We start from the raw sequence: 52,794 nt of genomic DNA on the forward strand, positions 1-52,794 counted from the left end.
CAGGCGTCCTATCTGCGCGCCAATGGTTGCGATCTGGCGCAGGGCTTCCTCTATTCCAAGGCCCTGCCGCCCTCGCGGATTCCCGCCCTGCTGCGGGCCTGGAACCCCGCCGACGTGGTGGCGCCCGGCAACGCCGCCGCCGTGGTGAGCGTCGCCGGCTGACGCGGCGGTGCGCGGGGGGAACACCATCCCGGCGAATCCTCTGGTATGATCAGCCGGCTTGGGACGGGGATTCCACCAGATGAAGTCAGTGAGTGCGGGCCGGAGCGGACGGGACGCGCCGCTTTATGCCCGGGGCGGTCTGCGTCTTCCCGACCGGATCGTCGAATTGTTCGATGCCGGCAGCCGCTCCGACCGCCATGCGTGTCTCTTCCTCGTGCTGCTGTGCCTCGCCGCCCTGCTGCCGGGTTTCTTCTCGCTGCCTCCCGTGGACCGCGACGAGGCGCGCTTTGCCGAGATCACCCGTCAGATGGTGGAAACCGGCAATCTCGCCGAAACCCGTCTGGGCTGGGAAGGAAAGCGGACGCGGGCCTTCGGCCAGCACTGGGTCCAGGGGGCGATCGTCGCGGCGGCGGACGCTGTCGGCGTGCCATCGGCGATGCAGCGGATCTGGTTCTACCGACTTCCGTCGCTGCTCGCCGCCATCGCCGCCGTTCTGCTGACCTATTGGGCCGCACTGGCCTTTACCGGGCGGCGGGCCGCGCTGTTCGCCGGCAGTCTCCTGGCCGGCAGCGTGGCGCTCGGCGTGGCGGGGCGTCTGGCCGTGCCGGAAGCCGCGCTGCTCGCGGCCATCGCGGCGATGATGGGGGCGATGGGACGGCTCTACCTGGCCGAGCGCCATGTTGCCTTCCGTGATGCCTCTGCCCTCGATGTTTCGGCGCGCCACGACGCCGCGCCCGATGACGTCACCGGCAGACAGCGGGACCGGAGACTGGCCCTGATCTTCTGGGGAGGTCTGGCGTTCGGGCTGTTCGCCAAGGGCCTGCTGACCCCGCTTTACGTGGTGCTGCCGCTCGTCGCGCTCGTCGCCGTCGACCGCTCGGCGCGTTTTCTCCGCCGGGTGCGATCGATGGGGGGACTGGCCCTTATCGTCGCCGTGGCCGTGGGATGGTTCCTGCTGCGGCGCTACGGGGCGTTCGACACGCAGGAGGGGCTGGTCGCCCGGACGCTGCTCGGCCGCGTCGCATCGGACTATCAGGGCTTCAGCGGCTTGCCGGGAGTCTATTTCCTGCTGTTCTGGGGGCTGTTCTGGCCGGCCGCGCCGCTCGCCGCGCTCGCCGCCCCCATCGTGTGGAGGGCCCGCCGGCTGGGTTCGGTGCGCTTCCTGCTCGCCTGGGTCCTGCCGGCCTGGCTGCTGTTCGAACTGCTGCCGACCAAGGTGCCGGCCTATGTGGTTCCGACCCTGCCGGCGATCGCGATCCTCGTCGCTCTCGCGGTGGAACGGGGCGCGCTGGCGCTCGGCAACACGAAGCTGGCGCGGCTGCTCTGGCTGTGGCCGCTGATCGGCGCGGTCATCGCCGTGGCCGCTCTGCTCGGCCTCGCCGTGCTCGACCGCACGACGAGCGTGCTTGCCTGGCCGCTGCTGCTCATCGGCTTCTTCGCGCTGGTCATCGCGGCCGGTTCGGTGCGGGAATACGGCATCGAGAAATCGGCGCTGGTGGCCATTGTCGGCATGCTCGTGTCCGGCTTTGGCGTGATGCAGCTCGTCTTGCCGCGGATCGAGAGCTTCTGGCTGTCGCCGCGCCTCGTCGCCGTGGCGGCGCAGGAGCGCTGCGCCGTCCAGAGCGGGAGCATTCAGGTCGGGGCGGCCGGGTATGACGAGCCGAGCCTCGCCTTCCTGCTGCCGACGGCCCCGCGCTATTTCGACGGGGCGGGGGCGGCCGATTTCCTCAAGGCGGGAGGCTGCCGCATCGTCTTCGTCGAGCGGCGGCAGGAAGCGCGCTTCGCCCGCCGGGCGGAGGCGCTGGGCCTGCGCATCCAGCGCGGCGCGGACATACGCGGCTTCGACTATAACGGCCTGCGCGAGATGCGGCTGACGCCCTATCGCAGCGGTTCCTAGGGCATTCCCGAGCGAACGCCCGGAACCGCTGCCGGTTTCAGCGCGCCGTCGCGAGCACGGCAAGGCCGCGTTCGAGGTCGGCGATGAGGTCCGCCGGGTCTTCCAGCCCGATATGAAGCCGCACGCCGGGGCCTCCCGGCGCCCAGCGCGTGGCGGTGCGATAGCTGGAGCAGTCGAACGGGATGGCGAGGCTCTCGAAGCCGCCCCAGCTATAGCCGAGGCCGAACAGGTCGAGGCTGTCGAGGAACGCATCGACCGCCGCCTTGGGCGTGGGCTGCAGGATGATGCTGAACAGGCCCGAGGCGCCCTTGAAGTCACGCTTCCAGAGCTCATGACCGGGACCGCCGGGCAGGGCGGGATGCAGAACCCGCAGCACTTCCGGCCGTCCGGCCAGCCATTCGGCTACCGTGATGGCGGATTGCTGGTGGCGGGCGAGACGCACGCCCATGGTGCGCAGCCCGCGCGCGGCGAGGAAGGCATCTTCCGGCGCCACGGTGATGCCGAGGTCGCCATGGGTGAGATGCACGCGCCGGAAGGCGCGATCATTGGCGGAGATGGTGCCGATGTTGAGGTCCGAATGGCCGCCGAGATATTTGGTGCCGGCCTGGATCGAGATGTCGACGCCGAAATCGTGCGGCCGGAAGAAGAGCGGCGTCGCCCAGGTGTTGTCCATCAGCGTGAACAGGCCGTGCTGCGCCGCGACGGCCACGATGGCCGGCACGTCCTGGATTTCGAAGGATTGCGAGCCGGGCGATTCGAGGAAGATGGCGCGCGTGTTCGGCCGGACGAGATCGGCGATGCCGCCGGCTATGAGCGGATCGTAATAGGTGGTCTCGATGCCGTAGCGCCGGAGGATCTCGTTGCACACGCGGCGCGTGGGCTGATAGGCGCTGTCGACCATGAGCAGGTGGTCGCCGGCCTCGAGAACCGAGAGCAGGGCGAGGCTGACGGCGGAGAGGCCGGAAGGGGTGAGCACCACGCCCGCGCCGCCTTCGAGCCCGGCCAGCGCGACCTCGAGCCCCTCCAGCGTCGGGTTGCCGCGCCGGCCATAGGTGTAGCGGCCGGTATGGCCCTCCAGATCGGCGACGGTGGGAGAGAGCACGGTCGAGCCGCGGACGACCGGGGTATTCACGAAGCCGTCAAAACGCTGCGGGTCGCGGCCGGCGGTGACGAGTTCCGTATCGACGGAGTATCTGCGGGCGTTCGAGCCTTCTGGTTGTTTTACCATTCCTAATGCCTGTTCACGCGTTCAGCCGAAGGTCGATTGAGAGAGGACGGGAGGGCCGGCGTCAAGCGCTTGACCGGACCCGTTTGCGGCGTTCTGATGACGTCCGCGTCTGGCGCGGCGGAGAGAGGGGTCGATCCGCCGCTACCGTCAGACGAAGGAAGTAGGCATGCTCCGCTCCCTCACCGTCGTCACGGCATGCGAATTGCTTTTCCTTTCGCCCGTGCTGTCCGCGCCGTCGCGGCGAGTACGTCAGCTCAAATCCGAATGAAGAAGGCTGCCATCATGAAACGCCTCCTCTCCACGTTCGCCCTCGCGGGGGCCTTCGGGCTCTGCGCCGCCGGCGCGCAGGCCGCGGCCAAGCTCGATCAGGTGAAGGCCAAGGGCTTCGTCCAGTGTGGCGTCAGCCAGGGCCTGCCCGGCTTCTCGTCGCCCGACGACAAGGGCAGCTGGACCGGCCTGGACGTGGACTTCTGCCGCGCCGTCGCCTCCGCGATCTTCAACGATCCCACCAAGGTCAAGTTCACGCCGCTCTCGGCCAAGGACCGCTTCACCGCGCTGCAGTCCGGCGACATCGACATCCTGTCGCGCAACACGACCTGGACGATCACCCGCGACACCTCGCTGGGCCTGAATTTCACCGGCGTCACCTATTATGACGGCCAGGGTTTCATGATCCGCAAGGACAAGAAGGTGAACTCGGCCCTGGAGCTCTCCGGCGCCTCGGTCTGCACGCAGACCGGCACGACGACCGAACAGAATCTCGCCGACTATTTCCGCGCCAACAACATGACCTACGAGGTCATCGCCTTCGCGAGCAATGACGAGGTGGTCAAGGCCTACGACGCCGGCCGCTGCGACGTGATCACCACCGACCGTTCCGGCCTCGCCGGCGAGCGCCTGAAGCTCACCAACCCCGACGACCACGTCGTGCTGCCGGAGATCATCTCCAAGGAGCCGCTCGGCCCGGTGGTCGCCCATGGCGACGACCAGTGGTTCGACATCGTGAAGTGGGTGCTCTTCGCCCAGATCAACGCCGAGGAGCTCGGCGTGACCTCCAAGAACGTCGAGGAGCAGCAGAAGTCCGCGACCAACCCGGAGATCAAGCGCCTGCTCGGCACCGAGGGCAAGTTCGGCGAGGGCATGGGCATCGGCAACGACTGGGCCTTCCAGATCGTCAAGGGCGTGGGCAATTACGGCGAGATGTACGACCGCAACGTCGGCCCCGCCACGCCGCTGAAGCTCGAGCGCGGCGCCAACGCGCTGTGGACCAAGGGCGGCCAGCAGTACGGCATGCCGATCCGCTGACGCTTTTCTGACGGGCTCCCGGCGAAGGCCGGGGGCTCCTTCTTCCCCGGCAAGCTGGCGGCAAAGTCCGGCACCGGACGCTAATCGGCCTCGAAAGAGGCGAGGGGGATCATGTCGGATCTGGTCGAGCCCGTTCAGGGGCATTCAAAAGGCGCGTCGTTCATCAACGACCCGAAAGTACGCAGCATCGGCCTGCAGCTCGTCGCACTGATACTCGTCGTCGTGTTCGGCTGGATGTTCATGGAGAACGCCCGCGACAACCTCGCGGCGCAGAAGATCGCCACCGGCTTCGGCTTCCTCGACAACACCGCCGGCTTCGGCATCAGCCAGACGCTGATCCCCTACACCGAGACCTCGACCTATGGCCGCGCCTTCGTCGTCGGCCTGCTGAACACGATCCTCGTGGCGGTGGTCGGCATCTTCCTCGCCACCATCATCGGCTTCCTGGTCGGCATCGGCCGGCTGTCGAAGAACTTCGTGGTGCGGCTGATCTCGACCACCTATGTCGAGGTGCTGCGCAACCTGCCGCCGCTGTTCCAGATCCTGTTCTGGTACCTCGCCGTGCTCAGCGCCCTGCCGAGCCCGCGCGACAGCATCAGCCTGTTCGGCGAGGTGTTCCTGTCCAATCGCGGCATCATCATCCCGCGCCCGCTGTTCGGTGACGGCTACGGCATCGTGCTCTGGGCGATCGGGCTGGCGCTGCTGCTGGCGATCCTGTTCGGCCACTGGGCGGCCGGGCGGCAGGAGGAGACCGGCCGCCGGCTCCCGGTGCTGTGGATCAACCTCGCGTTGCTGATCGGCATTCCGCTGATCGCCATGATCGTCACCGGCTTCCCGATCACCTTCGAGCGGCCGGAGCTTAAGGGCTTCAACTTCGCCGGCGGCATGCGGGTGATCCCGGAATTCGTCGCGCTCACGCTGGCGCTGGCGACCTACACCGCCGCCTTCATCGCGGAGAACGTGCGCGCCGGCATCCAGTCCGTGAGCCACGGCCAGACCGAGGCCGCCCACTCGCTGGGCCTGCGCAACGGGCCGACCCTGCGGCTCGTCATTATCCCCCAGGCCATGCGGGTGATCATCCCCCCGCTCACCAGCCAGTATCTCAACCTGACCAAGAACTCCTCGCTGGCGGTGGGCATCGGCTATCCCGACCTCGTGGCGGTGTTCGCGGGCACCTCGCTGAACCAGACCGGCCAGGCGATCGAGATCATCGCCATCACCATGGGCGTGTACCTGCTTCTGTCGATCATCACGGCGTTCATCATGAACGCCTACAACAAGCGCGTCGCGCTGGTGGAACGGTGAGGGCCGGCCATGAGCATGACCTTTGACGACGGAACCTTCATCCGCACCGAGATGGTGACGCCGCTTCCTCCGCCGGTGCGCCGGGTCGGCGCCATCGGCTGGATGCGCGAGAACCTGTTCTCCAGCGTCCTCAATACGATGCTGACCATCGCGGGCATTCTCGCCGTGCTGTGGCTGGTACCGCCGCTGGTGCGCTTCATGCTGATCGACGCCGTATGGACCGGCGAGAACCGCGAAGCCTGCCTCGGCCCGGGTGTCGGCGCCTGCTGGCCCTTCATCAAGGCGAAGTTCGGCCAGCTCATCTACGGCTTCTACCCGATCGACCAGCGCTGGCGGCCCAACATCGTCTTCGCCGCCGGCCTTCTGCTGATGGTGCCGCTACTGGTGCCGAGCTGGCCGCTGAAGCGGCTGAATTCGCTGCTGTTCTTCGTGGCCTACCCGATCATCGCCTTCGTCCTGCTGACCGGCGGCAACATCAACGCCTCGGCGTTCCTGTTCGAGCGTCTCGGCCTCGTGCGCGCGATCACCGGCGATGTCACGGTCGCCGGTGTGAACGTGGCGTTCTGGGTCGATTACGTGCTGACCGCGCTGCTCGTCATGGCGGTGGTCGGCGGGCTCATCGCCGCCCTCGGCGGCAATGGCCGGGCGGCGGCCCGCGCCGCCATGTGGGTCTTCCTCGCGTTCGGCGCCCTTGTCCTCGTCTGGGACATCGACTTCGGCCTCTCCTATGTCGAGACCCGGCAATGGGGCGGGCTGCTGGTGACGCTGGTGATCGCGGTGACCGGCATCGTCGCCTCGCTGCCGCTCGGCATCCTGCTGGCGCTCGGACGGCGTTCGCAGATGCCGATCGTGCGGCTGCTGTCGGTGATCTTCATCGAGTTCTGGCGCGGCGTGCCGCTCATCACCGTGCTGTTCTTCGCCACCTACATGCTGCCGCTGTTCCTTCCGCAAGGCACCAATCCCGATGCCCTGCTGCGCGCGCTGGTGGGTGTCGCGCTGTTCTCCGCCGCCTATATGGCGGAGGTGGTGCGCGGAGGCCTGCAGGCGATCTCGAAGGGACAGTACGAGGGGGCGATGGCGATGGGGCTGACCTGGAGCCAGATGATGCGCCTCATCATCCTGCCGCAGGCGCTCACTCTGGTCATTCCGGGCATCGTGAACAGCTTCATCAGCCTGTTCAAGGACACGACGCTGGTGCTGATCGTCTCGATCTTCGACTTCCTCGGCCAGCTCCGGGCGTCGTTCACCGATCCGAACTGGGCGAGCCCGGTCACGCTCTACACCGGCTTCGCCTTCGCGGGCCTGGTCTATTTCCTCTTCTGCTTCGGCATGTCGCGCTATTCTCTCTTCGTGGAGCGGCGGCTGAACACCTCTCACCGGCATTGACGGAGGCCTCTCATGACCGAAGCTCATTCGATCGTCCCGAGCGATGAATTGCCTGCCGTGCACACGCCGCCGAGCCGGGAGGTCGCCGTCGAACTCGTCGGTGTTCACAAATGGTACGGCGAGTTCCATGTGCTGAAGGACATCAACCTGCGGGTGCTGCGCGGCGAGCGCATCGTCATCTGCGGCCCGTCCGGCTCGGGCAAGTCGACCATGATCCGCTGCATCAACCGGCTGGAGGAACACCAGCAGGGCACGATCATCGTCGACGGCATCGAGCTGACCAACGACCTGAAGCGGATCGACGAGATCCGCCGCGAGGTCGGCATGTGCTTCCAGCACTTCAACCTGTTCCCGCACCTCACCGTGCTGGAAAACCTCACTCTGGCGCCGATCTGGGTGCGCAAGATGCCCAAGAAGGAGGCCGAGGAACTCGCCATGCACTTCCTGCGCAAGGTGAAGATCCCCGAGCAGGCCAACAAGTACCCGGGCCAGCTCTCCGGCGGCCAGCAGCAGCGCGTCGCCATCGCCCGCGCGCTGTGCATGAAGCCGAAGATCATGCTGTTCGACGAGCCGACCTCCGCCCTCGACCCGGAGATGGTGAAGGAGGTGCTGGAGACCATGGTGAGCCTCGCCGAGGAAGGCATGACCATGCTCTGCGTGACGCATGAGATGGGCTTCGCGCGGCAGGTGGCGAACCGGGTGATCTTCATGGATGCCGGGCAGATCATCGAGATGAACGAGCCGAACGCGTTCTTCTCCAACCCGCAGCACGAGCGCACCAAGCTGTTCCTCAGCCAGATCCTGCACTGAGGCGCCTCTGCGCGTCCTTCGTCGTCCCGACGCCGCCTCACCGGGACGACGTCATGGCCGGGCTTGGCCCGGCCATCCACGCCTCTGCCGAGAATGCCGAGCCGCAGTGTCCAGCCGCGAAGCCGTGGATGCCCGGGCTGAGCCCGGGCTTGGCGGGACAAAGGCTGTGGGTCGTGCCGCGCTCAGTCGGCCGGGCCGGTCGCGACCGGCTTGTCGGACGAGCCCCACTCGGTCCACGAGCCGTCATAAAGGGCCTGCGGCGGCGTGCCGATGGCATCGAGCGCCAGCCACAATATGGCGGCCGTCACGCCCGAGCCGCAGCTGGTGATGACCGGCGCGGACGGGTCGATCCCCGCGTCCTTCACCGCGGCGCGGATCGCCGCCGGATCGGCGAGGCGGCTGTCCTTGACCACCTCGGAGACCGGCAGGTTGCGCGCGCCCGGAATATGCCCCGGCCGCACGCCGGCGCGCGGCTCCGGCACCTCGCCGCGGAAGCGCTCGGCGGCGCGGGCGTCGAGCACCTGTGCGCTGCCGTCGGCGAGCCGCCGGGCGACGTCCTCGATGCCGGCGACCCAGGCGCGGTTGAGCTTTGCGTCGAAGCGGGCGGGCAGATACGGCGCCTCGCCGGATTCCGTCGGGCGGCCCTCGGCCAGCCATTTCGGCAGGCCGCCGTCGAGGATGGCGACGTCGATGGCGCCGAAGGCGCGTAGCGTCCACCACACGCGCGGCGCGGAGAACAGGCCGACACTGTCATAGACGACGATCTTCATGTCCTTGCCGATGCCGAGCGCTTCCATCGCCGCGGTGAAGATGGTCTCGGAGGGCAGCATGTGCGGCAGGCCGCTCGATGTATCGGCAATGGCGTCGATGTCGAAGAACACGGCGCCGGGAATGTGCGCCTTGAGGTATTCCTCGCGCCCCTTCCGGCCGGTCGCGGGCATGTGCCAGGAGCCGTCCACGATGACGAGGTTGGGCGCGCCGAGATGGGAGGCGAGCCATTCGGTGGAGACGAAGCGGCTGTCGGTGGGCATGGGAGGTTCCTCGCGGAGCTTGGGATGGCGCCTGCGCCACCGAGCCGGGGTGGCAGGGCCGGGACGGCAGGTCAGGCCCAGGCGACGCGCACGCGGCGGTTCTGCTGGCCCTTCTTCTCGATCTTCGTCACCTGCACGGGGCCGATCTCGTCGAGGCTGCGCACATGGGTGCCGCCGCAGGGCTGGAGATCGAGGCCCTCGATCTCGACGAGGCGCACCCGGCCGGTGCCCATGGGCGGCTTGACCGCCATGGTCTTCACCAGCCCCGGATTGGCGAGCAGCTCCTCGTCGCTGATCCAGCGCTCGCCCACCCGGGCGCCGGTGGCGATCATCTCGGCGAGCCGTGCGGTCAGTTCGTCCTTGTCGACGCCGGCTTCGGGGATGTCGAAGTCGAGCCGGCTTTCCTCCTCGCCGATCGAGCCACCCGTGACCGGGTAGGGCAGGGCGACGGAAAGCAGGTGCAGCGCCGTGTGCATGCGCATCCGCTTGTAGCGCGTCGGCCAGTCGAGCCGCAGAAACACCGCCTCGCCCGGCTCGGGCAGGGGCGAGCCGGGCGCCGCGACATGGATGACGTCGACCTTCGACGGGCCGTAGACGGCGGTCTCGATGGCGATCTCGCTGCCGTCCGCGCGCACCAGCGTCCCCCGGTCGCCCGGCTGGCCGCCGGCGGTGGCGTAGAACACCGTGCGGTCGACGGCGATGCCGCCGTCCGGTGTCAGCGCCGTCACCACGGCGGAGGTTTCCTTCTGGTAGGCGTCGTCGCGGAAGAGGAGAATGGTTGCCATCAGACCAATACGTTGGGGACGTCCACGCTGCGTTCCAGCCAGCCCGGCACGGGCAGGCCCTTCTCGCGCAGGAAGTCGGGGTTGAACAGCTTGGACTGGTAGCGCGTGCCGTAGTCGCACAGCACGGTGACGATGGTGTGGCCCGGGCCGAGTTCCTTCGCCAGCCGGATGGCGCCGGCGACGTTGATGCCGGTGGAGCCGCCGAGGCACAGGCCCTCGTGCTCCAGAAGATCGAACACGATCTGCACCGCCTCGGCGTCGGGGATCTGGTAGGCGGTGTCGATGGGCGCGCCTTCCAGATTGGCGGTGATGCGGCCCTGCCCGATGCCCTCGGTGATCGAGGAGCCCTCGGCCTTCAGCTCGCCCGTGGTGTAGTAGCTGTAGAGCGAGGCGCCGAACGGGTCGGCGAGCGCGATGCGGATCGCCGGGTTGCGTGCCTTGAGCGCGATGGCCGTGCCGGCCAGCGTGCCGCCGGTGCCGACCGCCGCGACGAAGCCGTCGACCTTGCCGTTCGTCTGCGCCCAGATCTCCGGGCCCGTGGTCTCGATATGGGCCTGCCGGTTGGCGACATTGTCGAACTGGTTGGCCCAGACGGCACCGTTCGGCTCGGTGGCGGCCAGCGCCTCGGCGAGGCGGCCGGACACCTTCACATAGTTGTTCGGATTCGCGTAGGCGACCGCCGGGACCTCGACGAGGGTCGCGCCGGCGAGGCGCAGCATGTCCTTCTTTTCCTGGCTCTGCGTGTCCGGGATCACGATCACCGAGCGGAAGCCGAGCGCGTTGCCGACCAGAGCGAGGCCGATGCCGGTGTTGCCGGCGGTGCCCTCGACGATGACGCCGCCGGGCTTGAGCTGGCCGCGCGCCACGGCGTCCTGGATGATGAAGAGGGCGGCGCGATCCTTCACCGACTGTCCGGGATTGAGGAACTCCGCCTTGCCGAGGATGGTGCAGCCGGTGGCTTCCGAGGCGCGCTTGAGCTTGATGAGTGGCGTGTTGCCGACCGCCTCGACGAGACCGTTGCGGATATCCATGGCGCTTGTGTCTTCTACGCTTATGAAAGGTCCACGAAGTTAGTGGGCCATTACCGGCTCGGCAACCGGATTGAGCGTCAATCCCCGCGAATGCGCGCGAAGCGGGCGAGGGCGCGCTCGCGGGCGGCGGGGTGCTCGAGAACCGGGAACGGATAGGTCTCGCCGAGCACCACGCCGGCGCGGCGCAGCATCTCGGGCGCCGCCGTCCAGGGTTTGTGGATGACCCCGGCCGGCAACCCGGCGAGTTCCGGGACGAAGCGGCGGACATAGGCCCCGTCCGGGTCGAAGGTCTCGCCCTGGGTCACCGGGTTGAAGATGCGGAAATAGGGGGCGGCGTCGGCTCCCGAGCCGGCGACCCATTGCCAGCTCGCGGGATTGTTCGCCGGATCGGCGTCGACCAGCGTGTCCCAGAACCAGGCCTCGCCGCGCCGCCAGTCGGTCAGCCCGTGCTTGATGAGGAAGGAGGCGGCGAGCATGCGCACGCGGTTGTGCATCCAGCCGGTCTGCCAGAGCTGGCGCATGCCGGCATCCACGATGGGATAGCCGGTCCGCCCCCTGCGCCACGCCCGCTCCAACGCCGGATCGTCCTGCCACTCGAAGGCGTCGAAGCGGCGATTGACGTTGGTGCCGGCGAGGTCCGGGAAATGGAACAGCAGGTGGTAGGAGAACTCGCGCCAGTAGAGCTCGCTGATGAGCTTCTCCGTGTCGGCGGGCGATGCCGCGCCTGCGTCGGCCGCGTGGCGCACGGCGGCGAGCACCTGATGCGGCGAGATTTCGCCGAAGCGCAGATGGGGCGACAGGCGCGAGGTGCGCCCGAGGTCGGGGCGGTCGCGCAGCGTCGCGTAGCCCGCGAGGTCGTCGTCGAGGAAGGCGGCGAGGCGTTCGCGCGCGCCGCGCTCGCCCGGTGTCCAGCTTGCGCGCACGCCGGCGGCCCAGTCCGGCGCCGTCGGCTCCAGAGCCCAGTCGTCGAGCCGGTCGCTCCGGGCGGAACCGGCGAAGGACCATGCATCGTCCGCACGCGAAGGCGTCCGCACCGCCTGCCTGCCGGCGCTGCGATAGAAGGGGGTGAAGACCCGGAAGGGATCGCCGGCCTGCGTGCGTACCGTCCACGGCTCGTGCAGCAGGCTGCCGCCGAAGCTCTCCACCGCGACGCCCCGGTCGGCCAGGGCGCTCTTGAGAGCGGTGTCGACGGCGATCTCGGCGGCGCCGTAGCGGCGGTTCCAATAGACGGCGGCGGCGTTCAGCTCCTCGACGAGCGTCGGCACGATGTCGCCCGCCCTGCCGCGCCGCAGGATCAAGCGGCCGCCCTTCGCGGCGATGGCGGCGGACAGGGACGCCAGCGAGCGCCCCAGCCACCAGCGCGCCGCGCCGCCGAGCGGGCGCAGCCTCTCGCTTTCCTCGTCGAGAACATAGGCGAGAGCCAGCGGCCGGCCGCTGGCCTGCGCCGCCTTCAGGGCGGGGTTGTCGTCGAGGCGCAGATCGTCGCGGAACCAGACGAGGGCGCAGGAGGGGGAGGACATCACGGGGGCACCAGCGTTGCCCGCATTTTACCGGAAAGCAGGGCGGGGAGATCAAGCCGGCTGTTCGGCGGTCGCCGGATATATTAATGATGATCGTCATGAAAAAGGATTGGCCGTCCGTGCGGGCGGCCATCGGCAACCATGGAGCCTTCTCATGACCTCCGTTTCATCTCCCGGCACCGCCCTTGTCACCGGTGCTTCCAGCGGCATCGGGAAAGTCTATGCGCAGCGGCTGGCGCGGCGCGGCTACGACGTCCTGCTGGTCGCGCGCGACGGCGCACGTCTGGAAGCGCTGGGGGCCGACATCACCGCGAAGACCGGACGGAAGGCCGAGTTTCTCGTCGCCGATCTCGGCAATCCGGCCGATACCGGGGCGGTGGCGGCCCGCATCGCGGCGGACCCGGCCATCACCCTGCTCGTCAACAATGCCGGCATGGGCGTGGAGCGGCAGATCGTCGGGGCGGATGCGGACAAGGTGGACGCGATGGTGCAGCTCAACGTCGCCGCGCTCACGCGCCTTTCCGTGGCGGCGGTGAACGCCTTCACGGCGCGCGGCCGGGGCACGCTCGTCAACATCGCCTCGGTGGTCGCGCTGATCCCGGAGAACTTCCTCGGCGCCTATGCGGCGACGAAGGCCTATGTGCTTGCCCTCACGCAGTCGCTGCAGAGCGAACTGAAGGACAGCCCGGTGCGGGTGCAGGCGGTGCTGCCCGGCCTGACCGCTACGGAGTTCTTCGATCGCGCCGGCATGGACAAGGCGACCCTGCCGCCGGAAATGGTGATGTCGGCGGAGGATCTGGTCGAGGCGGCGCTCGCCGGGCTCGATCTCGGCGAGACGATCACCATTCCCGCGCTACCGGATGCCGCCGACTGGCAGAGGCTGGTCGACGACCGGGTGCGGATGGCGCCGGGGCTCTCCCTCCGCCATCCCGCCGCGCGCTACGGGGTCGGCACGGCCGTGCCGGCCTGATGCCCCGTCAGTAGTCCCACTGGGCGCCGATGCCGACCTCGGCCGAGCCGTCGGCGCCCGTCGCGCCTTGCAGTCGAATGTTCTTGGTGACGTCGACATCGACGGTCACGCGGCTCGATCCGGCGGTCGTGCCCTGGCGCACGCCGAGATAGATGTTGTCGTTGAGCCGCCGGCCGACGCCGACCTGACCGCCCGTGCCCTCGGCATTGGCGCCGACTTCGAGGCTGTCCACGCCGAGCGAACGGCGCACATTCTCCAGCACGCTGGCGCCGCCGGAGAACTGCGCGATGACCTGCGCGAGCTGGATGGCCTGACCCGAGTTGAGCGAACCCGCATCGCGGCCGAACAGCAGCCGCGAGACCACCTCGTCCTGCGGCAGGGTCGGCGTCGAGCTGAAGCTCACGGTCGGGCGCGATGCCGGGCCGGAGACCAGCACGCGGGCGGTGATGTCCGAGGAGGTGGTCTCGGCGATGAAGTCGAGCTCGGGATCGGTGGTGCCGGTGAAGGTGATGTCGCCGCGGGTGAAGGTGAGGCGGCGGCTGCCGAAATCGAAGGTGCCGCGCCGCATCTGGAAGGCACCCTGCGTCACCGGGGCGCGGCTGGTGCCGGTGAGCTTCAATTCGCCGCCGAGCTGGGCCTCCATGCCGAGGCCGCGCACGAAGACGTTGTTGTTCGGCGCGGAGACGACGAGGTCGAGGGCGATGCCGTTGCGGTTTTCGGCGGTGGCGCGCTGGTTGGCCGGGGCGGTGCGGGTGCTCCGCTTGCCGGCGTTCACATGGCGGACGTTGAGGTCCTGCACGCCGCCGGGGAAGCGGTCGGGCACGTTGATGTCCAGCGCGCGCAGCACCAGCCGGCCGGTGAGGCGCGGCCCGTTGAGGAAGGCGCCTTCCACGCCGACGCGCCCTTCGGCGACGAGGCGCATCAGGTCGCTGTTCACCAGCGCCGCATTGGCGAGGTCGATGTCGATGCGGCCGGGATAGCCGGCGTTCGGATCGAGCGCGACATTGCCGCGCCCCGTCACGCTGCCGCCATTGGTGGTGCGGGCGCGCAGGGTGGTGAGGGTCACGGAGCGGTCGGTGCCGGTGATGACGGCCTCGATCTGGTCGAGGGCGACGCCGTTCACTGCATCGTCGAAACGCCCGCCGCTGAGCCGGACCGTGCCGCCGGCGCGGGGAGCCGCCGCCGTGCCGCGCACGGTGGCGTCGACATTGGCGGTGCCGGTGACGCGCGCGCCCGTGGTGGCGAGCATCGGGTTAGCGATGGCGAGGTTGATCGCGCCGCGCAGGGCGAGATCGAGCTCGCCGGCCCCGAGCGGCGCCGAGCCGGTGATGGTGAAGCCCTGGACATGCTGGCCGGCGATGGTGGCGCGGATCTGCGCCCGCCCGCCGCCAAGCGTGCCGTTGGCGGTGATGTCGAACGGGCCGGCGCCGGAGCTGGCGATGTCCGGGTTGCTCAGCCGCGTCACCCGCAGCTCGTAGGTGCCGCTGGGATCGGCCGCGCTGCCGCGGAGGCGGGCATTGCCGACCAGCGTGCCGGAGAGGTTGAGGCCCGGCGAGGCGAGGTTCGCCAGCGACAGCGGCAGGGCGCGCAGATCGACGGCGAGGTCGAGATTCTGCCCGGCCGAGCTGGAGACGGTCGCGGTGCCGCCGCTGGCGGCGAGGGCGAAGCGGTCGATGGTGACGGTGCCGCCGGAGAGGGTGAAGGTGGCCGGACCCGTCGTCGCGGCATTGACGCCGCCGCGCGCGGCGGTGAGGCGGTCGAGCCGGAAGCGCGCGCCGCCCTGCAGCGGCTCCAGCCGCCCGTTCGCCCGCAGCGTGGTGCCCTGCGCCAGCGCGTCGAGGGTGAGGTCGGTGCCGGAGGCGTTGCCGTTGGCGCGCAGCGAGGCGGTCTCGATGGTGACGCCGGAGAGATCGACGGCACGCAGCTCCGTCGTGCCGTTCAGCAGCGGTACGCCCAGCGCATCGCGCACCGTGGCGTCGATGGTGGCGGAACCGACGGAGCGGCCGAAGGCCCGCAGATTGGCGGCATTGGCCTTCACGTTCGCATTCTGCCGGCCATCGGCGACGGAGAGGCCGATATCGGCGTTCAGCCGGCCGGCCATCTCGGTGAGAGCGAGGGCGGCGATATCGGCGAGGTCGCCGGCGGCGAGGGTGAGCTGACCGTCCGCCAGACCCGCGGGGGAGACGGAGACGTCGCCGCGCGCGCTCACCGAGCCGATGGCGAGGTCGAGGCCGGAGACGCGCCGCGCGCCGTCCGGCTGGGTCGCCAGCGCCGTGGTGCCGCGGGCCGGCTTGCCGGCGATCTGGCCGGAGAGGTTGAGCGTGCCGGCGAGCGCGCCGGTGAGATCGCTCGCGGCGATGTCCAGCGCGAGATCGCGGATGGGGCGCCCCTCGGCGACACCCTGCGGCACCAGAACCCTGGCGGTGACGCCGAGCTTTTCCAGCGTGCCCGAGAAGGCCGCATTGGCCTGAAGCGCGCCGCCGAGGCGCTTGTCGAGGCGGGAGAGGTCGTCGAGCGCGAGATTGGCGGTGAGGTCGGCGAGATCCGTGGCGATACGGCCGTCGACGACGAGCGCCAGCCCTTCGGCATCCACCTTCAGATTGCGGACGGACAGGGCATTCGCTCCGTCGCGCGCCAGGGCGCCCGCCGCGTTGAGCTCGCGGCCGATGAGGGCGTCGACCTGCGCGATGCCGGTGGCGATCCCGCGGGCGTTGGCCTTCAGCTCGATGCTCGCGCGGTTGAAATTGTCGCTCGCCGCGATCTTTGCCGCCAGCGTCGCCTGCCCGGCGAGGGGGCGGCCGGCCAGCGGGGAGAACGCGGCGAGGTCGAGCCGGGACACGTCGAGGTCGCCGTCCGCCGCGCGGGTTCCGGCGCGGCCCGAGAAGGTCGCGGTGAGGGCGGCGAGGCGGATGGTGAGGCCGGTCAGGGCGGGATCGCCGCCGGCCGGCACCTCGGCGCTGGCCTCGAAGGTGCCGCCGGTGCCGAGGGCGCCCGCCACCTTCGGGTCGCTCGCCGTCAGCCCCTGCACGTCGCCGGCGGCGGTGATGGCGAGGCTGCCGTCGGCGGCGGGGGTCGTGCGCAGCGTGGCGGCGAGGGTGGAGGCGCCATAGCCGGCGCCGGCGAGCGCCTCGCCGGTGAGCCGCGCCTCGACGGCGGGGGCGCCCAGCGCGCCCTTCGCGGTGCCGTTGACGCGCACGCCGCCCCAGGTCGCGCCGGGCGCGAGGGCGGAGAAGCGGCGCGCCTCGCCGAGCGTCAGGTCGAAGGCGAGATCGGCGTTGGCGGCGGCATCGAGCGTGCCGTTGGCGGCGGCGTTGAAGCCGGCCGCCTGCGCGGTGGCCTTCTCGATGGCGATGTTGCGCCCGGCATCGATCGTCGCCGCTCCGGCGAGTTCGGTGCGTCCCTCGAACAGCGGGGCGATGCTGGCCGGCAGCACGCGGGCGACATCGGCATCGATGGCGAAGGTGACGCGGTGGCCGGCGGGAATGGCGCGGATGCCGGCGGCGCCGCTCGCCTCGGCGATGTCGCCGACGGTGAGGCGGAGCTGGCCGTCCCAGGCGTCGAGCGGGCCGGCGCCCTTCAGCGTGGCGGCGAGCTCGGGCAACCCGTCGAAGCCGGCCGCGCGGGCGATGAGGCCGCCGGCCGGTTCGCGCGCGCCGATATCGAGGTCGAGCCGGCCGCTTTCCGGGGCATAGGCGACCGAGCCGGAGACGCTGCCCGGCGCGTCGCGGCGCTCCAGCGCGAAGGTGAGGGACAGGCCCTGCGTGAGCGAGGTGAGATCGGCGGAGGCGTTGAGCGAAAGCCGGGCGGCATGGCCGACCACCGGCTCGCCGAGCACGATCTCGGGGATGGAGAGACTCTCGACGCGCACGGGGAAGGCGAGGGAGGAACTGCTGGAGGAGGATTCCGCCGCCTCGGAGGGCGGCAGCTCGGGACGGCGCTCGACCTCCACGCGCGCGGCGGAGAGCGTGGTGACGTCGAGCCGGCCGCCGAGGAGCGCCAGCGGCCGCCAGGCGAGCCGGGCCTGCTCGACCCGCCCGAAGGGACCTTTGGCGTCGGCCAGCTCGATCGCGTCCACGCTCATGTCGAACGGCACGAAGCCGCCGATGCCGCTGATGCCGACCTTGAGGTCCGGGGAGGAGGCGAGGGAGGAGCCGAGGCTCGCCAGCAGCGCCTTGCCGGGCGGCGTCTGCAGCACGCCGAAGGCGGCCAGCAGCAGGGCCGCCAGAGCGAGGACGAGGATGCCGAGATAGCGGAGTGCGCGTCGCATCAGAAAGCCTGCCCCAGACTGACATAGACGCCGAAGTCGCCGTCTTCGGGTCCCGGGTTGAGCGGGAAGGCGAGATCGAGGCGCAGCGGCCCGATCGCCGTATAGTAACGCAGGCCGACACCGGCCGAGTACTTCATGCCGTCGAAGTCCGGCCATTCGGACGCGAAGGCCGAGCCCATGTCGAAGAAGGGCACGATGCCGATCGTGTCGGTGACGCGCACGCGCGCCTCCACCGAAGCCTCGAAGAAGCTCCGGCCGCCGATGATGACGCCCTCGGCGTTGCGCGGGCTGGCGGACTGGTAGTCGTAGCCGCGCAGCGAGCCGCCGCCGCCGACATAGAAGCGCCGCTGCGGCGGCACGTCGTAGAGGTCGGTTCCGAAGATGCTGCCGGCGGAGACGCGGCCGGCGAGGATGAAGCGCTTGTCCTCGTCGAAGGCGTGGTAGGTGGCGAAGGAACCCTTGATCATTGCCGGGCCCGCACCGGCATCGCCGAAATAGGCGAAGGGCTCGACCACGCCGGAGGCGCGGATGCCACGCGAGGGGTCGAGCTTGTTGTCGGTGCTGTCGTAGGTCAGCTCGAAGGGGATGCCGACGATGGTGTAGTCGCGGGTGCCGGTGGTGTCCTCGACGCGCGACTGTTCGAGGTCGAGGCTCACCTGCAGGTTGAGCTGATCACTGTAGCGGTGGCGCACGCCGGTGAGCAGGGTGGCGGCTTCGCGCACATAGGCGTTCGTCACCTCGCGCAGGATGGCCGCCTGCGCCACGAGGTCGTCCTGTGCCGTGTAGATGCCGGGTTTCACGAAGGCGGCGGACAGCTTGTAGCCGAACGGGTCGGCGTCCGGCACGGCTTCCGACTTCTCGCCGAACCAGGAAACCTGCGCGTCGAGCCGCAGCGTCTCGCCGCCGCCGAACAGGTTGCGGTGGCCCCAGAAGGCGTTGATGGCCGACCCTTCGGTGGAGGAATAGGTGGCGCCGAAGCCGACATAGCGGGGCTTGCGGGCAGACACCTCGATATGGATCGGCAGGCTGCCGTCGGCGTCCAGCTTGTCGGCTTCCTGGATGCGCACGCTGGCGATGGCCTCATATTCCAGCAGCCGGCGCCGCAGACGATCCAGCACCTCGGGCGAATAGGGCGTTCCCGCCGGGATCTCGATCCGCTCCTCGATGAAGCCCGGCGTGAGGAAGTCCGCGCCCGAGACGGTGAAGCGGCCGAAGGTCGCCACCGGGCCGGGAGAGACGTAAATGGAGACATCGACCGACTTCGTCGCGTGGTCGGCGGTGACCTGCTTGTCGGCGATGCGGGCGAAGGGGTGGCCCGCCCGGCGCCAATGACCCACGAGAGCGCTTTCCGCGTTCACGACGGCGGTGGCAAGCGCCGGTTCGCCGGGCACGAGGCGCAGCCGCTGCAGTGTCGGCGCGTCGGGCAGCGGGCGATGGGTGGCGGCGTCGAGAATGGCGACGCGGCCGAAATGGAACTGCGGACCGGGCGTCACCTCGACGCGGACCGGCACCGGCCCCTGCCGGCGGGCGGCTTCCACGACCTCGAAGACATTGGGCGCATCCGGCGGGCTGCCCGCCAGGGTGATGCGGATGTCGCCGGCGTAATAGCCCGCCGAATAGAGTGCGGCATTGATGTCGCGCCGATCCGCCAGCGCGCGGCGGACGAGGCCGGCGGCGCCGGAGGGCGGGCGCTGGCTGAGGGATTCGAGATTGGACGCGCTCGTCACCGCGTCACGCAGCGAGCTGTCGCCGCCCTTCACCTCGATCGTCACCTTGTACGGCGTCGCGTCGGGGGCCGGCTTGCCGGCATCACCCATCGGGCGGGGGCTGAACAGATTGACCAGCGGGCCGAACAGGCCGGAGTTGGATTCCTGGCTGGAAGCGTCCTGGTCGCCGCCGAAGATCTGGGCGGAGGCCGGGACGGCAGGCACGGCGAAAGACGCCACCGCGACCAGTGTCGCGAGCGGGCGCCGCATGGGCCACAGGCACAGGAGCCACGTTTTTTTCTGGCTCGCCAACAAATTCCCCCCGACCGACGGTTCCGACCACAGGGGTACCGCCGCAGCCGGTATCCCGATGAAGCCGCGAACCTACCGCCACGGCAGTGAATATTAGCTTGCCAAAGAAAGGCAGCCCTCTGATTGCCGTGGCGGGCCCCTAGCGTCAACCTTGAGGCGGTACTTGGGTTCCGCTTGTGGTGCGGTGTTGCCGTATCGTTGCCGGAAACATCCCGGCAACGGCCGAATATGCCGGGAAAAAGCAAAAAGGCGCGGATGTCGCCATCCGCGCCTCTCGTCAGCAGCGCCCGGGGGGCAGGCGCCGCTATGTCGTATCCAGCGTCGGCTCGGCCGACAGCGTAACCTCAGCGGGTGCTGCGGCTGTTCTGCTCGATCTGCTGCTGGATGTAGGGCTCAACGCCGGTGGTCGGCGCCGCCACGGCGGCGTTGCGGCCTTCCACGAGGGCCGCGCCGGGAACGGCGTGCTGGGCCGAGGTGCGGATGGTCTCGTTGTAGGCGGCACGTTCGGCCGGATCACGCGACTCGGCATGGGCAGCGACGGTGAGGCCCAGCGTGGCGACAGTAGCGGCGGCGAGAATGAGCTTGTTCATTGTTCCGTTTCCTTTTCTTTCGAGGGGGCGACCGTCGGAGGCGGCCCGCCATTTGGTGAAACGGAAGCTATGTCCGGCATTGGTGCATTGCACGATGTTGATTTGCATCCACGTATTTGCATGGTTGCAATAACATGTCGGTGAGCGAGACTTGATCGTACGCGATCTAATTCCTACCCAATAAAGGGCTCAAAAATACGTGAGTCGGCTAAAGCTTTTCATGCAAACGATCTGCGGCGATCCGGCCCGGCAGCCGTGCCGGCCGGCACGGCGGGTCAGTCGCCCAGATGTCGCCGCAATTCGGCGGCGAGGGCCGCGATTTCCTGCGCCCCTTTCGAGCCGGGAGCGGTTTCCATCACCGTCAGCCCGTCGCCCATGCTGGCGGCGAACGCTACCCTGTTACCGAGACGTGTCTCGGCGGCGGGATGACCAAGGGCGAGAATCGCCTCGCCGATCTCCTGCGTGAGCGCGGCGCGGGACTGGGCGCGATTGATGACGAGCAGGGAGGGCGTGCCTTCCTTGGCGATCATGTCGAGCGTCGGCTGCGTCGCCCACAGATCGATCGGCGTAGGCTGCACCGGCACGGCGACAAGGCTGGCGGCCTCGATGGCCGGGCGGGATTCGACATCGGATTTCGGCGGCGTGTCGATGACGACGAAGCCGTAGTCGCGCGCCAGGCTGCGCGCTTCGCGGCGCGCGCCCCAGCCGGAGGCCGTGCGGAAGGAAAGGCCGGTCCGGTCCTCGCCGAGCGTCTGCTCGCGCGCCTCGAACCATTCGCCGAGGCTTCCCTGCGGGTCGCAGTCCAGCAACGCGACGCGGGCGCCGTCGAGCGCAAGGGCAATGGCAAGATGGGCGGCGAGCGTCGTCTTGCCCGATCCGCCCTTCTGCTGGGCAATGGTGATGATTCGGCCGCTCATCGCTGGTGCCTCCCGCCGGGTTCAGGTTTGCACTGCAACCAGCGGGCGGCAACCGTTTAGTGACGCGAGGTCAGCGGCATTTCCTCACGCGCCGGCGGAGGAGCCGCCGAGGACGACCACCTTGGCGCCGACCGGAACGCGATTGTACAGGTCGATGGCGTCCTGATTGATCATGCGGATGCAGCCGGAGGAGACGTTGGTGCCGATCGAATAGGGCTCCAGCGTGCCGTGGATGCGGTAGAGCGTGTCCTTGCCGTTCTGCCACAGATACATCGCCCGCGCGCCGAGCGGGTTCGACGGCCCGCCGGCGACGCCGAGGCCGCTCTGCAACTGGGAGAGCTGCGGCTTGATGTCGGGGCGGCGCGCGATCATCTCCTTCGGCGGATACCAGTCCGGCCATTCCTGCTTGGAGTTGATCGTGGCGGAGCCGGACCAGCCGAAGCCTTCCTTGCCGACGCCGACGCCGTAGCGCATCGCGGTGCCGCCGGGCTGCACGTAGTAGAGGAAGTGCTCGCGCGGATCGATGACGACGGTGCCCGGCGCGTGCGGCGTCGAATAGGGCACCTCGCGGCGCAGATAGATCGGGTTGATCTTCGAGGTGTCGACCGCCCCGATGGGGAACTTGTCGGAGACCGGCCCGTAGGTGCCGGTCGGCGCGTAGGCGGTGACGGGCGTCGCCGGCGCAATCGGCGTGACGGGCGCGCTCGCCGTCGTCGTGCGGGGCTTGCAGCCTCCGAGGGCAAGGGCCGCTCCGGCCAGGGAAAGACCGAGCACGGCACGACGATCAAGGTTAGGCATGGTTCGCAACCCTCCGCACGTTCACTTCGCACATATTAATGCGATTATGGTGAACAAGTTCTTGCCGAGCGCGTGAGCGGACGTTCAGCCGGGACGGGGGAGGGAGCGGACCTCGTCGACCCACGAATAGTCGAAATAGCCGTCGCGGGCGAGCGCGTGCAGCCTGTCGGTGCGCACCAGCCCGTTCTCGATGAAGGCATCGTCGATGTGGACGCCGACGATCTCGCCGAAGGTGACGTGCCGGCCGGAGGAGGCGCCGTGGCGGTCCTTCACGTCGAGCGTCTCGATCCAGACGCATTCGAGCGCGCAGGGGCTGGCGGCGACACGCGGCGGCTTGACCAGGCGCGAGGGGGCCTGTTCGAGCCCGGCGAGATCGAATTCGCTCTCGTCCGGCGGAATGGCCTTCGAGGTGAGGTTCACCGCCTCGATCAGTTCGATGGTGGCGAGGTTGCAGACGAAGGCGCCCGTCGCCATCACGTTGCGTACCGTGTCCTTCAGGCCGGCGCTGGAGAACATGAGAATGTCCGGCTGCTCGCTCACCATGTTGAAGAAGGAATAGGGCGCGAGATTCGCCACCCCGTCTTGCGACAGGGTGGAGATCCAGCCGATGGGACGCGGCGCGACGATGGCCTTCAGCGGATTGTGCGGCAGGCCATGGTTGCGCCGCGCGGGCTCGTAGAACATCGCGTCAGAACCTCGTCACGATGTCGGAGAGCGCCGGGCGGGGGCGGTCTTCCTGCGGGCGGCCGAGCGTGCCGATATGGACGAGGCCGATGAAGCGCTCGTTCTCGGCAAGGCCCAGCGCGGCGCGCGTGCGCGGATCGTAGGCGTACCATTCGGTGAGCCAGGTGGCGGCATAGCCGAGGGCGTGGGCGGCCAGCACCAGCAGCGTGCAGGCGGCGGCGCCCGACAGGGTCTGCTCCCATTCCGGGATCTTCACATGCGGGCCGGCCCGGGAGACCACGCCGACCACCAGCGGGGCGCGCGAAAGGCGCGTGCGCTCGATGGCGACGCGGTCGGCGTCGGCTTCCGGGTGGTCCTGCGCGAAGACGGCGGCGATGGCCTCGCCGGCCCGCTCCCGCGCCTCGCCCTCGAAGACGACGAAGCGCCAGGGGGCGAGCTTGCCGTGATCGGGCACGCGGGAAGCGATGGCGAGCATCTCGGCCAGCTCGGCCGGCGACGGGCCGGGGGAGGCGAGGTCGAAGATCTTCGGGCTCTTGCGCGTCTTCAGCAGGGTCAGCGCGTCGATCCTGGAGGCGGTCTTTGCGTTGGACATGTCGTTCATGGCAATCCTCGTCGTTCCCTTGCGCGTAGCATGGCAGGCCGCCGGCCACCAAGACGCGGAGGTGTGATCGCGCGGCCGGGCGGGGCGCGTTTCAGCGACTTGAATTTGCCGCCGTTTGGGGGCACCAACGGCCCCCATGTCACACGCGAGCCGCCATCCGGTCTTCCCTGTCCCCGTCCGTCGCGATCGGGCGGGGCATGGCGCTGTCCGGGCGCTGCGGTTCTCCGCCGTCGCGATCGGCGCGCTTCTGGCGAGCCTGCCGGCGCAGGCCCAGACGCGCACGCCCCTCGACCAGCTCGGCGGCTCCATACCCCATGCGCAGGCGCTGCCGTCGCAGGCCATGCCTTTCGTCGGTTCTCCGCCCCCGGCGGGCAAGCCCTCGGGCAGCGCCGGCCCGGCGGCGCGGCTGCCTTCGGGCGGGCAGGAGAGCGCGGCGGCCGATCCGCACACGATCCTGCCGCAGCCGCCGGCCGGCAAGGTCGCCATCGGCATGAGCGCGCGCTTCGGCGACAAGGAGCCGCTGATCCCGCGCGGGCTGGTCTGGCGCGTCTTCGCCGACCGGCCGGAAGCCTCCGGCGCCTATCCGCTGGTGGCCGAGGCGGCCGATCCGGCGCCGGTATTCTTCCTCTCGCCCGGCGGCTACGTCGTGCACGTCGCCTACGGCCTCGCCAGCGTGGCGCGGCGCATCGTGGTGGGCGAGGAATCGCGGCGCGAGCAGCTCGTTCTTCCCGCCGGTGGCGTGACCCTGCACAGCGACGTGAACGACAAGCCGATCCCGGCGCAGAAGGTGACCTACGATATTTTCGAGGGCAGCTTCCTGCAGGGGCGCGCTTCCAGCCGGCCCTATTTCCGCGGCGCCAATTCCGGCGACCTGATCATCCTTCCCGCCGGCGACTATTACGTCGTTTCCACCTATGGCGAGGGCAACGCGGTGATTCAAGCGGATGTCGCCGTGGCCCCGGGCAAGGTGACGGACACGACGCTGCACCACCGCGCCGGCGAGGTTTCCCTGCGGCTGGTGAAGATCGCCGGCGGCGAGGCTCTGGCCGACACGCAATGGTCGGTGCTGACGCCGGGCGGCGACAGCATCAAGGAATCGATCAACACCCTGCCGGTCTTCGTGCTCGCCGAGGGCGAGTACACGGCGGTCGCCCGCTATGACGGGAAGACCTACACCAAGGAATTCACCGTCGAGGCGGGCAAGGATGGTCCGGTCGAGGTGCTGCTCGGCGAGCAGGTGACGGCGCCGAGCCTCGATGTTCAGGAAGGCAGCGGCGACTGAGCCGGGGTCGGAAGCGTCGATCCGACACTCCCGGCGATCATGGTCAACGTTTTCTTAATCGGGCGACACCCATCATCGGCCATCCATCGGATGCAGCCGGGAGTCGGCCATGATCGTGCGTCAGTTTCTCGAATGGGCGCGTACGGCGCCAGAGGACGCCCGCGCCAAGGCAGTGGCCGCGCTGGCGCGAGCCTATGTCATGCCCGATCTCGGTGCCGACGACCGTGCCGAGATGGATGCGGCCCTGCCGGAGATCGCCGCCGATCCCTCGCCGCTGGTGCAGCTCGAGCTTGCCGCCGCGCTGAGCCATCACCCGCTGGTGCCGGCCGATCTGGTTCTCCAGCTCGCGGGGCTTCCCGGCGAGGCGGGCGAGGTGGTGCTGGCCCAGTCCCCCGTTCTGAACATGCGCGAGCTCATCGGCTTCTGCACCTCCGGCACGCCCGCCCGTCAGGCGGCGATCGCCCGCCGCGCGGACCTGCCCGCGCCCATCGCGGCGGTGATCGCGGAGGTCGGCAGCTTCGACGCATGCCTCGCACTTGCCGGCAACGCGACGGCCGACGTGCCCGGCTTCGCGCTGGGCCACATCGTCGCCCGCTTCGGCGACGTGCCGGAACTGCGCGAGGCGCTGCTCGCCCACCCTGATCTGCCGGCCGCCGCGCATCACGCGCTGATCCGGGCCGTCGCCGGCACGCTTTCGGCCTTCGTCGAGGAACGCCAGTGGCTGGCGCCCGGCGAGGCGGCCCGCGTGACGCGCGAGGCCTGCGATCAGGTGACCGTGACGGAAGCCGCACGCCGGCAGAGCGAGGATGTGCGGGCGCTGGTCGAGTCGCTGCAGGAACGTGGCGAACTGACCTCGGCGCTGGTGCTGCGCTCGCTGCTCTGCGGGCAGGTGCGGCTGTTCCTCGAGGCGGTGTCGGTGAGCGCGGGAATTCCCGTCGATCATGTCGCGGCGCTTTCGGCCGACCGCTCGGGCGAGGCGTTCGACCTGCTCTATGACCGCATCGGCCTGCCGGCCGGCGCACGGATTGCTTTCCGTACCGCGCTGAAGGTGCTGCAGGCGGAGGCCTATCTCGACGAACTCGACGAGACGCCGGGCCTGAAGCAGCGGATCATCGACCGCGTGCTGGCGGAATATGACGCGCTTGGCGAGGGGCCCGAGGATAACCGGGTCGTGGGCCTGCTCCGCCGCTGGCAGCTCGAGGCGCGCGCGCAGGACGCCCTCGCGGCCTGACGCCGCGCGTCGGCCCCGCGCGATCAGCCGAACTGTTCCGCGAGGATGCGTTCCTCGATGGAATGATCGCGGTCGACCAGCATGGTCATGGACGAGTTCCGGTCCAGCTTCGCCCGCACCGCCACCACGTTCAGCACCTGAAAATGGTCGGCGGTGGCGTTCACCGGCCGCTTCTCGAATTCCAGCACGGCGATGTCGACCCGCGCGCTCTCCGGCACCAGCGCGCCGCGCCAGCGGCGGGGCCGGAAGGCGGAGATGGGCGTGACCGCGAGCAGCGGCGTGCCGATGGGCAGGATCGGACCCTGCGCCGAGAGATTGTAGGCGGTCGAGCCGGCCGGGGTGGCGACGAGGACGCCGTCGCAGATCAGCTCCTCCATCCGCACCTTGCCGTCGATGGCGATGCGCAGCTTGGCGGCCTGATAGGACTGCCGGATGAGCGACACCTCGTTGATCGCCCAGGCGCGGTGCTGCCTTCCGTTCACATCGGTCGCTTCCATCATCAGCGGGTGGATGACCACGCGCTGCGAGGCGGCGAGGCGCGCGGGCAGGTCCTCCTCGCGGAAGCTGTTCATCAGGAAGCCGACCGAGCCGCGGTTCATGCCGTAGATCGGCTTGCCGCTGTCGCGGAAGCGATGGAGCGTCTGGAGCATGAAACCGTCGCCGCCCAGCGCCACGACGACCTCCGCCTCTTCCGCCGCGATGTTGCCGTAGCGCGCGACGAGGCGGGCCTGCGCCTGCACCGCGTCGGGCGCCTCGCTCGCGACAAAGGCGATTCGGCCATATGCTGGCGCGGAGTCGGCTTCCACGCTGCTCTGACCGGCGGGGCGGGCGACTTCGTTCATGCTGGACGGCCCGATGCGTGGTTGGGGGGAAGGCGATGCCCGAAGGCGGCTATAGCACAGTCATGATCTATACGACGTGGCCCGGCAGCGTCGAGGCGGAAGCTGCCGGCCATGCCATCGTGGCCGACGGGCTGGCCGCCTGCGTCAATATACTGCCCGGGATGGTGTCGATCTATCGCTGGCAGGGCGAGATCGAGCGCGCGAACGAGGTGGTGATGCTCCTCAAGACCCGCGTCGACCTTGCCGAGGCGGTGGCGCAGGCGGTGCGCGCCCGCCATCCCTACGAGACGCCGGCCGTACTGTTCCTCCCCGTCATCGGCGGCGACGCCGATTATCTCGACTGGATCGCCGACGAGACGGAGGAATGAGGGACGGGCAGGACGATTTGCATGAAGGTTGCCGTCATGCCCGGGCTCGGCCCGGCCATGACGTGGGTGGATCGACGGGCGCTGCCGTAGAATGAGCGACGCCGGCCAGCGACACGAACGCACTCCGCTTCAGGCGTCCGGGACACAAGGGACATCAGCCCTCGGCGCCGCGCAGATAAGGCTCAACCGGACCCTTCAGCTTCACCGTCATCGGGTTGCCGGCGCGGTCCTTGGCCTTGCCGACCGAGACGCGGATCCAGCCTTCGCTGACGCAATATTCCTCGACATTGGTCTTCTCGGCGCCCTTGAAGCGGATGCCGATGCCGCGCTCGAGCAGCTCGGCGTTGTAATAGGGGCTGCTCGGGTCGCTCGACAGGCGGTCGGGAAGGGTGGTGTCGGTCATGGCCGTCCTCGGGCTGGCGATGGAAAATCGGCGGCGAGACATAGCCGCGCCGCCGCTCCCTGCCAAGCGCCCAGGTTCACCCGGCGCGGGAAGCGCCCGTCCTCAGAGCACCGGGCTCCAGATCGCCGGCACCGCCGCGTAGCCGTTGCCGTCCTTGCGGATGAAGCCGGTGGCGGGGAAGGGATAGTGGTAGCCGGTGAGCTGGAGGCGCTCGGCGGCGAGCATGTCGTAGATGCGCCGCCGGGTCTGCGCCGCCTTGTCGCCGTCCATGTCGAACTGCACCTGCCAGTCCGGATTCGGGGCGAAGAGGATCGGCGTGTTGGTGACGTCCGACTGGATGAACAGCTTGCCGTTGCCGGAAGCGAGCACGAAGGCGGTGTGGCCCGGCGTGTGGCCGGAGGCGTCGACCGAGGTGAGGCCGGGCGCGATCTCCTTGTCCCAGCCGTAGCGGGTCACCTTGCTGTCGATGTCCTTGAACACGCGGCGCACGTTCTCGAAGTTCGCCTTGAGCCCTTCCGGCGCGCGGCTCATCTCGCCCTCGTCCATCCAGAAGGCCCATTCGGCTTCCGGCACGAGGATCTCCGCATTGGGGAAGGCGAGGCCGCCATCCTCGGCGCGCAGGCCGTTGATGTGATCGCCGTGGAAATGGGAGATGACGACGGTGTTGACGTCCGCCGGCTTCACCCCCGCCCAGGCGAGGTTGGTGCCGAGCTTGCCGACCGTGGACGTGCCGGGCTGCGGGCCGTTGCCGGTGTCGATCAGGGTCAGCTTGCCGCTATTGTTGATGAGCAGCGGATTGAACTGGATCGACATCTGGTCCTTCGGCTGGAAGGCGGCTTCCAGCGCGGCGTTGACCTGATCGCGCGAGGCGTTGCGCACGAAGCCGTCGGCCAGCGGGAAGCTGCGCACGCCGTCGTTCACGGCCGTGACCTCGATGGCGCCGACCTTGTAGCGGTAGAGGCCCGGCACCTGCTGGCCGGTCGCCGTCAGCGCCTCGGCGGGCGTGGCACCGACAAGCGCCGTGCCCGTGAGGGCGGCTGCGGCGGGCAGCGCGCCGGCGCCGAGCATGAGGCCGCGGCGGGACAGGCGGGGCATGGGCGGGTTTTCCATGGGACAGGCTCCGTGACGGGAGAATCTCGCGGGCGGAAGGCTAGGAGCCTGCTTCCCGCCGGTCACGCCGCCGGGAGTCACGTTGGCGTGAGAACGCTCAGAACCGGTAGCGGTAGCCGATCTCGATGCCGGTGTAGCTCGGGTTCCCGTTCGACCAGTCGCGCTCGATCATCACCGACATGCTGTTGTGCGGGTCGAAGCTGTAGCTCACGCCGGTGGCGATCTCGGGAGTGTCGTAGTCGTTCGAGGTGTCGAAGGCGTTGCGGTAGCGCAGGCGGAAGATGTTCCACGTCCATTTCTCGTCGATCGGCGTGGAGCCGGCGAGCATCAGGTAATAATAGGGGAAGTCCGTTGAACCGTCCGACTGGATGAAGTGCTGGCCGATGCCGACCGTGCCCGTCAGCGACAGCTTGCCGATGTCGTAGGTGTAGCCGATGCTGAACTGGAGGTTGGCCTTCCAGTCGCTGGTGCCGGCCGTGTCGTAATACTTGGCCGAGCCGGACAGCGTGACCTTGTTGTCGAAGGTATGGGCGACGTCGAGCTGCCAGTCCGAGCCGGTGGTGGCGCCGAAATCCTCCGGGCCCCGCTCGGTGGTGAAGGCGCCGCCGATGCTAGTGCTGCCGGCCGCGGCCGGGGCCGTCGCCGCCGCGAGCGCGGCGATGCCGGTGAGCATGATCAGGCAGTAGCGCATCGTCCCCCACTTCCCGCCGCCGGAGTGGAGCGCCTGCTGCTCCACGACACGCGGTCGGTTTCTGTCATGCCTAGCGTCGGCGTCGGGTCCCGCGTTTCCTCGAAGCACGGCCGAAACCCGCGTCAGCGCTTCGGCTTGCCCTTCAGCAAAACATAGCCGGTGGCGGCGACGAGGGTAAGCACGACGAAGATGACGCCGACGACGTTGATCACCGGCGACAGGCCGAAGCGCAGCCGCGAGGCGATCTCGGTGACCAGTGTCCATTCCCCGCCGATGGCGAAGACGGTCGTATTGTAGTTCTCGAAGGATTGCAGGAAGGCGACGACGGCGGCGGTGAAGCAGGTCGGGGCCAGGAAGGGCAGGGTGATGCGGCGGAACACCATCGTGTGGCTCGCGCCGAGGTCGAGCGCCGCTTCCTCCAGCGTGCGGTCCTGGCGCTGGAGACGGGCGAGGAAGAGCAGCATCGCGTAGGAGGCGATGAAGCTCGACTGCGCCATGACGGCGACGAACAGCCCGCCCGGCACGCCGAATTCGCGCCAGAAGATGAGGCTGGAAATGCCGAGGATGATGCCCGGCGTCAGCACCGGCGAGACCAGCACCGAATAGAGGAAGGTGCCGGAGCGCTGGCCGAGCCGGGTGAGGATCAACGCGCCCGACAGGCCGGCGGGGATCGACACCGCGATGACGCCGAGCGCCACCAGCACCGAGTTGACGAGGCCCTGCAGCAGGCGCTGGTCGTTGGCCAGCGCCACGAACCAGTGCAGCGTGAAGCCGCGCCACTGGGTGACAGACGGGTAGTCGTAGGAGTTGAAGGCGGCGGCCGACATCACCGCCAGCGGCAGGAAGAGATAGAGGACGAACAGGCCGATATAGATGTTCAGCACCAGCCGTGCGCCCGCGCTCTCGGTGGCGGTGCTCATGGGCAGGCTCCGGCAATGCCGACATTCGGCTGACGGTATACGGGCTGGATGAGGCTGGAGGGTAGCGGGATCGCCGTCATTTTGCGATGTCCCTCAGGCCGACGCCGAACAGGCGCATCATGATGAGGATGAAGGCGGTGCACACGACGAGCAGCGACACGGCATAGGCCGAGCCCATGTTCCAGTTGTTGCTCTCGTAGAACTGCCGGTAGACGAGCTGGCTGAACCAGTCGCCGCCCTGGCCGCGCGTCATGATCGCCGGCACCGAATAGGAGCCGGCCGACAGCATGAAAGTCATGATGCAGCCGACCGCGATGCCCGGCTTGGCGTGCGGGATGATGACCCGCCGGTGGATCCGGGCGGTCGAGGCGCCGAGGTCGCGCGCGGCCTCGATCTGGTTGCGGTCGAGCGTCTCCAGCGTGTTCACCATCGGGAACACCATGAAGAGCACATAGGTGTAGATCATCGCCAGGAACACGGCGGACGGGTTTTCGAGGAATGGAATCCAGCCGCGATTGTCGAGGTCGACGACGCCGAACCAGCCGAGGATGCCGTTGATGACGCCGCGATAGTCGAGGATCATCAGCCAGGCATAGACGCGCAGCAATTCATTGATCGCATAGGGCACGATCAGCGCCACCATCAGGATCACCGCCTTGTGCGGCCCGCTGGCGAGCGCCACCACATAGGCGACGGGATAGCAGACCACCAGCGCCAGGGCCGTCACCAGCAGCGCGTAGAAGATGGTGCGCACGAAGATGTAGAAGTGCAGGGCGCTCATCCGCGTGAAGTTGGCGAAGCCGTAGGTCTTCGGCGGGTTCTTCTCCTCGGCCTCGAGCGTCGCGATCTCCGCCTGCTTCTCGGCGAGCGCCTTGTCGAAGGCGGCCTGCTTCGCCGGGTCGGTCTCGGCGTTGCGGTCGAGCTCGATCAGGGAGATGTCGTTGTAGAGCCGGTCGATGGCGAGCGAGACATCGCCCTTGGAGTCCCGCCACCACAGCGACTGCTCGACCATGGCGCCGAGGGGCACGAGGATCAGCACGAGGATCCACAGCAGCGTGATGCCGGCGATGAGAGTGGCGAGCGGCCGGCCATAGGCGCGGGCGAGGCTACCCATGGGCGAGCGCTCCGACCGGGAAAACGAGGGCGTCGCGCGTGCCGAAGGAAAGGCTCAGCTCTTCCGGCAGCTCGCGGACATTGGGGCCGTTCGGAACGGTGACGGTGAGGTTCTGGCCGGCGGCGGCGCAGACGAGGTGCACTGAGGCGCCTTCGAGGCTGCGCGAGGCGAGGCGGGCGGCGATCACGTTCTCGCCGGCCGGCGCGCCTCCCACGCCGAGCGCGATCCGCTCGGGGCGCACAAGAACCAGCGCGGCCTCGCCCACGGCGAGCGGACCCTTCACCCGGCCGCTGAGGCGCCCGACCGGCGTGTCGGCCTGCACGATGTCGTCCGTGAGGCCGGCGACGGTGCCGTGCAGCACGTTCTGCTCGCCGACGAAGCTGGCGACGAAAGGGGTGGCGGGATCGGCGTAGAGGGTGTCGGCATCCGCCACCTGCTCCAGCCGGCCGCGGCTCATCACCGCCACGCGGTCGGACATGGCGAGCGCCTCGCCCTGGTCGTGGGTGATGTAGATGAAGGTGATGCCGACGCGCCTCTGGATGGCGCGCAGCTCGGTGCGCATATGCTGGCGCAGCTTGAGGTCGAGCGCCGAGAGCGGCTCGTCCAGCAGCAGGACGGAAGGCTCGACGGCGAGCGCGCGGGCAATGGCGACGCGCTGGCGCTGGCCGCCGGAAAGATCAGCCGGCTTCTTGTCGCCGAAACCTTCGAGCGCGACGAGTTCCAGCAGCTCGCGGGCCCGGCGCTGCCGCTCGGCCCTGGGGACGCCGCGCGCCTCCAGCCCGAAAGCGACGTTCTCGGCCACGCTCATGAGCGGGAAGAGGGCGAGATTCTGGAAGATGAGGGCGGTGGGACGCTCGTTCGGCCCCTTGCCGGCCATGTCCTCGCCGCCGATCAGCACCCGCCCTTCGGTCGGCTGGATGAAGCCGGAGATGGTGCGCAGAAGCGTGGTCTTGCCGCAGCCGGACGGCCCGAGGATGGAGAAGAACTCGCCGGCGTGGATGGCGAGGTCGGTCGGCTGGACGGCGATGGAATCGCCGAAGCGGATGGAAACCTTGTCGAGACGGACGTCCTTGCCGCGCATGGGCGATGCTTTCGATCTCGGGGCGACGCAAGTGGCGGCGGGGCTGCTGGGGGAGGTGCCGGGCACGCACCCGGCCCTTCATGTCGTGGGCTCATGAAGGGAAGCCGTCATCCCCGGGGAGGCCCGGGGATGACGCTCATCGACGCTGCGACAGCGGTCTGTCGCGCGGTCCGCTCAGCTGTTGGTGAGCTTCTCGACGTACTCGCCGCGCAGCTTGGCGTAGAAGTCGGTCTGCATCGGCCACCAGAACAGGTTGTCGATGGTGCCCGCCGGATAGGCCGCCTGGAAGGCCGCGCGGGCTTCCTCGGAGAGGAAGTTCTCGGCGCCCACGGCGCAGCTGTTATAGCCGGTGGTGTTGGAGAAGCGGGCGCCGACTTCCGGCTGGTACAGGAAGTTCGCGAAGGCGTAGGCCTGCTCGACATTCTCCGCTCCCGAGGGGATGGCGAGCGTGTCGGTCCAGGCGAGGCCGCCTTCCTTCGGCATGCCGAAGCGCCACTTCTTGTCGGTGTTGCGGTGGAGCAGGATGCCGGTCGTATCCCAGGTCTGGCCGATGGTGCAGCCGGCATCGGTGAAGGCGGCGGTGGCCTCGGTCGCGTTGTTCCAGAAGGCGCCGATATTACCCTTGTGGGCGACGATGTACTTCAGCACGCCCTCGAAGACGCGGCGGGAATCCGCCTCGGACTTGTAGAGGTCGAGACCACGGTCGGACGGCAGCTCGCCGGTGGCGTCGAGATACAGCGCCACGCCGTTGAATACCGACTTCTGGCGGATGGCGGTCTGCTTGGGATTGGCCGCCAGCCACATGTCGCCATAGGAGATCTCGCCCGACTTCTTGTCGAACTTGGTCGAATCCCAGGTGATGCCCTCGGTGCCCCAGTCGAAGGGCACGAGATAGCGCTTGCCGCGATGGGCCGCGCCGAGCTTCAGCGAGTTGCGGTAGATCGACGGGATGATCTGCGCCGCCTTGAATTTGGCCTCGTCGATCGGCTGGAGCAGGTTGTCCTTGTAGTAGTTCGGGCCGGTGTCGACGGACGGGAAGATGATGTCGAAGCCCTTGCCGCCGGCGGCGCGCAGCTTGTTCTCGCACTCCTCGTTGGAGCCGTAGGTCGACAGGTTCACCTTCACGCCGCTGGCGTTGGTGAAGTCGGCGAGAAGGGTGTTCTTGTCGAAATAGTCGCCCCAGGCATAGACATTCAGCGAGCCGGAGCTGGCCAGCGCGTCATGGGCGCGCAGCACGGCCGGCGCGGCAAGCGCGAAGGCGCCGGCCTTCATGAGGTCGCGACGGGAAAAGCGGGTCATCAGTACCTCCCATAGCCCCCGGAGGGCGAAACGGCGTTCGCTCTAGTTCCGGGCCATGAACGGACGATGACACGCGCATGCGGGGCGAGGAAGCCTGTGTCGTCCAGCGACAACAGATTTGTCGCACTCGTTCAAAATGTCAGCTCGGCAGCACGATGCAGGCGCCTCCGGCGGCGCGCAGCCGGCTGCACAGGGCGGTCGCCGCCTGGCGCGAAGGCTGGGCGACGCGGACCCGATAGAAGGCGCGCGAGCCGCGCGAGCGCAGTCGCGTGCCGATGATCATCGGCTGGGTGCCCTCCAGCAGCGCGGCGAAGCGCTTGTGCGTCCGCTGGTAGCTGTTGAGGGCGCGGGTCTTGGAGAAATTGCCGGACAGCTGCACGCCCCACGGAGCGGTGACGGTGGCGATCTCCTGCGCCACCGCGCCGCCGCCGCGCCGCAGGGCGGCCGTCACGGTGAGGCAATAGGTCTTCGGCGCGGGTGGCGGAGCGGCGGCGATCTGCGGGGCAGTGGATGGCGGGGAAACCGATTGCTGGGGAGCGGATGGCGGGGAGGTCGGCGCTTCCGCCGCCGGGGGCGCAGCCGGCGCGGTCGAAGACGGCGCGTCGTTCGGCGTGGACGCTGTCGGCGCCTCCGGGGGCTGGGAGGCGTCCGGCGCGGCCGCGGCGATCTGCGCCGCGCGCTCCGCCGCCCAGTCCTCGGCGGCCCGGCCGGTGATGAAGAGCAGGTAGTCCTGCGTCTCCAGCGGCAGCCCGCTCTGGCCGGCGAGCCAGCGCTCAACGCGCGCCGGGCCGGCATTGTAGGCGGCGGCCGCAAGGCCGAGATTGCCGAAGCGCGTGCGCAGGTCGGCAAGCAGCGCGGCGGAGGCGGGCAGGGCGGCCTCGGGGTCGAAGGGGTCCTCCAGCCCCCGCTCGGCGGCCGTGCCGGGCATGAACTGGGCGATGCCCTGCGCGCCCTTGGGACTTACCGCATCGCCGCGGAAGCTGCTCTCGCGCCAGATCAGCCGCGTGAAGAAATCGACCGGCAGGTCGTGGCGGTTGGCGGCGCCCTCGATCATCCGGCACAGCGCCTGCTCGACCGTCTCGCCGTTCGCCCCGGTGGCGGGAGGCGAGGCGGGAATGCGCGAGGGCTCGGAGGTGGCGGGGACGCACAGGGCGAGCAGGAGCGCCAGCGCGGAGAAGGCGCGCCGGTGCGCCGGGGTTCCGCCCGCGCGCCCTTCCTTCGACCGATCCCATTGCGATGCGCCGAACACTGCCATAAATTGCTTCTACCCGATCCGGGCCCCTCTGACGCGAGCCAAGCCGGCGTTCGCGTGATGTCGGATCACTTCCCGACATCCGTGCCGGCCAGAGGACCCTGTCTTGCAGTCCATTGTCGTTCAGTCATCGGGTGCCGCTCCGGCGCACGCCCCGATTCCGCTCGTCTCCGTCGTGCTCCTTAATCCGGCAGAATGACCCATGGATTATCTCATTGAACTCGCCGCCAGCCCCGCGGCCTGGGCGGCGCTCGTCACGCTGATCGCCATGGAAGTGGTGCTCGGCATCGACAACCTGCTCTTCATCTCCATCCTGACCAACAAGCTGCCCGAGGACATCCGTCCGCGCGCGCGGCGCATCGGCATCGGGCTGGCGCTGATCATGCGCCTCGGGCTGCTCAGCACGGTGGCGTTCATCGTGCAGCTTACCGAGCCGGTGCTGACGGTGTTCGGACAGGCCTTTTCCTGGCGCGACATCATCCTGATCGCCGGCGGTCTCTTCCTGGTGTGGAAGGCGACCAAGGAGATCCACCACAACATGGCGCCGCCGGAAGAGCAGCATGCCATGGAGGGCGGCTCGCTCAAGATCGGCTTCGGCGCGGCGATCGTGCAGATCCTGATCCTCGATCTGGTGTTCTCGGTCGACAGCATCATCACCGCCGTCGGCATGACCGAGCACATCCCGATCATGGTGATCGCGGTCGTCTTCGCGGTGCTCACCATGCTGCTGGCGGCGGGTCCGCTCGCCAACTTCATCAACCGCAACCCGTCGATCGTGATGCTGGCGCTCGGCTTCCTGCTGCTCATCGGCACGACGCTGATCGCGGAAGGCTTCGGCGCCCATGTGCCGAAGGGCTACATCTACGCCGCCATGGCCTTCTCGGCGGCGATCGAGGGACTGAACATGCTCCAGCGCAAGCGGAGCGTGGGCTGACCTAGCCAGCCGGCCGGCGGCGTGTCATCCGACAAGGACGCGCCGCCGGTCGATGCTATGATGGGGCCCCACCTCCCAGGAGCCCGGTCATGAGCGACGACGCCGACCCGCGTGCCACCCCGAAAGGCGACATTCCCGGCGCCGGTCCCGGCGAACCCGCGAGCGCCCCTTCGCAGACCAAGCTCACCCTGACCAAGCAGCGCTGGGCGCGTGAGGGAAAGTTCCTCACCGGCCGCGTGGCGCGCCCCGAATCCGATCGCCTGCCGCCCGGACAACATCTGGTGCGCGACTGGCCGGTACTCGATCTCGGCATGCAGCCGCGAATCCCCCTGGAGAGCTGGCGTCTCGACGTCACCGGCGCGGTGGAACACCCGGTCTCGTGGGACTGGACGGCTTTCCGCGCCCAGAAGCAGACGCAGGAAACCACCGACATCCACTGCGTCACCGCCTGGTCACGCTACGACAATCGCTGGGAGGGCCTGGCGACGCGCGACCTGCTCGACGCGGTGATGCCGCGCGAGGACGCGCATTTCGTCATGCTGCATTCCTATGACGGCTACACCACCAATCTCGCGCTGGAAGACTTCGCCGCCGAGGACGCGCTGATCGTCCATAGCTGGGAAGGCAAGCCGCTCACCATCGAGCATGGCGGCCCGGCGCGGCTGGTGGTGCCGCATCTCTATTTCTGGAAGAGCGCGAAGTGGATCAAGAAGATCGAGTTCCGCAGCTTCGACAAGCGCGGCTTCTGGGAGGAGAACGGCTACCACAACCACGCCGATCCGTGGCTGGAGGAGCGCTACTCCGCCGATGAATGAGGCATCGCCGGCAGCGGCGCAAAGAAAAAGGCCCGGACGGCATTCCCGTCCGGGCCTTTTCTCGTTGTGGGAGGGGGCCTCAGCGCGGGCGCAGGGCGCCGGTGCGCAGGAAGGAATTCGGCTGGCGCGCCGGGTCGGTGGCTCCGGCCGTCTTGCGCGGTGCCGTGCCATTGCCGGCGGTTCCGTAGGTCGCCAGCAGCGAGCCGCCATTCTGGCTATAGCTGCCGAGCGTGTAATTGCCGGGCTTGCTGGTGCCGGTTGCCGTCTGCGGCTTGGCCGGGGCGGCCTTCTGGGCCGGCTGGCGCAGGAAAGTGGGGCCGGCCGGGCGCTGGGTCTTCGGATCGGGCGTGCGGGCGAACTGGGCGTTGCGCGGCAGGTCGGGCGAGACCGCCGGACGCGACGGGCGATTGATCGACAGCTCGGCGCGCAGCTTCGCCCAGGTCTCGGCAAGCGCGGTCGGATCCCAGCTCGGCTCCTTCTCGTCGATTTCCCACTTCTCCATCTTGGAGGGCGTGGGCGCACCGGCATCCACGCGATGGCGGGGCTCAGGTTCGGCCAGCGTGGGGAGGGCGGTGACTTCCGCGACCGGGGGGACGGGCACTTCGGCCGCGGCCTGCTGCATCGGCGCGGCCTGCTGCGGCATTGCCTGCGCGGGAGCGTACTGCATCGGCACGGGCTGCATGGGCACGGCCTGTCCGGCGGGCTGCATGACCGGGACCATCTGGGTGGGAACACCCTGGAAGGCCATGCCGGCATACTGGGGAACAGGCTGCCCGGCAGCGGCCGCGAAGGCCGGCTGGACGGACAGCGTCACGTTCCACTTCCCGGTTTCCCACTCGTTGATCGCCCACATCACGGCGGCCCCGATGCCGGCGCCGGCGGCGACGTCCACGAGGTTCACACCCGGCACGACAATGAGGTAGACGGCGCAAAGCAAAGCAACGCCGACATAGCACGCGGGCGCACGCCATTTTGGATGCATGACAAGATCCCCACCAGATCCTGAGAAATTTGAATCAACATAGCTGATTCGTAGGAATCTGAGCGGTTTGTGCAAAATAAATAATGTCGAAACCGGGGTGGTGACGTTAACTATTCAGTAATGGATAGTCGAAGTCGGCAACGGCAGGTCGAGCGGGGGTGACTCGCTGTCGTTCCGCCGCGCGAGGCGAGGGGGAATGGTGCCGGCTGAGGGGATCGAACCCCCGACCTTCGGTTTACAAAACCGCTGCACTACCGCTGTGCTAAGCCGGCCCGCGCCGTGCCCGGCCCAGCCTCTCGACCGACCGCAGCACCTGAAGCCTGTCTTCGCCCAAGCAACGGCGAGCGTCAACTATGCCGGCTTGTCTTTGCAGACCTTCCCGACGCTGGCTGACGGGCGTGCTGCCGTGGATGACCGCAGGATGACGCGGATATCTCTGCGTGGCGGCAAGTCAACGTTGCGTCAGGCACTTGGTTCTGCGAGAGGAAGCGCAGGGGAGGTGCCCCATGGTGGTGCGCCTTCCGGGCCGTCGGCGTCGTCGACGGTGCACCTGCAATGGAGGCGGAGAGAATGTTCCGATTTGCATTCGCATCGGCGGCGCTGCTGCTGTCGGTCATGACCGGCGCTGCGTCGGCCCAGACCATGAGCTACGCCGAGGCTGGCGCGCTGATCGCCAAGAGCTGCGGCCCCTCGATCGAGCGCTTCTGCGCCAAGGACAATCTGGGCAGCGGCGATCTCTATCAGTGCCTGCAGAAGCGAGGCAACCAGGTGCCGGACCAGTGCGGTGCGGACTACCAGAACGCTCTGGCCTCCATCGCCAAGCGCGTGGCCGCCCAGCGCGATGCTTTCCGGATCTGCGAGCCCAGCATCCGCGAATTCTGCGCCGGCGTGCAGCCGGGCGACGCACGCCTCCTCGACTGCCTGCTGACGGCCTCCAAGGTGGTGGCGCCGACCTGCAAGCAGGTGCTGCTCGACGCCGGCTGGCAGTGAGCCGCGACGCAACGCTCAGGGAAAGAGACAGATCATGACCCGTATGACCCGTTTCGTCGGAGGGCTCGCCCTCGTCGCCGCGCTCTCGGCGCCGTTCGCGGTCGCCCAGGCGCAGACCGCCACCAGCGACCGCCAGATCATGCAAGGCCTGTCGGCCGTCGTGAACGACGACCCGTCGCTGACCGCGCAGGTCCTGCGCCAGATGGCGCAGAACGCCGTGGACAAGAACCTGCCGCTGACGCTCGACAAGTCCGAGATCGCCAAGCGTCTCGACAAGCTGGCGCAGATCACCGTGCAGATCCAGTTCGCGCTCGGTTCCGCGATCATCCGGCCGGAATCCTACGGCACGCTCGGCGCCATCGCCGATGCGATGCATCACCCGATCCTGCTGAACTACCGCTTCATCGTGGTCGGCAACACCGACACGACCGGCACCCGCGCCGTCAACCTCAAGCTCAGCCAGCAGCGCGCCGACGCCATCGTCCGGGCGCTGGTGACGGTGTTCGACGTCTCGCCGGACCGGCTGGAGGCCGTGGGGCTCGGCCAGGAGGCGCTGCAGGTGCCCTCCAAGCCGCAGGACCCCATCAACCGGCGCGTGCAGATCTTCACCATCGGCACGGTCGGCGCGATGCCCAAGCCGGTGCCGACCAACCCACAGTGAGCGCGACACTCGCGCCGCTCCTGTGATAGCTAGGCCGGCCGGCGCCTCAAGGGTGCCGGCCGGCCTTTCCTTTTCAGCCGTCATTCCACCGACGAATCCAGAGTGTCAGCAATGAGCATCAAGAGAATTGAGGTCGGCCCGCGCATGAGCCAGGCCGTGGTCCATGGCTCGGTCGTCTATCTCGCCGGCCAGGTCGCCAAGGGCGACAGCGTGGCGGCGCAGACGCAGGCGGTGCTCGCCGACATCGACGCGCTGCTGGCGCAGGCCGGCACCGACAAGACGAAGATCCTTACGGCCACCATCTATCTGTCGGACATGAGCACCTTCGGCGAGATGAACGCGGTGTGGGACAAGTGGGTCTCGCCCGGCAACACGCCGGCCCGCGCGACGGTCGAGGCGGCGCTGGCGACCCCCGAATACAAGGTCGAGATCGTCGTCACCGCGGCGATCTGAGCGATCGCGCCGGCCGCTGGCCGGGCTGAGCGCCACACATTGAGCGCCACCACATGGCGCCGGACATGACAAAGGCCCCGTCTCGCGACGGGGCCTTTGCTTTTGAGGGGCTCCGCCGGGAGGGCGGAGCCGGAACCGGCTCAGTGCCAGTTGTCGATGTCGCGGTTCTTGGTCTCCGGCAGGAAGATCAGGCCGATGACCACCGTCATGAGGGCGATGATGATCGGGTACCAGAGGCCGGAGAAGATGTTGCCCGTGGCCGCCACGATGGCGAAGGCGGTGGGCGGCAGGAAGCCACCGAACCAGCCGTTGCCGATGTGGTAGGGCAGCGACATGCCGGTGTAGCGGATGCGGGTCGGGAACAGCTCGACCAGCAGCGCGGCGATCGGGCCGTACACCATCGTCACGTAGAGGACGAGGATGAACAGCAGGCCGATGACCGAGAGCGCGCGGGGATCGGTCAGCACGCCGCTGACGGAGGGCTGCTTGAGGATGCTGGCATCACCCGCCTTCGGGTAGCCCGCTCCCTGTGCCGCCGCGACGACGCTTGCGCCCGTCTTGTCGGTGTCGGGGATCACGACCTCGGTGCCGTTCACCGTGGCGACGAGGGGCGTACCCTCCGCGCCGGGCTTCAGCTCGTAGTGCATCGAGTTGGTCGCCAGCGTGCGGCGCAGGACGTCGCACGGCCGGGTGAAGACGCGCACGCCCACCGGGTCGAACAGCGTGCCGCAGGTGGCGGGATCGGCGGTGATGTCGATCTTCACCGTTTCCGTGGCCTCGATGAGCTTCGGATTGGCGATGCGGGCGATGTTCTCGAACAGCGGGAAGTAGGTCATCGCCGCGATGAGGCAGCCGGCGAGCAGGATCGGCTTGCGGCCGATCTTGTCCGACAGCCAGCCGAAGAACACGAAGAACGGCGTGCCGATCAGCAGGCTGAAGGCGATGAGCAGGTTTGCGGTTGTGCCGTCGACCTTCAGCGTCTGTGTCAGGAAGAACAGCGCGTAGAACTGGCCGCAGTACCACACCACGGCCTGGCCGGCGGTGCCGCCGAGCAGGGCGATGAGCGCGATCTTGGCGTTCTCCCAGCGGCCGAAGGCCTCGGTGAGCGGCGCCTTCGAGCGGCGGCCCTCTTCCTTCATCTTCTGGAAGGCCGGCGACTCGTTGAGCGAGAGGCGGATCCAGACCGAGAAGGCGAGCAGGATGATCGACAGCAGGAACGGAATGCGCCAGCCCCAGGCGTTGAAGTCTTCCGGGGTCATGGAAAGGCGCAGCGACAGGATCACCAGCAGCGACAGGAACAGGCCGACCGTGGCGGTCGTCTGGATCCACGAGGTGTAGAAGCCGCGGCGGCCATGGGGCGCGTGCTCGGCGACGTAGGTCGCCGCGCCGCCATATTCGCCGCCGAGCGCGAGGCCCTGCAGCAGGCGGCAGATGATGAAGATGACCGGGGCGGCGTAGCCGATGCTCTCATAGCTGGGCAGGAGGCCGACCATGAAGGTGGCGATGCCCATGAGCGTCATGGTGACGAGGAAGGTGTACTTGCGGCCGATGAGGTCGCCGAGGCGGCCGAACACCAGGGCGCCGAAGGGGCGCACCGCGAAGCCGGCGGCGAAGCCGAACAGCACGAAGATGAACTTCGCCGTGTCGTTGGTACCGGGCACGAAGGTGGCGGCGATGTTGGCCGCCAGCGAGCCCGCGAGATAGAAGTCGTACCATTCGAAGACGGTGCCGGCGGAGGAGGCGATGATCACCTTCCTCTCTTCCCGGGTCATCGGCGCCGCCTTTCTGGCGGGCGCTGCCGTGGTTACACTCATTGTCGTTCCCTTCCCCAAAGTAAGTCGCGCCGATGGCCAGACGCGCGGCGTCCGGCATGCGTGCAAAAGGGACGCGCCCGCAGAGGAGCGACGTCGGCTGTCATGATCGAGTTTGGGAGTTCCTACGGGAACACCTTCCGCTCGGGCTGTTTCCTCCCGGAGGGGCCGCAAAAGAAACGAGCGGCACCAGTCCCCGGTGTTGCGGCGCGCGGAATTCTTCGATTCCTGCACTGCCTTATCGGAAAGCTTGACGAAAGCGGCCGGGTTTGACGATTGGCAATTGGTCGTAACCTCCCGTTGTGCTGCGCCGCGGGAGGAAATGCTGTGGATGCGAAGTATAGTGCCCGGATCGGAAGGGCGGCTCGAGCTAGCCGGCCCGGGCGATGGCGCGGCGGGCGATGTAGAGCGCCAGCGCGGCGGCGTTCGACACGTTGAGGCTCACGATGGCGCCGGGCAGGTCGATGCGCGCGAGGCTGTCGCAGGTCTGGCGGGTGAGCTGGCGCAGCCCCTTGCCTTCGGCGCCGAGGACGAGCGCCATGGGAGCCCGGAGCGCGGTGTCGGCAAGATCGGCCGGGCCTTCGCTGTCGAGGCCGACGACCTGCACGCCGCGCTCCTTCAGCTCTTCCAGCGCGCGGGCGAGGTTGCCGACGAAGCAGAGCGGCACGTGTTCGAGCCCGCCGCTGGCGCTCTTGGCCAGCACGCCGGTGGCGGCCGGGCTGTGGCGCGCGGTGGTGACGATGGCGCCGACCTTCATGGCGGCGGCCGAGCGCACGATGGCGCCGACATTGTGCGGGTCGGTGATCTGGTCGAGCACCAGCAGGAGGTCGCTCTCCGCCGCCTTTGCGAGGCTCAGGGCGGGCAGGGGATCGCATTCGGCGAGCAGGCCCTGATGCACGGCGTCGGGGTCGAGCAGACGGTCGATCTCGCCCGGTCGCACGATCTCCGGCTTCACCTTGAGCGGAATCGATTCGTCTTCCAGACGCTTGGCGGCGTTCTCGGTGGCGAGCAGCCGGCGAATCTTGCGGCGCGGATTGCGCAGGGCCTCGCTGACGCTGTGCCAGCCATAGAGGATCGCCACGTCGTCCGGCCACGCGCCGAAGGGACGCCCGGCGGGGCGCGGGCGGGGCTGGCGGGGACGACCGGCGGGGCGCGAGGGCCGGCCGGCGGGGCGATTGGGGCGATCGTTCATGGCGCGCGTTCTGTCACGGCGCGCGCGGCTTGGCAATTTGCGGTTCGCCGCGCCCGACGCGCACGCGGCCGGGGACGATGCCGCGAGCGGGGTTGACAGGGCAGGGGCACCCCACCATAAAGCCGGCCGCACGGGGAACCGCGCTTTGCGCCGGTAGCTCCCCGTGGGGTCGAAGACGGTACGTTCCGACGTGCCGGAAGCGGCCGGCGTGCGAGGGGGAGTGTCCCGAGCGGCAAAGGGGGCGGACTGTAAATCCGCTGGCTATGCCTTCGTAGGTTCGAGTCCTACCTCCCCCACCACGTCGCCTCCCGCTATATTACCTTTGCCTCGCGGGTGTAGCTCAATGGTAGAGCAACAGCCTTCCAAGCTGATGACGAGGGTTCGATTCCCTTCACCCGCTCCACTTCCGCTCCCGAACCCTATATAGGCGACGGCGCAGGTACTGCGGCAGGCCGGCATGGCCGTCCGCGCCGCCCGTCAACGCGGCACTTGCGGAAACAACCGAAACCGCCTATCCCACGCCCGATTTTTCGCGACCTCGGGATGTCGCTGAAGGAAACGAGTTATGGCCAAAGAGAAGTTCAACCGTTCGAAGCCTCACTGCAACATTGGGACGATTGGCCATGTTGACCATGGCAAGACGTCGTTGACGGCGGCGATCACGAAGGTTCTTGCGGAGACGGGCGGCGCGACACTGGCCCTTGGGGATCGTGCCCTCGAAGCTTCCATAGTCGAGCGGGTGATCCTCGACATGGACGGCGAGGCGCTTCTCGCCGGGGACGAGGCTGGGGCCACGCGTGACCGCCCAGCTCTTGAGCACCCCATCCATCTCCAGCCGCAGATCGTAATGCAGGCGGCGGGCGGCGTGCTTCTGGATCAGATAGGCGTGTCCCGCGCGGGCAGCGGGCGCGCCGCGAGGCTCGGAGGTGAGGGAAAAGTCGCGCTTGCGGCGGTAGACGTCGAGCGGCATGGCCTATCCTGCCCTGCGGGCCGGAGCCTTGCGCGCGACTGTCTTGCGCGTGGACGATTTGCTGGCGGAAGACTTGCCGGCGGAAGACTTGCCGACGCGCTTCGCCGCCTCTCCCTTCGTGCCCTCCTTGCCGGAAAGCCCGGCGCTGCGCCGGAGCGCGTCCATCAGGTCCACCACCTTGCCGCGCGCCGGCTCTTTCGGCGCGGCGATCTTCCGCCCCTCGATCTTGGCGCGGACAAGTTCGGCGAGCGCGTCGTCGTAACGGTCGACGAAGGTTTCCGGCTGGAAGATCCCCATCCTGGTGTCGATGATGTGCCGGGCGAGATCGAGCATCTCGCCCTCGATCGTCACGTCGGGAATATCCTCGAAGGCCTCGGCCACCGAGCGGACCTCGTAGTCATAGTTCAGCGTGGTGGCGACGATGCCCTGATCATAGGCCCGGATCAGCAGCGAACGCGGGCGCCGGAACAGCACACCCCTCGCCAGCGCCGCGACCTGCTTGCGGCGCAGCCCCTCGCGGATGACGGCGAAGCTCGTGCGCGAGACCTCATCCGCCGGGCGCAGATAATACGGGCGGTCGAAATAGAGATCGTCGACCTCGCCACAGGGGATGAAGCCCTCCACGGACAGGGTCTTGTCGCCTGCCGGCACCACGGCGGCGATCTCCTCGGGATCGAGCATCACATACTCGTCCGAGGCGATCTCGTAGCCCTTCACCTGATCCGCCCGCTCGACCTCCTTCCGCGTCTCGGGGTCGACGAAGCGACGGTTCAGCGCGTGGCCCGTGCGGCGGTTCACCATGTGCAGACGCACGCGCTCGCTGGTCGAGACGGCGGTGTAGAGCGCCACCGCGCAGACCACTTCGCCGAGCTTGAGATAGCCTTTCCAGGTCGCGCGGAGGGACACGCACTCCTCCCTTCGAGCCCCGGGGACGGACCGGACGCCGGAGCCTTCGTCGACCGATAAGGCGCGAAGCCGTCGCGATGTTCCCACCGCTTTGCGCGAACCACGGCAAACGGCAGATGCATGGCACCGGCCACGGCCCGGAACCGCCGAGGGTGCCGGACCGTTTCATGTTCGCGGTGCAGGAGGAAGCGATGCGGACGGCACGGCGAATCCCGCAGGACATTTATCGTATCCGCGGCAATGAGACGGACTGGCAGGTCGAGCTCAACGGACAGATCGACAGGAGCTATGCCAGCAAGCAGGCCGCCTTCGAAGGCGTCGTCGCGGCCGCCTCGAAGGCCCTCCGCGACGGGCATGAGATCGTCATTCTCGTGCCGGCATCGCGGCCGGGAGAAAGGGCGTTCGCCGAGGAGGATTCCGGCGGCATTCCCTGGTCGTCCCTGACGTAGTTCGGGACAGGACCGCCGCCACGCCCGAGCGATCGAACGTCAAAGGGTCGCCCGGCACATGCCGGGACGACCCCTGAAAGCCTGTGATGGAAAGGCTTTGCTGCGACGGTCAGTGCTGGCCGCCCTTGTGCCCGGCGTCGCGTGCACGCTCCCGGTCATTGGCGAGATTGCCGGGTTTGCCGTGCTGCCCGCCCTGCTGGCGCTGTTCGTCGCCGGACTGGCTGTGCTGCTGGCCGCTGCGGGAATGTTCCCCGCCCTTGCGGCCGGCTTCGCTGGCGCGTTCGCGATCTTCGGCAAAATTGCCGGAGCCGCCGCGATGCTGCGTGTTCGCCATTTCGACTCTCCGTTCAGGTTTTAGCCCCGGGAGGTCAACGGGTCAGAATGCCGGCCGTTCCAAGGTAAAATCGGCGGGCCAAGGCGAGGAGGTCGAGCTTGATCGTCCCCGCGCTCCTACTCGGCCCCCGCTGGGGCCACCAGCGGAGGAGCAGGCGGGGCTGGGACGGCCGCGACTATGCCGGCAGGACGACCACCTTCGTCTTCACCGGCGTGCGGTCGTACAGGTCGATCATGTCCTGGCTGAGCAGGCCGACGCAGCCGCTGGTGATCCCCGAGCCGATCGTCTCCGGGGCGCTCGTGGCATAGATTGTGTAGAGCGTGTAGGCGCCGTTCTGATAGAGGTAGAGCGTGCGCGCACCGAGCGGATTGTCGAGGCCGCCGGGCATGCCGCGGGCGTATTTGGCCGCTTCCGGCTGCCGCTGGATCATCTCCTTGGGCGGGGTCCAGACCGCCCATTCGCCCTTGCGCCCGACATAGGCGTCACCGCTCCACCGGAACCCGTCGCGACCGACATTGGCGCCGTAGCGGGTGGCCATCCCGTCACCTTCAATGCGATAAACGTAGTATTTGCCGGGGTCGACGATGATCGTACCCGGCTCTTCCTTCGTCTCGTAGCGAACGGTCCGGCGGTAATATTTCCGATCGACCTTGCTGACATCGACCGCCGGTATCGGGAATTTCTCCTCGGGCACCGGCCCGTAGACTTTCTCGGCCTCGGCGAGGCTCATGCCGTCGGGCGTCGCGCACCCGGCCAGTCCGAAAGCGCCGAGGCCGACGGCCGAGCCGACCAGAAACGACCGGCGGCTGAGAAGCCCGGCCCGATGCCCGGCCAGAGCGATGTCGCCACCATTGCCGGTATCGGCGCCCTCAACGTCCATGTTCATGATTTCGGAACTTCCTGTGTCCTGCAGCCCGACGCGACAATGCCCAGCAAATTGCCGACCAAGCATCCTGCTGGACGGAGATTGCCGGCACGGGCCTCGACTGACAAGCCGGAGCTCGCCTCGGCGAATTCGGCGGCATTCTATGGCGCAACGCGCGCCATGAACCCGCTTCCCGACCCGCTGTCAACGCTCCGGCGGCCGACGTATCCGGAATTGAAACAGGCAGGGGCGGTAGCGACACGGCAGCGAGAACCGCCGCCGTTCGTATCCGTCACTCCCACTCAATTGTTCAGGTCCATATCAACCATTTGAATTCATTGCAGAAAATATTTTTGCGCTCAAATACTGCCGGCCCAGGACCCGTCAGAAACCTACACTGCTGATATCGTTGAGGAACTTCCACCGACCTCCGCAAGCCATCTATCGACTACTATCGGCTCTTTGCGCCCCATTCCAGCTCTGACACCCGAACCCAGATCGCGGCTAAAAGTACCGTCAGCGTCGGCAGAATCCGGCGCCTACGCGAACGGGCAAGGTCTGGCCTCCATCAGAAATCCTCCACCCATTGGAGGATAGACATGACCAAGAAGCCAAGCCGCGTACGTGTCCTGATGATGCCATATCAGGATGACGACGATAGGGACCCGGTAGGGTATTCCGGCCCCGCCACCGTGCTGACCGGCCTACCAAGAACCATCCGACGGCATGAACTTCGGTTGATCGTGCCGCTTGCCGACAGCACGATCTACGAAATGGAGAAACGCGGCGACTTCCCTCGCCGCTTCAATCTCACGCCGCGGTGCGTGGTGTGGGATCTGGAGGAGGTCGAAACGTGGCTGGAGCAGCGCCGCCAGACCTATCTTGAAGGCCGAGCGAAGATCGCGCCTGGGCCAGATGTTCTTCAGCGCAAGACCCGGCCTGTAAGACCGACAGACGGCTCAGCGAGCTGATAGAGGGATCACCGCATCTCAGGATGCGGTGATCCTATCCGTCTGCGTCAGAGGCGAATTGCGGCGTCATTGTTTGTCAGAAAAAGATATCGTATTTTCTGACGTATGGATCAACCGAGTTCCTCAACTCCCAGCAGGATCTTGGTCCGGGCTTTGGCCAGCGGACGAGGAAGCGTGTTCACGCCCAGCGACTTCCTAGACCTCGCCGAGCGTCCCGCTGTCGACCAGGCCCTCTCTCGCCTCGCGAGAAACGGCAAGCTGCGCCGTCTGGCGCGAGGCCTCTACGATCTGCCCAAGCTCCATCCGAGGCTTGGGCCACTTTCCCCCGACCCGGATCACGTCGCGCGCGCATTGGCGCGGGAGACAGGATCGAAAGTACAGATCGCCGGCGCCCGTGCTGCCCACCTGCTCGGGCTGACGCCCCAGGTGCCAGCCCAGAGCGACTATCTGACCGACGGACCGTCCAGACGTGTCGTTCTGGGAAAACGCGCGATCGATCTGCGCCATGCCTCGCCCAAGCACCTGATCCTGCCAGGAAGCGCCGCAGGCTCTGTCGTGCAGGCTCTTCGCCATCTCGGTCCGACGCGAGCCGACGACGTCGTTCGGATCGCTGCTCGATCCCTGCCTGCAGCCGACAAGAAGAAGCTTGCCGCGTCAGTCCGTCAGGCGCCGGCTTGGATGCGGCCGACGCTTCTAGCGATTGCCGCCGTCCAACATATTGATGAGCGGTAGCTCGGTCAGCGCCGAAACAGCCGCGCGCCCTCTCTGATGAACATCAGCCATAGGCGAATTTCGTCACGCATCTGGCAAGCCAGGAAGGGAGTTGCGAGGCGATGGCCACCAGTTCGCTAAAATCGCCCGGGGCAAGCCGCGCTTTCACCGCAGCCATGCGGGCCTCTGCCGCCTCGGGCCCGAGCCACGCCAACGCCCGGATCGCCTCACCAGCCGGCCGGTCACCCAAGAGCAATTGCCAACGCGGCGCGTGGCGAAGTTCCACCGTCTGCTCACCAAGACCAAAGGTCTGGGAACGGCCCGAGGTGAGATAGATGGACCGCATGGGCACCTGGGTTGTGAACCCGAGTCTGTTGGCGGCCATCGCTCTTATCGCCTCTTCGATCGACGGCGCCCTTGTCCCGAATCGGCCATGGACGGGAAGCAGGAACAGGCCCCGTCCGGCCCGGATCAAGCGATTGCGCCGAGCCAAGCGGGACAGCGCCTGATCCACCGCCGCTCGATTGCCAAAATGTAGCAGAGCCTTGGCGGACACGCCGGTGCCCTCAGGCAGGCCTTCTACATGGGCCATGATCTGGTCGGTCAGTCGCTGCATAACGATGTCAGAAACATACACGAGTTTCTGACACTACGCACCGCTCAGATCATTGTCCCGCGTTCACGGCTTCGTCTGTTACGAAGGCTTCCATGCTGGTGACCTCGTCGGCAATCGTCGCAAGCTGCAACTGGGCATCCATCTTCTCCAACCGCTGCCGAGCCCATCCGATGAAAGCTTGCATGGCGGATACTTCCTCGGAGACTTGGTCAGGGGGAAGCGTCGTCAGAAACGTCCGTAGCCGATCTCGCTCCCCTGCTTGCGCGAGCTTGCGATCCAGGAATTCCACCCGCTGCTGTTCGAGCTTGGCAAGCCGTGCCTGTTCGGCGCGCCGCTGGCGGGAGATCTCCTCGAGCCGCGCCCGTTCCCGGGCTTCTTCCCGCTCCACCTTCCTGCCGGCCGCGAATGCAGCAAACGAGACCAGTATCTCATCGATCCGGCTGTCGATCTTGCGTGCGCGGGTGTCGGCGAACCGCCGCTGGGCGTTTTCATACCGTGACCAGCCCGCGATCTCGATCGCCATCTCGCCGGTAGGCGTGAAATCATAATAGGGAATGGCGGGGCGCTTATCCCATTTGTCCCAATCATTGCGATGGCGGGCATCCCAGCGCTCTCGCCGGCGGGTCTCCTCTTCCGTGGCTACATGGAGCGACCGGCGAATGGTCTGATAGATGGCAAAGCCGATCGGTTCTTCGTCGACGACCATTTCGAGACCCTCGCGTCCGGCTTCGAACCGATGGCCACGGGCCAGAGCATTGTAGACCAGCGCGTTCAGGAAGGCGCCGACACGATCGAGCGTATCGGGGTGCGCGCGGATCCGAAAAACCTCCCCGCCAAGACCGGTGATCGCGCCGTTGCGATCCGGCTCGGCCTTCCTTGCTGCGGCAAGCGTCTTGGCGACGAGCGGATGCAGCTTTTCCGGCACAGCGACAGCTTCCACCGCCTGTCTGGCGACCGCGATCGCCGCCTCGACAGGCTCGGGCGCTGGCGGCTTCGCGCGTGCATCGATCACGATGCGATCGCTCACGCCCTTTGGCGCGACACCTAACGGTTTACGCTTGATCGGGCGTCCCGCATGCAGTCGTCCCCAATAGGTGGCATCCGGCAAGGGGATTGCGTGCTTCACGCATTGCTTGCGCAGCGCCACATCGGAGATGCCGAGCTCGGGCGCCACCTTGGATACGGCGCATTCCCAGATCATGTCATAAAGCTGCTGCCGGGTGAGAACATGCCGCATCGGCAAACCTCTTGCTGGAATTCTTAAGCTCGATACGCTATATGACCATCTACATGGTCAGGAGCGTGACATGGATGCGATCAATCTGGCGGATGCCAAAGCCCATCTGAGCGAGTTGGTCGACCGGGTCGAAGCGGGCGATTCGATCGACATCACCCGTCGCGGCAAGCCGGTTGCACGGCTCACCGCGGTGGCAAGGCCCCGCAAGCAGATCGATGCCGCGCTGCTTCAAACGCTGACGGCAGCGATGCCGCCCCAGTCCCAGAGCGCTGCCGATCTCGTGCGCTCGATGCGGGATGGCGACCGCTACTGATGCCCTATCTCGACACGTCGCTGATCGTCGCGGCACTCTCCAACGAAGTGATGACGCCGCGTGTTCAAGCCTGGCTGGCCGAGCAGGACCCCGCGCAGCTTCTGATCAGCGACTGGACCGTCACCGAGATGTCATCGGCTATGGCGATCAAGCTGCGGACGGGGCAGATCACCCTCGAGCAGCGCGCGGCGGCCCTGGCCATGTTCAACAAGCTGGTCGCCGAGAGCTTCACCGTGCTGCCCGTGACGGGTGGGCAGTTTCGGGCGGCGGCGAGGTTTGCCGATCAGCACAGCTTGGGGCTTCGCGCGGGTGATGCCCTGCATCTTGCCGTCGCGTCGGAGCATGGCGCTACAGTGCATACGTTGGACCAGCGGCTTGCCGAGGCCGGACCGGCGCTCGGTGTGCCGGCACAATTGCTGGCATGATCCGGGCCTCTTCCAGCTTGGCCGGCTCGCTCCGGAGCTGCCATGGCCGGTGACTGGTCCGACGAACAGAACGACGCGATCGTGGCGGATTATTTCGCGATGCTTGGCGATGACATCGCCGGCCGGCCCTACAGCAAGGCCGAGCATAACCGCCTCCTGCAGGTGGGGATCGATCGGCCCCGCGGCTCGATCGAATACAAACATCAGAACATCAGCGCCGTGCTCAAGGGCCTCGGTGAGGATTGGATCCCAGGCTACAAGCCGGCCTTCAATTTCCAGGCCTCGCTCGTCGATGCGGTGGTGCGCTGGCTCCAGCGTCATTCGGATTGGCTCGCACCGGCCACGCGGATGGCAATGGGGCCGTGGCCGTCAGTGCTCCGGGAAGAAGCAATGCTGTGGATCGGACCGCCACCGACGCACAGCAATGCGCCGCCGCCCGACGAGCTCGAGCAGATGACCGCCACCGCTCGAAAGTACGATGTGGCGGAGCGCGATGCCCGCAATCGCGCTCTGGGTCGTGCTGGCGAGGAGCGCGTCCTCGCCCATGAGCGAGCCAGCCTGCTCGCCGCCGGCCGGACCGATCTCGCTGAGCGCGTCCGCTGGGTGTCGCATGTCGATGGCGATGGTGCCGGCTATGACATCCTGAGCTTCGACACCGACGGCAGCGACCGGCTGATCGAGGTGAAGACAACCAATGGCTGGGAGCCCACGCCGTTTCACATCACGCGTAATGAGCTGGCCGTAGCGGAGGAGCGGCGCAGTGATTGGCGACTGGTGCGATTGTGGAATTTTGCGCGAGAGCCAAAGGCATTTGAACTGCAACCACCGTTGGAGGCGCATGTGTCGCTGATGGCGACCGGCTATCAGGCGAACTTCTTTTAGTGGGTCGTTAGCCGTCTGGCAGCTTCACGCGATGCAAGGTATCAAAGCTGACATTTGGCTTTGGACCAGTGGGGCTCGCCATCCGCAGTCGTCTATTGGCGCCCCAGCGTTGATGAAACTGAGAACTACGTTTCCGCTGGAGCGCTATGATTCCGCAGCCTACGCTGCTCTATATCCCTAGAAACGCGATGATGTGGTAAATTACGCTATGATATTTATACCTCTCAAGCTGAAGGAGTTATTTTGGACGAAAATGGATGGATAACTGGATAAGTAGAACGCGGGGCAGGTACCCGCAGCCTTAAATCCATGCATACTTTAGATCATGTCTCCAGAGGATGTCGGTCAGGCCAAGACGAATTGCATGAGCGGCCGCCAAAGCCAAAGCTCCGAAATGCGGTACTCTGACGTTTAGGGCGATCCACTCGATATTTCCGCGGGTGTAAACGCCGATGTGCGAGACGTCATTGTTCTCATCCTGTCCGATCAGTTCGATGACCACCGCGATGTACCTTCGAGGAACAGAAATACCTTGACGGAACTCCTTCGCTTTATGCACCAACTTGCTCGCCTCGACGCCGTAGCGAATATTCGCCGCTGCCCGCAACGAATCCAGTCCAGAGAAGCCTGGATTGCGACGCTTCCATGCTTCCCAACTGCCCCGTGAAATATCTATCGGTACTACCGGCCTGAGAGGCGTACCGTGTGAGAGCGCCTCCTCGACATGATCGTTCCAGGTGTGCAAACTTTCCAACAGCGGCTCGTCCTTCAGCGCAACTTTCACTCGACGGTATTCTACCGGCGAAAGCCGCGGAACGGTGAAAGCCACGTGCTTCACGCGTTCGAAAGGCAGGTGGTTGAGTCGCGGTCGCCGTGCTCCGAAGAATTTGCTCTCGGCACCAATCGGTGTCGCAGGCTTTACGAAAGTGCGCCCTTCCCATTCGAACACGATATCGGTCTGCGCCTCCTTAGCCGCAGTCGGGCCGTGCTCGCCTCTTACGAATTCGGTCATATGTCGGTCGGCAAGCTTGCCCCAGGCCGATTTCAGGGTTTCGAATTCTAAAAATGGCCGTTCCTCGTGGATCGGCACGTAGTTTATCGGCCACAGCGCGAAGGTGTCGAACCCGTCTCCATGAAGATAGCATCCCGCGACCACGATCGCGTCGATCTCGTCAGTATCGTTCCGCGCCCGCCTCGCGACGTGATCCAAAAGCTCCTCGTGCGTGAGTGCGGTGAAGCCGTTGTTGACGACTGTTGATTTCCACTGAGATCTGACCCGGCAGGAGCGGATTTTTCCATCGAGAAGTGACCCATGTTTTCACCACGTCTCACGCGGCCCACGCGGGAGACAGCGGAGTGATCGACATGGAGTTATTGAG

Annotated in this window: 51 protein-coding genes, 3 tRNA genes and 2 pseudogenes (1 of these 56 cut by a window edge); 24 read left to right on the forward strand and 32 right to left on the reverse strand. The window is 67.7% G+C overall.

Annotated elements, in window-relative coordinates; translation table 11 throughout:
- Nucleotides 1-162, forward strand: partial view of a putative bifunctional diguanylate cyclase/phosphodiesterase gene (locus STARVERO_RS04655; protein WP_159598068.1) — the final stretch only. It extends 2,127 nt beyond the left edge of the window; the window shows 162 of its 2,289 coding nt (coding positions 2,128-2,289); the start codon falls outside the window, past its left edge; it ends in the stop codon at nt 160-162.
- Nucleotides 163-241: 79 nt separating this feature from the next.
- Nucleotides 242-2,059, forward strand: a complete 1,818-nt coding sequence (locus STARVERO_RS04660; protein ID WP_159598069.1) for an ArnT family glycosyltransferase — start codon at nt 242-244, stop codon at nt 2,057-2,059.
- A 37-nt stretch (nt 2,060-2,096) separates the two neighbouring features.
- Here STARVERO_RS04660 and metC read toward each other — a convergent pair whose 3' ends face one another.
- Complete coding sequence (gene metC, locus STARVERO_RS04665; protein WP_144342887.1) at nt 2,097-3,287, reverse strand: cystathionine beta-lyase; 1,191 nt, start codon at nt 3,285-3,287, stop codon at nt 2,097-2,099.
- Between the two features lie 282 nt (nt 3,288-3,569).
- Between metC and STARVERO_RS04670 the strand changes: the two genes are divergently transcribed.
- From STARVERO_RS04670 to STARVERO_RS04685, 4 genes are all read left to right on the forward strand, one after another.
- Nucleotides 3,570-4,592 (forward strand): amino acid ABC transporter substrate-binding protein, encoded by a 1,023-nt coding sequence (locus tag STARVERO_RS04670; RefSeq protein WP_200837668.1) that lies wholly within the window; start codon nt 3,570-3,572, stop codon nt 4,590-4,592.
- A gap of 111 nt (nt 4,593-4,703) precedes the next feature.
- On the forward strand, nt 4,704-5,897 hold the full coding sequence (locus STARVERO_RS04675; RefSeq protein WP_159598071.1) for an amino acid ABC transporter permease: 1,194 nt from the start codon (nt 4,704-4,706) through the stop codon (nt 5,895-5,897).
- 9 nt (nt 5,898-5,906) lie between these two features.
- Entirely contained in the window at nt 5,907-7,283 is a 1,377-nt protein-coding gene (locus STARVERO_RS04680) for an amino acid ABC transporter permease (protein WP_159598072.1), read from the forward strand.
- Between the two features lie 12 nt (nt 7,284-7,295).
- Nucleotides 7,296-8,093 carry an amino acid ABC transporter ATP-binding protein gene (locus STARVERO_RS04685; protein WP_144342883.1) on the forward strand — a complete coding sequence of 266 codons (798 nt, stop codon included), beginning with the start codon at nt 7,296-7,298 and terminating at the stop codon, nt 8,091-8,093.
- Nucleotides 8,094-8,275: 182 nt separating this feature from the next.
- On the opposite strand, the gene sseA is transcribed toward STARVERO_RS04685, so the two are convergent.
- The 4 genes from sseA to STARVERO_RS04705 form a co-directional block, all read right to left on the reverse strand.
- Nucleotides 8,276-9,124, reverse strand: a complete 849-nt coding sequence (gene sseA, locus STARVERO_RS04690) for a 3-mercaptopyruvate sulfurtransferase (RefSeq protein WP_159598073.1) — start codon at nt 9,122-9,124, stop codon at nt 8,276-8,278.
- Nucleotides 9,125-9,195: 71 nt separating this feature from the next.
- Entirely contained in the window at nt 9,196-9,909 is a 714-nt protein-coding gene (locus tag STARVERO_RS04695; RefSeq protein WP_159598074.1) for an alanyl-tRNA editing protein, read from the reverse strand.
- A complete protein-coding gene (locus STARVERO_RS04700; protein ID WP_144342880.1) occupies nt 9,909-10,940 on the reverse strand; it encodes a cysteine synthase A in 1,032 nt (343 codons plus the stop codon). Before STARVERO_RS04700 ends, STARVERO_RS04695 begins: the two co-directional genes overlap by 1 nt.
- Before the next feature lie 77 nt (nt 10,941-11,017).
- Nucleotides 11,018-12,460 (reverse strand): cryptochrome/photolyase family protein, encoded by a 1,443-nt coding sequence (locus STARVERO_RS04705; RefSeq protein WP_159598075.1) that lies wholly within the window; start codon nt 12,458-12,460, stop codon nt 11,018-11,020.
- A gap of 154 nt (nt 12,461-12,614) precedes the next feature.
- On the opposite strand from STARVERO_RS04705, the gene STARVERO_RS04710 reads away from it, so the two are divergent.
- A complete protein-coding gene (locus tag STARVERO_RS04710) occupies nt 12,615-13,430 on the forward strand; it encodes an SDR family NAD(P)-dependent oxidoreductase (RefSeq protein WP_159598076.1) in 816 nt (271 codons plus the stop codon).
- 7 nt (nt 13,431-13,437) lie between these two features.
- Here the strand turns inward: STARVERO_RS04710 and STARVERO_RS04715 are convergent, their stop codons facing one another.
- The 7 genes from STARVERO_RS04715 to STARVERO_RS04745 form a co-directional block, all read right to left on the reverse strand.
- On the reverse strand, nt 13,438-17,697 hold the full coding sequence (locus STARVERO_RS04715; RefSeq protein ID WP_200837670.1) for a translocation/assembly module TamB domain-containing protein: 4,260 nt from the start codon (nt 17,695-17,697) through the stop codon (nt 13,438-13,440).
- Nucleotides 17,697-19,673 (reverse strand): autotransporter assembly complex protein TamA, encoded by a 1,977-nt coding sequence (locus tag STARVERO_RS04720; RefSeq protein WP_144342877.1) that lies wholly within the window; start codon nt 19,671-19,673, stop codon nt 17,697-17,699. Before STARVERO_RS04720 ends, STARVERO_RS04715 begins: the two co-directional genes overlap by 1 nt.
- Nucleotides 19,674-20,059: 386 nt before the next feature.
- Complete coding sequence (locus tag STARVERO_RS04725; protein ID WP_144342876.1) at nt 20,060-20,305, reverse strand: hypothetical protein; 246 nt, start codon at nt 20,303-20,305, stop codon at nt 20,060-20,062.
- Nucleotides 20,306-20,580: 275 nt separating this feature from the next.
- Nucleotides 20,581-21,222, reverse strand: a complete 642-nt coding sequence (gene parA, locus STARVERO_RS04730; RefSeq protein ID WP_159598077.1) for a ParA family partition ATPase — start codon at nt 21,220-21,222, stop codon at nt 20,581-20,583.
- 84 nt (nt 21,223-21,306) lie between these two features.
- Complete coding sequence (locus tag STARVERO_RS04735) at nt 21,307-22,020, reverse strand: L,D-transpeptidase (protein WP_144342874.1); 714 nt, start codon at nt 22,018-22,020, stop codon at nt 21,307-21,309.
- An 84-nt stretch (nt 22,021-22,104) separates the two neighbouring features.
- Nucleotides 22,105-22,704 (reverse strand): flavin reductase family protein, encoded by a 600-nt coding sequence (locus STARVERO_RS04740; RefSeq protein ID WP_159598078.1) that lies wholly within the window; start codon nt 22,702-22,704, stop codon nt 22,105-22,107.
- A gap of 4 nt (nt 22,705-22,708) precedes the next feature.
- The gene (locus STARVERO_RS04745; protein ID WP_159601592.1) at nt 22,709-23,296 is read right to left on the reverse strand and encodes a nitroreductase family protein; all 588 of its coding nucleotides are present in this window, start codon (nt 23,294-23,296) and stop codon (nt 22,709-22,711) included.
- Between the two features lie 145 nt (nt 23,297-23,441).
- On the opposite strand from STARVERO_RS04745, the gene STARVERO_RS04750 reads away from it, so the two are divergent.
- Complete coding sequence (locus STARVERO_RS04750) at nt 23,442-24,587, forward strand: hypothetical protein (protein ID WP_244616582.1); 1,146 nt, start codon at nt 23,442-23,444, stop codon at nt 24,585-24,587.
- 109 nt (nt 24,588-24,696) lie between these two features.
- Complete coding sequence (locus STARVERO_RS04755; RefSeq protein ID WP_159598079.1) at nt 24,697-25,818, forward strand: DUF2336 domain-containing protein; 1,122 nt, start codon at nt 24,697-24,699, stop codon at nt 25,816-25,818.
- Nucleotides 25,819-25,841: 23 nt separating this feature from the next.
- On the opposite strand, the gene STARVERO_RS04760 is transcribed toward STARVERO_RS04755, so the two are convergent.
- Nucleotides 25,842-26,660 carry an NAD kinase gene (locus tag STARVERO_RS04760; protein WP_144342871.1) on the reverse strand — a complete coding sequence of 273 codons (819 nt, stop codon included), beginning with the start codon at nt 26,658-26,660 and terminating at the stop codon, nt 25,842-25,844.
- A gap of 62 nt (nt 26,661-26,722) precedes the next feature.
- Here STARVERO_RS04760 and cutA point away from each other — a divergent pair, with 62 nt between their 5' ends.
- Nucleotides 26,723-27,028, forward strand: a complete 306-nt coding sequence (cutA, locus tag STARVERO_RS04765) for a divalent-cation tolerance protein CutA (RefSeq protein ID WP_244616584.1) — start codon at nt 26,723-26,725, stop codon at nt 27,026-27,028.
- Between the two features lie 154 nt (nt 27,029-27,182).
- Here the strand turns inward: cutA and STARVERO_RS04770 are convergent, their stop codons facing one another.
- From STARVERO_RS04770 to STARVERO_RS04805, 8 genes are all read right to left on the reverse strand, one after another.
- Complete coding sequence (locus tag STARVERO_RS04770; protein ID WP_159598081.1) at nt 27,183-27,431, reverse strand: DUF3297 family protein; 249 nt, start codon at nt 27,429-27,431, stop codon at nt 27,183-27,185.
- A 102-nt stretch (nt 27,432-27,533) separates the two neighbouring features.
- A complete protein-coding gene (locus STARVERO_RS04775) occupies nt 27,534-28,526 on the reverse strand; it encodes an MBL fold metallo-hydrolase (RefSeq protein ID WP_159598082.1) in 993 nt (330 codons plus the stop codon).
- A 112-nt stretch (nt 28,527-28,638) separates the two neighbouring features.
- Nucleotides 28,639-29,232: an outer membrane beta-barrel protein gene (locus STARVERO_RS04780; protein ID WP_159598083.1), complete on the reverse strand. Its 594-nt coding sequence runs from the start codon at nt 29,230-29,232 to the stop codon at nt 28,639-28,641.
- A gap of 122 nt (nt 29,233-29,354) precedes the next feature.
- On the reverse strand, nt 29,355-30,152 hold the full coding sequence (locus tag STARVERO_RS04785) for an ABC transporter permease (protein WP_144342866.1): 798 nt from the start codon (nt 30,150-30,152) through the stop codon (nt 29,355-29,357).
- A gap of 76 nt (nt 30,153-30,228) precedes the next feature.
- Nucleotides 30,229-31,266 (reverse strand): ABC transporter permease, encoded by a 1,038-nt coding sequence (locus STARVERO_RS04790; protein ID WP_159598084.1) that lies wholly within the window; start codon nt 31,264-31,266, stop codon nt 30,229-30,231.
- The gene (locus STARVERO_RS04795) at nt 31,259-32,347 is read right to left on the reverse strand and encodes an ABC transporter ATP-binding protein (protein WP_159598085.1); all 1,089 of its coding nucleotides are present in this window, start codon (nt 32,345-32,347) and stop codon (nt 31,259-31,261) included. The genes STARVERO_RS04790 and STARVERO_RS04795 overlap by 8 nt, the downstream gene beginning before the upstream one ends.
- A gap of 174 nt (nt 32,348-32,521) precedes the next feature.
- Nucleotides 32,522-33,646 (reverse strand): extracellular solute-binding protein, encoded by a 1,125-nt coding sequence (locus STARVERO_RS04800; protein ID WP_244616585.1) that lies wholly within the window; start codon nt 33,644-33,646, stop codon nt 32,522-32,524.
- Nucleotides 33,647-33,785: 139 nt separating this feature from the next.
- The gene (locus STARVERO_RS04805) at nt 33,786-34,901 is read right to left on the reverse strand and encodes a transglycosylase SLT domain-containing protein (RefSeq protein WP_159598086.1); all 1,116 of its coding nucleotides are present in this window, start codon (nt 34,899-34,901) and stop codon (nt 33,786-33,788) included.
- A 199-nt stretch (nt 34,902-35,100) separates the two neighbouring features.
- On the opposite strand from STARVERO_RS04805, the gene STARVERO_RS04810 reads away from it, so the two are divergent.
- Nucleotides 35,101-35,832, forward strand: coding sequence for a TerC family protein (locus STARVERO_RS04810; protein WP_144342862.1), 732 nt, complete (start codon nt 35,101-35,103; stop codon nt 35,830-35,832).
- Between the two features lie 89 nt (nt 35,833-35,921).
- Nucleotides 35,922-36,647, forward strand: coding sequence for a sulfite oxidase-like oxidoreductase (locus tag STARVERO_RS04815; RefSeq protein ID WP_159598087.1), 726 nt, complete (start codon nt 35,922-35,924; stop codon nt 36,645-36,647).
- A 79-nt stretch (nt 36,648-36,726) separates the two neighbouring features.
- Here the strand turns inward: STARVERO_RS04815 and STARVERO_RS04820 are convergent, their stop codons facing one another.
- Both STARVERO_RS04820 and STARVERO_RS04825 read right to left on the reverse strand, forming a co-directional pair.
- Nucleotides 36,727-37,629, reverse strand: a complete 903-nt coding sequence (locus tag STARVERO_RS04820) for a hypothetical protein (protein WP_159598088.1) — start codon at nt 37,627-37,629, stop codon at nt 36,727-36,729.
- Nucleotides 37,630-37,826: 197 nt separating this feature from the next.
- Nucleotides 37,827-37,901 (reverse strand) — tRNA-Thr (locus tag STARVERO_RS04825).
- Nucleotides 37,902-38,199: 298 nt separating this feature from the next.
- On the opposite strand from STARVERO_RS04825, the gene STARVERO_RS04830 reads away from it, so the two are divergent.
- The 3 genes from STARVERO_RS04830 to STARVERO_RS04840 all read left to right on the forward strand — a co-directional run bounded on the left by STARVERO_RS04830 (nt 38,200) and on the right by STARVERO_RS04840 (nt 39,733).
- The gene (locus STARVERO_RS04830) at nt 38,200-38,619 is read left to right on the forward strand and encodes a hypothetical protein (protein ID WP_144342858.1); all 420 of its coding nucleotides are present in this window, start codon (nt 38,200-38,202) and stop codon (nt 38,617-38,619) included.
- Nucleotides 38,620-38,653: 34 nt separating this feature from the next.
- Nucleotides 38,654-39,280, forward strand: coding sequence for an OmpA family protein (locus STARVERO_RS04835; RefSeq protein ID WP_159598089.1), 627 nt, complete (start codon nt 38,654-38,656; stop codon nt 39,278-39,280).
- Between the two features lie 111 nt (nt 39,281-39,391).
- Complete coding sequence (locus STARVERO_RS04840) at nt 39,392-39,733, forward strand: RidA family protein (RefSeq protein WP_159598090.1); 342 nt, start codon at nt 39,392-39,394, stop codon at nt 39,731-39,733.
- Nucleotides 39,734-39,873: 140 nt separating this feature from the next.
- On the opposite strand, the gene STARVERO_RS04845 is transcribed toward STARVERO_RS04840, so the two are convergent.
- The gene (locus STARVERO_RS04845) at nt 39,874-41,547 is read right to left on the reverse strand and encodes an MFS transporter (protein ID WP_159598091.1); all 1,674 of its coding nucleotides are present in this window, start codon (nt 41,545-41,547) and stop codon (nt 39,874-39,876) included.
- Nucleotides 41,548-41,914: 367 nt separating this feature from the next.
- Nucleotides 41,915-42,736 carry a 23S rRNA (guanosine(2251)-2'-O)-methyltransferase RlmB gene (rlmB, locus tag STARVERO_RS04850; protein ID WP_200837672.1) on the reverse strand — a complete coding sequence of 274 codons (822 nt, stop codon included), beginning with the start codon at nt 42,734-42,736 and terminating at the stop codon, nt 41,915-41,917.
- A 214-nt stretch (nt 42,737-42,950) separates the two neighbouring features.
- Between rlmB and STARVERO_RS04855 the strand changes: the two genes are divergently transcribed.
- The 3 genes and pseudogenes from STARVERO_RS04855 to STARVERO_RS04865 form a co-directional block, all read left to right on the forward strand.
- Nucleotides 42,951-43,035, forward strand: a tRNA-Tyr gene (locus STARVERO_RS04855).
- A 30-nt stretch (nt 43,036-43,065) separates the two neighbouring features.
- Nucleotides 43,066-43,139 (forward strand) — tRNA-Gly (locus STARVERO_RS04860).
- 162 nt (nt 43,140-43,301) lie between these two features.
- Nucleotides 43,302-43,448, forward strand: a pseudogene (locus tag STARVERO_RS04865) (GTP-binding protein); the annotation flags it as partial.
- Here the strand turns inward: STARVERO_RS04865 and STARVERO_RS04870 are convergent.
- Both STARVERO_RS04870 and ku read right to left on the reverse strand, forming a co-directional pair.
- Nucleotides 43,431-43,706: pseudogene (locus tag STARVERO_RS04870) on the reverse strand (DNA polymerase ligase N-terminal domain-containing protein); the annotation flags it as partial. The pseudogenes STARVERO_RS04865 and STARVERO_RS04870 overlap by 18 nt on opposite strands.
- Before the next feature lie 3 nt (nt 43,707-43,709).
- Nucleotides 43,710-44,612, reverse strand: coding sequence for a non-homologous end joining protein Ku (gene ku, locus STARVERO_RS04875; RefSeq protein WP_159598092.1), 903 nt, complete (start codon nt 44,610-44,612; stop codon nt 43,710-43,712).
- Nucleotides 44,613-44,764: 152 nt separating this feature from the next.
- On the opposite strand from ku, the gene STARVERO_RS04880 reads away from it, so the two are divergent.
- Nucleotides 44,765-45,061 (forward strand): hypothetical protein, encoded by a 297-nt coding sequence (locus tag STARVERO_RS04880; protein ID WP_244616587.1) that lies wholly within the window; start codon nt 44,765-44,767, stop codon nt 45,059-45,061.
- A gap of 109 nt (nt 45,062-45,170) precedes the next feature.
- Here STARVERO_RS04880 and STARVERO_RS23795 read toward each other — a convergent pair whose 3' ends face one another.
- The gene (locus STARVERO_RS23795; protein WP_159598093.1) at nt 45,171-45,395 is read right to left on the reverse strand and encodes a con-10 family general stress protein; all 225 of its coding nucleotides are present in this window, start codon (nt 45,393-45,395) and stop codon (nt 45,171-45,173) included.
- Nucleotides 45,396-45,570: 175 nt separating this feature from the next.
- Nucleotides 45,571-46,275 (reverse strand): L,D-transpeptidase, encoded by a 705-nt coding sequence (locus STARVERO_RS04890; RefSeq protein ID WP_159601598.1) that lies wholly within the window; start codon nt 46,273-46,275, stop codon nt 45,571-45,573.
- Between the two features lie 584 nt (nt 46,276-46,859).
- Between STARVERO_RS04890 and STARVERO_RS04895 the strand changes: the two genes are divergently transcribed.
- Both STARVERO_RS04895 and STARVERO_RS04900 read left to right on the forward strand, forming a co-directional pair.
- Entirely contained in the window at nt 46,860-47,231 is a 372-nt protein-coding gene (locus STARVERO_RS04895) for a helix-turn-helix transcriptional regulator (RefSeq protein WP_244616589.1), read from the forward strand.
- 141 nt (nt 47,232-47,372) lie between these two features.
- Complete coding sequence (locus STARVERO_RS04900) at nt 47,373-47,963, forward strand: DUF6088 family protein (protein ID WP_159598094.1); 591 nt, start codon at nt 47,373-47,375, stop codon at nt 47,961-47,963.
- A 43-nt stretch (nt 47,964-48,006) separates the two neighbouring features.
- Here STARVERO_RS04900 and STARVERO_RS04905 read toward each other — a convergent pair whose 3' ends face one another.
- The gene (locus STARVERO_RS04905) at nt 48,007-48,558 is read right to left on the reverse strand and encodes a DUF6088 family protein (protein WP_159598095.1); all 552 of its coding nucleotides are present in this window, start codon (nt 48,556-48,558) and stop codon (nt 48,007-48,009) included.
- Nucleotides 48,559-48,607: 49 nt separating this feature from the next.
- Nucleotides 48,608-49,795: a hypothetical protein gene (locus STARVERO_RS04910; RefSeq protein WP_159598096.1), complete on the reverse strand. Its 1,188-nt coding sequence runs from the start codon at nt 49,793-49,795 to the stop codon at nt 48,608-48,610.
- Between the two features lie 70 nt (nt 49,796-49,865).
- Here STARVERO_RS04910 and STARVERO_RS04915 point away from each other — a divergent pair, with 70 nt between their 5' ends.
- The 3 genes from STARVERO_RS04915 to STARVERO_RS04925 are packed head-to-tail and all read left to right on the forward strand — an operon-like array spanning nt 49,866 to nt 51,415.
- Complete coding sequence (locus STARVERO_RS04915) at nt 49,866-50,108, forward strand: type II toxin-antitoxin system Phd/YefM family antitoxin (protein WP_159598097.1); 243 nt, start codon at nt 49,866-49,868, stop codon at nt 50,106-50,108.
- The gene (locus STARVERO_RS04920) at nt 50,108-50,533 is read left to right on the forward strand and encodes a type II toxin-antitoxin system VapC family toxin (protein WP_159598098.1); all 426 of its coding nucleotides are present in this window, start codon (nt 50,108-50,110) and stop codon (nt 50,531-50,533) included. The genes STARVERO_RS04915 and STARVERO_RS04920 overlap by 1 nt, the downstream gene beginning before the upstream one ends.
- Nucleotides 50,534-50,575: 42 nt before the next feature.
- Nucleotides 50,576-51,415, forward strand: a complete 840-nt coding sequence (locus STARVERO_RS04925; RefSeq protein WP_159598099.1) for a protein NO VEIN domain-containing protein — start codon at nt 50,576-50,578, stop codon at nt 51,413-51,415.
- Between the two features lie 301 nt (nt 51,416-51,716).
- Here the strand turns inward: STARVERO_RS04925 and STARVERO_RS04930 are convergent, their stop codons facing one another.
- Nucleotides 51,717-52,625 carry a hypothetical protein gene (locus STARVERO_RS04930; protein ID WP_159598100.1) on the reverse strand — a complete coding sequence of 303 codons (909 nt, stop codon included), beginning with the start codon at nt 52,623-52,625 and terminating at the stop codon, nt 51,717-51,719.
- Between the last annotated feature and the right edge of the window lie 169 nt (nt 52,626-52,794).

It is taken from the genome of Starkeya nomas (genome assembly GCF_902703545.1).
Taxonomy (GTDB): Bacteria; Pseudomonadota; Alphaproteobacteria; order Rhizobiales; family Xanthobacteraceae; genus Ancylobacter; species Ancylobacter moscoviensis.

Excerpts from the sequence above, each read along its gene's own strand:
- metC (WP_144342887.1), bottom strand. The coding sequence starts at position 3,287 with ATGGTAAAACAACCAGAAGGCTCGAACGCCCGCAGATACTCCGTCGAT.
- STARVERO_RS04780 (WP_159598083.1), bottom strand. The coding sequence starts at position 29,232 with ATGCGCTACTGCCTGATCATGCTCACCGGCATCGCCGCGCTCGCGGCG.
- STARVERO_RS04675 (WP_159598071.1), top strand. The coding sequence starts at position 4,704 with ATGTCGGATCTGGTCGAGCCCGTTCAGGGGCATTCAAAAGGCGCGTCG.
- STARVERO_RS04775 (WP_159598082.1), bottom strand. The coding sequence starts at position 28,526 with ATGCCCCGCCTGTCCCGCCGCGGCCTCATGCTCGGCGCCGGCGCGCTG.
- STARVERO_RS04760 (WP_144342871.1), bottom strand. The coding sequence starts at position 26,660 with ATGAACGAAGTCGCCCGCCCCGCCGGTCAGAGCAGCGTGGAAGCCGAC.
- STARVERO_RS04805 (WP_159598086.1), bottom strand. The coding sequence starts at position 34,901 with ATGGCAGTGTTCGGCGCATCGCAATGGGATCGGTCGAAGGAAGGGCGC.
- STARVERO_RS04740 (WP_159598078.1), bottom strand. The coding sequence starts at position 22,704 with ATGTTCTACGAGCCCGCGCGGCGCAACCATGGCCTGCCGCACAATCCG.
- STARVERO_RS04920 (WP_159598098.1), top strand. The coding sequence starts at position 50,108 with ATGCCCTATCTCGACACGTCGCTGATCGTCGCGGCACTCTCCAACGAA.
- STARVERO_RS04915 (WP_159598097.1), top strand. The coding sequence starts at position 49,866 with ATGGATGCGATCAATCTGGCGGATGCCAAAGCCCATCTGAGCGAGTTG.
- STARVERO_RS04910 (WP_159598096.1), bottom strand. The coding sequence starts at position 49,795 with ATGCGGCATGTTCTCACCCGGCAGCAGCTTTATGACATGATCTGGGAA.
- STARVERO_RS04830 (WP_144342858.1), top strand. The coding sequence starts at position 38,200 with ATGTTCCGATTTGCATTCGCATCGGCGGCGCTGCTGCTGTCGGTCATG.
- STARVERO_RS04670 (WP_200837668.1), top strand. The coding sequence starts at position 3,570 with ATGAAACGCCTCCTCTCCACGTTCGCCCTCGCGGGGGCCTTCGGGCTC.
- STARVERO_RS04785 (WP_144342866.1), bottom strand. The coding sequence starts at position 30,152 with ATGAGCACCGCCACCGAGAGCGCGGGCGCACGGCTGGTGCTGAACATC.
- STARVERO_RS04660 (WP_159598069.1), top strand. The coding sequence starts at position 242 with ATGAAGTCAGTGAGTGCGGGCCGGAGCGGACGGGACGCGCCGCTTTAT.
- parA (WP_159598077.1), bottom strand. The coding sequence starts at position 21,222 with ATGAGCGGCCGAATCATCACCATTGCCCAGCAGAAGGGCGGATCGGGC.
- STARVERO_RS04835 (WP_159598089.1), top strand. The coding sequence starts at position 38,654 with ATGACCCGTATGACCCGTTTCGTCGGAGGGCTCGCCCTCGTCGCCGCG.
- STARVERO_RS04680 (WP_159598072.1), top strand. The coding sequence starts at position 5,907 with ATGAGCATGACCTTTGACGACGGAACCTTCATCCGCACCGAGATGGTG.
- STARVERO_RS04795 (WP_159598085.1), bottom strand. The coding sequence starts at position 32,347 with ATGCGCGGCAAGGACGTCCGTCTCGACAAGGTTTCCATCCGCTTCGGC.
- STARVERO_RS04820 (WP_159598088.1), bottom strand. The coding sequence starts at position 37,629 with ATGCATCCAAAATGGCGTGCGCCCGCGTGCTATGTCGGCGTTGCTTTG.
- STARVERO_RS04815 (WP_159598087.1), top strand. The coding sequence starts at position 35,922 with ATGAGCGACGACGCCGACCCGCGTGCCACCCCGAAAGGCGACATTCCC.
- STARVERO_RS04845 (WP_159598091.1), bottom strand. The coding sequence starts at position 41,547 with ATGAGTGTAACCACGGCAGCGCCCGCCAGAAAGGCGGCGCCGATGACC.
- STARVERO_RS04695 (WP_159598074.1), bottom strand. The coding sequence starts at position 9,909 with ATGGCAACCATTCTCCTCTTCCGCGACGACGCCTACCAGAAGGAAACC.
- STARVERO_RS23795 (WP_159598093.1), bottom strand. The coding sequence starts at position 45,395 with ATGGCGAACACGCAGCATCGCGGCGGCTCCGGCAATTTTGCCGAAGAT.
- STARVERO_RS04720 (WP_144342877.1), bottom strand. The coding sequence starts at position 19,673 with ATGCGGCGCCCGCTCGCGACACTGGTCGCGGTGGCGTCTTTCGCCGTG.
- STARVERO_RS04745 (WP_159601592.1), bottom strand. The coding sequence starts at position 23,296 with ATGTCCAACGCAAAGACCGCCTCCAGGATCGACGCGCTGACCCTGCTG.
- STARVERO_RS04890 (WP_159601598.1), bottom strand. The coding sequence starts at position 46,275 with ATGGACGTTGAGGGCGCCGATACCGGCAATGGTGGCGACATCGCTCTG.
- STARVERO_RS04840 (WP_159598090.1), top strand. The coding sequence starts at position 39,392 with ATGAGCATCAAGAGAATTGAGGTCGGCCCGCGCATGAGCCAGGCCGTG.
- STARVERO_RS04755 (WP_159598079.1), top strand. The coding sequence starts at position 24,697 with ATGATCGTGCGTCAGTTTCTCGAATGGGCGCGTACGGCGCCAGAGGAC.
- STARVERO_RS04735 (WP_144342874.1), bottom strand. The coding sequence starts at position 22,020 with ATGCCTAACCTTGATCGTCGTGCCGTGCTCGGTCTTTCCCTGGCCGGA.
- cutA (WP_244616584.1), top strand. The coding sequence starts at position 26,723 with ATGATCTATACGACGTGGCCCGGCAGCGTCGAGGCGGAAGCTGCCGGC.
- STARVERO_RS04905 (WP_159598095.1), bottom strand. The coding sequence starts at position 48,558 with ATGCAGCGACTGACCGACCAGATCATGGCCCATGTAGAAGGCCTGCCT.
- STARVERO_RS04685 (WP_144342883.1), top strand. The coding sequence starts at position 7,296 with ATGACCGAAGCTCATTCGATCGTCCCGAGCGATGAATTGCCTGCCGTG.
- STARVERO_RS04725 (WP_144342876.1), bottom strand. The coding sequence starts at position 20,305 with ATGAACAAGCTCATTCTCGCCGCCGCTACTGTCGCCACGCTGGGCCTC.
- rlmB (WP_200837672.1), bottom strand. The coding sequence starts at position 42,736 with ATGAACGATCGCCCCAATCGCCCCGCCGGCCGGCCCTCGCGCCCCGCC.
- sseA (WP_159598073.1), bottom strand. The coding sequence starts at position 9,124 with ATGCCCACCGACAGCCGCTTCGTCTCCACCGAATGGCTCGCCTCCCAT.
- STARVERO_RS04770 (WP_159598081.1), bottom strand. The coding sequence starts at position 27,431 with ATGACCGACACCACCCTTCCCGACCGCCTGTCGAGCGACCCGAGCAGC.
- STARVERO_RS04715 (WP_200837670.1), bottom strand. The coding sequence starts at position 17,697 with ATGCGACGCGCACTCCGCTATCTCGGCATCCTCGTCCTCGCTCTGGCG.
- STARVERO_RS04710 (WP_159598076.1), top strand. The coding sequence starts at position 12,615 with ATGACCTCCGTTTCATCTCCCGGCACCGCCCTTGTCACCGGTGCTTCC.
- STARVERO_RS04810 (WP_144342862.1), top strand. The coding sequence starts at position 35,101 with ATGGATTATCTCATTGAACTCGCCGCCAGCCCCGCGGCCTGGGCGGCG.
- STARVERO_RS04700 (WP_144342880.1), bottom strand. The coding sequence starts at position 10,940 with ATGGATATCCGCAACGGTCTCGTCGAGGCGGTCGGCAACACGCCACTC.
- STARVERO_RS04705 (WP_159598075.1), bottom strand. The coding sequence starts at position 12,460 with ATGTCCTCCCCCTCCTGCGCCCTCGTCTGGTTCCGCGACGATCTGCGC.
- STARVERO_RS04895 (WP_244616589.1), top strand. The coding sequence starts at position 46,860 with ATGACCAAGAAGCCAAGCCGCGTACGTGTCCTGATGATGCCATATCAG.
- STARVERO_RS04925 (WP_159598099.1), top strand. The coding sequence starts at position 50,576 with ATGGCCGGTGACTGGTCCGACGAACAGAACGACGCGATCGTGGCGGAT.
- STARVERO_RS04800 (WP_244616585.1), bottom strand. The coding sequence starts at position 33,646 with ATGACCCGCTTTTCCCGTCGCGACCTCATGAAGGCCGGCGCCTTCGCG.
- STARVERO_RS04750 (WP_244616582.1), top strand. The coding sequence starts at position 23,442 with ATGTCACACGCGAGCCGCCATCCGGTCTTCCCTGTCCCCGTCCGTCGC.
- STARVERO_RS04790 (WP_159598084.1), bottom strand. The coding sequence starts at position 31,266 with ATGGGTAGCCTCGCCCGCGCCTATGGCCGGCCGCTCGCCACTCTCATC.